Below are 57,671 nucleotides of genomic sequence, written 5' to 3'. Positions count from 1 at the left end.
TTCCGATTCCGCGGACCTGTGAGGGATTATTTTGACTCATAACTGCGGGCTTGATTTGGATACCGGATAATTCTTCAAGGCAGGTCATAATAACCTATAAACGGAGTCTCACAAGAGGCAATTAATTCAAGGGTTTCAAAGCGGTATAGGTTAATGTGTGATCAGCGTCACCCGGCAACAAATTGTGACAAAAGACGGTATGGTGACGGTATATACTTGCACCGTGGACAATATTACGTCGCTTTGTGACGTATTTTGTCAAGCAATGCATGTGGTTAGCTGTTGTCAGGAAGTGCGAGTTGGGAGAAAGTATGTCAACGAGTTCAAAAGTTGTCCGTCTTGACGTTTCAAGGAGTCAGCAAGAGGCTGTCAAGGGTGTGAAGTTACCGGCACTGTTAATCAAGTTACGCGACCGTTGTGGCGAGCACAACCGTAAACTCCTGGACAGGTTATTCGAGCAAGTTGACGACTCGTTTTTTGACTTGGCGGATAAGTCCGCGACCAACTCTGAGCAGGCGTTGTTCTTTGACGCCATGCGTGAAATCCGCCTGAAAAAAGAGCGCATCGCTGCGCTTTTCATGCAGTATTACAACCGCGACTTTCAGTTTTCTGACGCGCATAAGCCAGGGATGCTGAAAGCCAACTTCGATCCTCAAAATCTGACGCTGGTGCAGGAAGACAAGCTGGAAGAGCAGGTCGCTATCGACAATATGGTGAACCGCTTTAAAAGCGAAATTGGCCGTGACCTTGAGCACCTGACCATTCGTTTGGACTCGCTGTTGTTTGACGTCAGCGTGGAAGAGGAAAACAACCCGCTTGGCCCCCAGCGCATGGTCACCAATTTCGTTACCGCCTGCGCCGAACTGGATATGGGGATTCGCGCCAAGCTGGTGTTCTTCAAACTATTTGAAAAACATGTGCTGACGCAGAATAAAGCCGTGCTGGAAGCCGCCAACAAGTTTCTGGCGGAGCAGGGAGTAATGCCAGACCTCAGCGCCAGTCGCAGCGTGCGCCGCACAGGGGTTAATTTACCCCACGCCAGCGGTTCTGTGATTGATCAGAACACGGGCGCCGTCGGTGAATACAATGAAGGCGGGTGGGACCCGCAAATTGATCCGCTGCAATACATGCGTCAATTTTCTGACGCTCAAATGGCGAGCGCAGCGGGGGCGGCGGTAAATTTACCTGTTGTACAGCAAACTGCGTTATTAAATTTACTGTCTCGCCTGCAAACAACCAATAAGGCGCCGACAGCTGCGTTGTCTGAAAACGGTCTGATCAACTTCATGGGCCTGATGGAGCGCGCCGTTCTTAGTAAGGAAGGGCAGCCCCGCGCTTCCGTGGGGCGTTTGGACCAGGATGTGATGAACCTGGTCACCATGTTGTTCGAATTTATTTTGGATGATCGTCAAATACCTGCGGCGATTCGCGCAGTGATTGCTCGCTTGCAGATTCCCATTCTGAAAGTAGCGTTGCTGGATCGCACCTTCTTTAATCAGGGCGGTCACTCAGCGCGTAGATTGCTGAATGAAATGGCCACCGCCTCTATTGGCTGGACGGAAAAAGCGCCAGGTGAATCTGACCCGTTCCTCGCCAAGCTGGAGGAAGTGGTGCAGCGTCTGGTGACGGAGTTCGACAACGACATCACCATCTTTGACGAAGTGCTGGAAGACTTCATTCGTTTCCGTGAGAGCGATAAAAAGCGTCGCCACCTGTTGGAGCAGCGCACGCGCGACGCGGAAGTCGGGCGCGCCAAATCCGACGCCGCCAAGAAAGTGGTGCAGGATGTCCTGAACGATATGCTGGCCGGCAAGAATATTCCTGCTCTGGTCATGGAAGTATTAAAGGAAGGCTGGAGCAATTATATGGTGTTGCTGCAGCTGAAAAGCGGCAGAGAGCATCCCGATTGGCTGCAGGCTCAGTCTGTGGCGGCCCGATTGATTCAGGGATGCGACCCCGATGACACCAGCGCGGAAGCGCCGGAAGTCGCGGCGGTGGATAAATTGATGGAAGAGCTGCGCGCAGGTCTGCAGCAAACCGCTTACAAGCCGTTTGAGCTGGATAAGACCCTGCGTCTGTTGCAGAAAGTGTTGTCGGAAACCACGCAGCAGCGTCTGGCCAAAGAGATGACGCTGGATGACGAAGATATGGTGGAGGTTGAGACGCTGGAAGTGGCGTCCGCGCCCGCCGTTAAGAACGAAGACGCCTACATCCAGGCGGCCATGCGAGTGCTGAAAACGCCAGAGCCGCCAGTGGCGCTGCGCAAAGAGCAGGAGCTGAAGCCAGAGGCGGCGCCTGAACAGGTCGCGGAAGTTGCTGACGTTGAACAGGCTGAGCCAGTGGCGCAAGCGCCCGCCCGTATTGTCCTGATTGAAGAGGACTACGAAGAGCCGGCGGTGGAAGTAGAGGCGGATGAAGACAGTCTGAAGCTGGTTGATCGCCTGAAGATCGGCACCTGGGTTGAGATCAATGAGGGCGATGACAAGAAGTATCGCTGCAAGCTGGTGGCGATTATTCAGACAACTGGCAAGTACATCTTCGTAAACCGCATGGGCGTCAAAGTGGCGGAAAAGAGCCGTATGGGTCTGGCGATCGCACTGAAGAGCGGAGTCATGTCGCTGCTGGATGACGGCCTGCTGTTTGACCGTGCGCTGGAATCCGTTATCGGCACCCTGCGCAAGGAAACTCCCAAGAAATCCTGATTCGCCCGCCGGTCCCATAAAAGGGATCGGTGTCGGCATAAAAGTGACAATTTATCCTCATTGTATTCCCTCTCATACTCACTCTCCCCAGCCTAATTCTTTCGACAGGCTTGATCCACGCCTAAACTCTATCTAAAGTTCTGATTTCGCTGCGCTTCCTAAGCTGGGCCAAATCCTGTGGAAAATTCTGAATTTACAATAGACGCTCAGGGATGGTTGAGTCTGGTGAAGCGAATGCCTTCGCCTAATTTCAATCAACGACCGACAGATGCGGAGATCAGCCTGTTGGTGGTTCACAATATCAGTTTGCCGCCCGCTCAGTTTCGTGGCGAGTATGTCTGTGACTTCTTCCTGAATCGCCTGGATTGCGAGGCTCATCCTTATTTCAGAGAGATTGGCCATTTACAGGTTTCCTCGCACTTGTTCATCCGTCGGGACGGCGAGGTTATCCAGTTTGTGTCTCTGCATGACCGGGCCTGGCATGCGGGGCGCTCGTCCTGGCTTGGGCGAGATAACTGTAACGACTACTCCATTGGCGTTGAGCTGGAAGGCGCGGACGATATTCCTTATGAGGCGATCCAATATCGGCGACTAGCCCGCATTGCGAAGAGCATACGCAAGGCCTTTCCCCTGATAACGGAGGATAGGGTGGTTGGCCACAGCGATATCGCGCCGGACCGTAAAACCGATCCCGGACCTGCGTTTGATTGGCCTAAACTTAGAAAACTGATGTCGAACGAAGAAGGATAATCAAATGAAATTTCTGGTTTTGCTGCTGACGTACATCATGCAGAAGAGGCTGAACCTGACTCTGAGCCGGCGGCACGACCAGTGGGCGAAAAGTTTCCTGACCTTTTTCGAATTGCGCCTGCCGGTGATCCGCAACAGTGCGCCTTTCTATCTGCTGATCGCACTGGCGGCGCCGGCGCTGGCGTTGTTTATCGTTCTGCGCCTGACCGATGACGTCTTCTTCGGCTTTCTGACTTTGTTCGTACACATTGTCATGCTGTTTCTTTGTCTGGGATGCGGCTTTCTCAAACAGTCGGTGGATATCTACCTGCAGCAATGGCGAGAGGGGCGTTTTCAGTCGGCTTTTCGAACTCTGGAAGAGGCGGAGATTCACATTGACGAGGCCCAGAATATGAGTCCCGCGCAGCTCCATTACGCCGCCTGCTCGCAGTATCTGTATCAAACCTTTGTGCGCTATTTCATGGTGATTTTCTGGTATATGGCGATTGGGCCTGTTGGGGCGCTGCTCGCAAGACTGGCTCATGTCGCCGGACGTGATCCCTCCGTTTATGTACCGCAGCAGATGACGACCGTGTACAAGGCTTTGGAATGGATACCTTCCCGGTTATTGGCGCTGAGTTTTGCGCTGGCGGGCAACTTTGGCGGAGCGATTAAACAGTCCGCCAACGATATGATCGATCCCCATTCCGATGCATTTACCGTCTTGCGCAAGGCGGCGGGCGGCGCGGTGGAGATTTATCCGCTGGCGGCGCCCAGTGCTGGGGGAGTCCAGGACGTCGATCTGGAAGTGAAGCAAATGTGCGCGATTAGAGATTTGCTCAATCGCGCCATGATTATCTGGTTCATTCTAATCGCGTTGCTGACGGTAGCGGGACATATGGGTTAGATGTTCCGCCGAGGTGAATGGCTTACGCCGTGTAGGGCGTAAGCGTCGGCTCCAGTTCTCTGAGCAGCTCGCCGAGGCTGGCGGCGAGCGTGCGTTGCGGCGGCCGGCCGGCTTCTTCCAGATAGACCTCTCCAGAATGATTGTCCACCGTGACGATGCGGTCGTCAGCCGTCAGCCCGATAAACAGGGTTAATCCCTGACGGCGTTTGCTTTTTTGAAAGGCGTGGCCCAATAGATTCTCTCGCAGAGTTTCCATGTCTTCTTCATTCCACAGTTGAATCAGACTGACTTCTCCAAACGGACTTGAGCACCAAAGGCCGTCGCTCCAATAGCTGCCGTAAAACGCCGTGATGGAGGGGTGAATGGCGACTTCCAGGCCTTGCTCCAACCCATCGAAAAGGGTGAAGTCCATGTGCGGCTTGGGCGTCCAGTAGAATACGCCTGCGTCTTCATCGACATGCTCCACGCAGGGAGAATCCAGCATGTAGCGAGTCTCCTCATTGAGTGGAATGCAGGGACGTTGTCGCGAGGAAGAGTGGTGGCGCTCGATAAACGTATTGGTCAGCTCGCCAAGGCGCGCAGTAACTTCATGTTGGCCCATATAACCTTTCTAAAGATGCGTTAGATTACAAAAAACTTGCGAAAGAATGCAGGACTCGCCGGGATCCTGCAAGTTCCTCCCAATATTTAAGCTAAACTTTGCAGAAAGGAAGCAACGATAAAAATACGGATATAACTAAGCGGCGCGCAGTGAGCGTCGAAATGCGTTCAATAATAAGTCCTTCCTTGCAGAAGAAGGCGGAGAGGTGATCGAGTGAGGCGGATTCTCTGGCCTGCTATCAGGCTCATGAACCAGTTGAAACTGGTCTACAAATTTTTGCTGATCAGCGTTCTGTTTTTACTTCCGATAATCGCGTTGGGTTATAGCCTGGTCAGTCAGCTCTACGATGACGTCAGACAAATCGAAAATGAAGTCGAAGGCATGGCGGTCATTGAGCAGTCTGCTGAGCTGTTGAAGTTGGCGCAACAGTACAGGGACTATCGCAGCGTGGCGAAGCTGCGACAGGCGCCTGAGCTGGAGCGGCGCACCATGGAGATCCGTTCCTCTATCGATAGCGTTTTGGCCAAGTTGGACGCCGCAGAGCTAAACTTCGACGTTAATCATGATTTGCGCAAGCAACTGGAAGATCTCACCGCCTCCTGGCGCAGCCTGACTCAGGGGGATGAGAACCAGATGTCGCTTGATCCGCAGATAACCTACTTCAGTGCTTTTGTCAGCAAAGTCGAGAGCTTTCTCAGCAGCGCGACGCAGGTTTCCGGCGTGGCGCAGGACCTGTCTCGTGAAGTGCAGTTTCTGATGAAGTTGTCAGACGGACAAATCATTCGCGCGAGTAATGTCATGGGACGCGCTCGCGCCAGCGGCGTTTACGCCGCCCTGGAAGGGCAGGTGGGCTTTGACGTAGGCGACGTCCTGAACAAAATTTTCGATAACTTGACCGCCCTTGGCGACAGCTTCACCAATCAATTGGAGGTCACGCTCAACGCCAGCCCGATGATCCGTGAGGAGCTTGCGGCGGATGCGGACAACGTCCGCAATGTGATTATTGAGACCCGGGATTATCTGGATCAGAGCATCGTCACGCCTGTGGCGCCGGAAATTGAGTGGCCTGTCTTCGACAGGGCGCTGACTGCGAACATTGATGCGCTGCTACAATTCAATGGTCGCATTTACCAACTGACGGAAACCATCCTGGATCTGCGCTTACAGGAACGCGAGACCGCCATGCTATGGATATTCCTGGTGCTGGGCGTTCTGTTGCTGATCATCGTTTACTTGTACATGGGCTTTTTTGTGTCGGTGAAATCCACCATCGAGCGTTTTTCCATCGGCGCCAGAAAAGTATCCGATGGAGATCTGACAGCGCGTTTAAAGCTGGATAACCGGGATGAAATGGGCGATCTGACTCGCGCTTTCAATCATATGACGGAGAAAGTGCACACTCTTATGACCAATCTGGTGGCGACGGCGGGCAGCGTGGATCAGCAGGCACGCCGGGTGAATGCGGTGGCGGTGTCGAGCAGCGAAGCCTCGGAAAAGCAAATGCAGGAAACCCGACAGATATCTGAATCGATGCATCAGATGGTGGATACGGTGGCGGAAGTGGCGGGCAGTTCGCAAAGTGTTGAAGATGCGGCGCATCAGGCGGACACCGAAGCGACCAAAGGCAAGCAGGTGGTGGACGCGACATTGCAGACTATCAGTCGTTTATCGGGGGAAATCGCGGCGTCGGTAGAGACCATTAATCGCGTGGCGCGGGATTCGCAGAATATTTCCCAGATGCTGGTGGAGATCAAGGCGATTGCGGAGCAAACCAATCTGCTGGCTCTGAATGCGGCCATTGAAGCGGCGCGGGCCGGCGAGCAGGGGCGCGGTTTCGCAGTGGTGGCGGACGAGGTGCGCACGTTGTCGCAACGTACGCAGAAGTCCACCGAGGAGATTGAGGCGATGGTCTCGCAGTTGCAGGCTGGCGTTAAGGAGGCGGTGAACTCAATGCAAAGCAGCCGCTCAGTGACGGACGCGACTGTGGCGCAGTCCCAGGATGTCGCAGCGGCTCTGGATCACATTGTGGCGGCTATCGCCAGCATTGTGGATATGAGTCATCAGATTTCTCAGGCGGCGGAGGAGCAGTCCGCCGTCGCCAAAACCATTGATGAAAATGTCGGCCATATCAGCGGACTGGGGCGTGAGACGGCGGAGAACGCCAAGGAAACCCTGGCGTCCAGTCGTGAGTTGTCTGCGCTAACCGGAGCCCTTCACGATCTGCTGGGGGGATTCAAAATATAGCGCGTTAGGCTTCCCACTTGGTCTGGGTCCACAATATTTCTTCGCCGCCTTTGCGTCGCGCCAGTGTTCGCGCGGCGACGAAGAGGTAGTCGGAGAGTCGGTTCAGATAGCCCTGCAGGCAAGGATTTAATTGTTCCTGCTGCGCCAGGCTGACCACCGTGCGCTCCGCGCGACGGCAGATGCTGCGCGCCATATGGCAATGGCTGGCGGCGCGGTCGCCTCCGGGCAGAATGAAATTCTTCAGGGGCGGGAGTTCTTCGTTTAGCTGGTCCAGCCACTCTTCCAGCCGTGAAATGTGCTTATCAATGATAATGAGATGGCCGGGAATGGACAGTTCGCCACCGAGATCAAACAAATCATTCTGAATGCTTTGCAATTGGGCGTGAAGCAGGTCGTCTTGCGTCAGCTCGCAGATGACCACGCCCAGGACGCTGTTGGTTTCGTCGACGGCGCCCATCGCCTCCACCCGCAGCGCATTCTTGGCGATACGTTCGCCGTTGCCCAGTCCGGTTGTTCCCTTGTCCCCTGTGCGGGTGTAAATCTTGGAAAGCCTGTGGCCCATATATCCCCCTTGGGTAAAATTGCTGTGGTCTACGCGCTCTGGTTCGAATGAGCGCTCAGAGCAAGAACGCCTGCGGTCAGCTCGCTATTGATAGGGTGAGGCTGGCCGTGCGCGTCTGCATAATCGCAAATGAATCCGTTGATGGCGCTGATCTCCGTTTGCCTGCCAGCGCGAATATCTTGCAGCATGGATGAAATATTGTTCGCGGTGCCTTGAGCAACCGCGACAATTCGCGCTTTGATGCTGGCTGCGGATTCGCCATACCCTGCTGCAAATAACACCACCGACAACTCCTCACAAAGCGCATCAATACGCTCATGGAAGTAGCTGTGCTCGAGAATATCCCCGTTGCGGCAGTTCAACAGGGCGGTAAAGGGGTTCACGCCGCAATTCACGCTGAGTTTACGCCAGAGCTGCTCGCCGATATCCGCCGTTGCGTCGCTGCGGAAACCCGCCTGCTGTAGCAGGGTGGCCAGATGCTGCGCTTCCTGAAATGTGGCGCTGGCGGTGAGAGGTCCCAGCCAGGTCTGGCCATGGCCGGCGTGAATGATATGTCCTGGCCTCGGTTGATTTGCGCCTTCTGTTGTGGAGGCGGCGTAAACCGCCATATCGGCGTATTCCTGTGCGATCTGCGTTTGGCTGCCCATGCCGTTTTGCCATAGCAGAATGCGGCATGCGGGAGCGAGTCGGTGTTTGACTGAGTTCAGGGCGGCTGCGGCAGAGTAGCTTTTGGTGGTGATAAAAAGGGTGGAAATCGGTTCCGCCGCGTTTGCGGTTTCCCAGTTTAGCGACCTTGTCTTGCTTTCGCCTGCTTGATCAAGCGTTAACGCAATATGCTCATCGCTGGGTTGGGCGTGAAGAGAAGGGGGGCTGCGTAGAATCAGGCGCACATCGGCGAAAGGGAAGAGCCGGCAGGCCAACAGGCCTCCCAGCGATCCATTTCCCAGAATATGTATCCGGTGTCGCATACCGGTGTGTCCTTAGTGCGTCAGTCGCAGCCCCTTTAGTCTGGAGAGTTAGATTGACTCGATGCGGGACACTTGCTCACGCAGCTGAGCCAGTGCGGCTTCCGCATCCGCCAGTTTTTCTTTCTCTTTTGCGACAACGGCTTCAGGCGCCTTGCTGATAAAGCTTTCGTTGCCCAGTTTGCCTTGCAGGCGCTGCTGTTCTTTCAAAAGCTTGTCAATTTCCTTGCCCAGACGCGCCAGCTCGGCTTCTTTGTCGATCAAGCCCGCCATTGGCACCAGCACCTGCATGGCTCCCACCAACTGAGTGGCCGCCATAGGCGCTTCTTCGTCCGCCGCCAGCCAGCGGATGGACTCCAGTTTGGCCAGTTTCATCAGGAAAGACTGATTGGCTTGCAGGCGCGCTCTGTCGCTGTCATCGCCTTGCGCAAGAATGACGTTGATGGCTTTGGCGGGAGAGATATCCATTTCGCCGCGAATGTTACGCACAGCCAGGATGACGCCCTTCAGCCATTCAATAGAGGCGGCGGCTTCCGGGTCGATGCGAGAGGCGTCCGCCACCGGATACGGCTGCTGCATGATGGTGGGCCCGGATTTGCCAGCAAGCTCTTTCACCTTCTGCCAGATCTCTTCCGTGATGTAAGGCATAAACGGATGCGCCATGCGCAGAGCGGTTTCCAGCACACGCACCAGAGTGCGGCGCGTACCGCGCTTCAGTTCGGCGGAAGCAGCGTCGTCCCACAGTACCGGCTTGGACAGCTCTAGGTACCAGTCGCAGTATTCGTTCCAGATAAACTCGTAAATGGCCTGAGAGGCCTGGTCGAAGCGGAAGGCTGCAATGGCTTTCTCCACTTGCTGCTCTGTTTCCTGCAGACGGGAGATGATCCAGCGCTCAGCCAGACCCAGCTCGTAGCTTTCGTTATTCTGGCCGCAATCCTGACCTTCGGTATTCATCAGCACGTAGCGCGCTGCGTTCCAGATCTTATTGCAGAAGTTGCGATAACCTTCGATACGGCCCACGTCGAACTTAATGTCGCGACCTGTGGAAGCCAGGGAGCAGAAGGTGAAGCGCAATGCGTCGGTGCCGTAAGAGGCGATGCCTTCCGCGAATTCGCTGCGGGTGGCTTTTTCGATTTTCTGCGCATCCTGAGGCCGCATCAGACCGCTGGTGCGTTTGGTGACCAGCGGCTCAAGCTCGATGCCGTCAATCAGGTCGATGGGGTCGAGCACGTTGCCTTTGGACTTGGACATCTTGGCGCCTTGCGAGTCCCGCACCAAACCGTGTACGTAAACAGTCTTGAAGGGAACCTGAGGTTTGCCGTCTTCGTCTTTGATGAAGTGCATGGTCATCATGATCATGCGCGCCACCCAGAAGAAAATAATGTCGAAACCGGTCACCAGCACTGAGGTGGGGTGGTAGGTTTGCAGCTCGCGAGTATTTTCCGGCCAGCCCAGCGTGCCGAACGTCCACAGCGCGGAGGAAAACCAGGTGTCCAGAACGTCTTCGTCCTGATGCAGCGCGACGCTGGCGTCGATGCTGTACTTGCTGCGCACTTCTTCTTCGTTGCGGGCGACGTAAACATTGCCCTGGTCGTCATACCAGGCGGGAATACGGTGGCCCCACCACAACTGACGGGAAATACACCAGTCCTGCAGGTCGCGCATCCAGGCGAAGTACATGTTTTCGTATTGCTTGGGCACGAACTGGATATCGCCATCTTCAACGGCTTTGATAGCGGGCTCCGCCAGAGCTTTTACCGCTACGAACCATTGGTCGGTCAGGTAAGGCTCGATCACGACGCCGGAACGGTCGCCGCGAGGCGCTTTCAGAGCGTGATCTTTGATCTCTTCCAGGTAGCCCAGCGCTTCAAAATCGGCGACGATTTTCTTGCGCGCTTCGTAGCGGTCCAGACCGGGATAGCCGGCGGGAATCGCCGCTTGCATGTCCAGGTTGGGCGTGCCGTCGCTGTTCACCACTTCGCCTTCGTCGCGGATGCTGGCGTCAATGGTGAAAACGTTGATCATCGGCAACTGGTTGCGCTTGCCCACTTCGTAGTCGTTGAAGTCGTGAGCCGGTGTGATTTTTACGCAACCGGTGCCGAATTCCATGTCTACGTAGCTGTCGGCGATAATCGGAATTTCACGATTAACCACAGGCAGAATCACGGTTTTCCCAACCAGATCGCGGTAGCGGTCGTCTTCCGGGTTAACGGCTACGGCGGTGTCGCCCAGCATGGTTTCCGGACGCGTCGTCGCGACAACCAGATAGTCTTTGCCATCCGCGGTTTTTACGCCGTTGGCCAAGGGATAACGGAAGTGCCACAGCTTGCCTTTCTCGTCTTCGGAGATAACTTCCAAATCGGAAATGGCTGTGTGCAGTTTCGGGTCCCAGTTAACGAGACGCTTGCCGCGGTAAATGAGTTTGTCGTCATACAAGCGAACGAATACTTCCTGCACCGCTTTGTAGAAGCCCTCGTCCATGGTGAAGCGCTCGCGGGACCAGTCCACGGATGCGCCCATACGACGCAACTGACGGGTAATAGTGCCGCCTGATTCCGCTTTCCACTCCCAGACTTTGTTAAGAAACGCTTCGCGACCCAGGTCGTGGCGGGTTTTGTTTTCTTCCGCCGCCAGTTTGCGCTCGACCACCATTTGAGTGGCGATGCCAGCATGGTCCGTTCCAACCTGCCACAATGTGTCGCGGCCCTGCATGCGATAGTAGCGGGTCAGGGCGTCCATGATTGTGTCCTGGAAAGCATGCCCCATGTGCAGGCTGCCGGTGACGTTGGGCGGTGGGATCATGATGCTGAAGGGCTCGCCCTGCTGGCTGGGTTTGAAGAAGCCTTGCTCTTCCCAAAAGGCGTACCACTGACTTTCAATCTGGCCGGGTTGGTAGGTTTTTTCCATCATGACGTATATGTATTCGTTTCGCTCAGGTGCTTGATTCTAGGATCTAAGAATAATAGCCGAAAGAGGCCGCTAAATGGGCGTCTGCAACGGGTGAGCGCACGGGTGCGGAATAATGGGTGCTAGCGCTGATCAGACGGCCCTGGAAAAGGCCGCATTATACACACCCATGGGATCTTCTGATAGCCGCATGGGCGCATATCGGGCCGCGCCGCATCCCGCAGCGTGGCCGTTATCGGAGGGGATGCTCAGCTTATTTGGATAAGTTGAGGCTGTTCATATGACGGATGACCTCGGCGCGGACCCTTTGCTCGATCTGCGGCATGTACTCCGCCACCACTTTCTGCGTAGTGAGGTGGACGATCCGCTCCAGATCTTTGGTTTCTTTCAAAACCGAGCTGGCTGCGGCGTGCGTGCTTTGTTTCTTGAAAAAGGCCTCAAACTCCTTCTGAAACTCCATGCGCTCCAGCGCCAGCTTTTCCAAGTGCTCATAGGGCAAGAATGGATTATTGCCCCGCAGACTGGTCGGTTTTACGTCAACCTGTCCGTTCGCGGGTGTCATCTCCATACTTTCACACTCCTTGCTAAGTTGCGTTTGGGGTTGATTGTTCTGAATTTCGGTAAGGCCGGGATGGGAAGAAGCCAGCTCCGAGTCATCAATCACTATTTCATCCAACAAGGGAATGAGATCACTTTCACTGTCAGCTACAGGAGAACTCATCGGTTATATTCCTCGTAAATCCCAAGTTTCAATTGTAGTTATTAATCAGGCTCCGATTAATTTAATTATTATTTAGACCTCTTTGGGTCTTTATGGAAACGATGACTTACTCGTCGCCGAGAAATGACTCCCGTTTCCTACTCAATATTTAAGCAGATTCGATGTTATAAGTCTGCAACTCGAAGCCTAATTGTTTATACAGTTTATACACTTTTCTGGATTTCGCACGGGCGTCAGGATCGCCGGTTACGAGCTCTACCACCCTGTCCGCCTTGTCTGGCGGGGCTTCGGTGAGATTTATAACAACTTCTGTGGAAATTGTTTCCGGCAGGCGGGTGCATAAAAAAACTGGAGTGTCGGAAGAGGGGGATTCAGGTTCAATACTATGTGGAATAAAGCTTTCCGGCCGAAAGGAATATAATAAATCGTCCAAATGTTCTAGTTCTTTTGAGTCTTTGCATAGGATATATATCCGATGTCCTAATCGATATATCTTTTCGCAAAGTCTACAAAGATAAAAATCCCTTTGTGCAATGTCGCCGGAAGAAAGCAGATGGAAGTCGGCTTTTGGCATGTAATGTATATAATTAATCGGAATAATTAAATAACCATGGTATCCGAATCGAATACCATGGTCTGTGACAGGGATCGCTTTATATGCGTCGCGATCAGCCTTTGACTTGGCCCAGCAGATACTCAGTCAGCAAAGGCACCGGACGGCCGGAAGCGCCTTTGTCTTTACCTGATGTCCAGGCGACGCCGGCGATGTCCAGGTGAGCCCAACGATACTTCTTGGTGAAGCGGGACAAGAAGCAGGCGGCGGTGATGGTGCCAGCGGGGCGGCCGCCGATGTTCTGCATGTCAGCGAAGTTGCTGTCCAGCTGGGTCTGGTACTCGTCCCACAGTGGCAGACGCCAGGCTCTGTCGCCTGTGCTTTCGCCAGCGGCTAGCAGTGCGTCAGCCAGTTTGTCGTCGTTGGCCAGCAGACCGGTGGCGTGGTTACCCAGCGCGATAATGCAGGCGCCGGTCAGAGTAGCGATGTCCACTACGGTTTCTGGCTTGAAGCGTTCGCAATAAGTGAGGGCGTCGCACAGCACCAGACGGCCTTCGGCGTCCGTGTTGAGAATTTCCACTGTCTGGCCGGACATGGTAGTGACGATATCGCCGGGTTTGGTGGCTTTGCCGCTGGGCATGTTTTCCGCCGCCGCGATAACGCCGACGACGTTAACAGGGGCCTTCATTTCCGCCAATGCTAACAGAGTTCCAAATACGCTGGCGGCGCCGCACATGTCGTATTTCATTTCATCCATGCCTTCGCCGGGCTTCAGGCTGATGCCGCCGCTGTCGAAGGTGATGCCTTTGCCTACCAGGACATGGGGCTTCTGTTTGTCGTCGCCGCCTTTATATTCGATGACGATCAGGCGGGCGGGTTCATCACTTCCCGCGGAGACAGAAAGGAAGGAGCCCATGCCCAGTTCTTTCATCTCTTTTTCACCCAGGGCTTCCGCTTTCAGAGATTTGTACTCTTTGGCGAGCGCTTTGGCTTGTTTGGCCAGATAATCCGGGGTGCAGACATTGCCGGGCAGGTTGCCCAGGTCTTTGGTCAGACTCATGCCTTTGGCGACCGCGCCGGCTTTGGCGATAGCCGCCTCGATGGCGCTTTTGTCACGCTTGTCGCCAGCGACTTTAACCTGGCTGACTTTGGTTGGCGTGGCCTTCTCGCTTTTCATGTTGTCGAAGATGTAGCAGGCGGATTCCAGTGCGATCACCAGTTGCTCCGTCGCCCAGCCGGCTTTCAATGCATTCAGGGTCAAGCTGGATAGCGCGACCACTGCGTTGCCCGCGCCGCTTTTGCTCAGGCTTTGCATGACGGATTTTGCGGCTTTGCGGAAGCCTGCTTCGCTTAGTTCTTTCTCTTTACCCAGGCCGACGAACAAAAGACGTTTGACGCCGCCTTCCTGCGGATAAAACCAGCTGGTGGCCGCCAGCTTGGAAGAGATGTCGCCGGAAGAGAGCAATTTGCCCAGAACGCCTTTGCACTGTTGGTCGAGTTCTGTCCAAACTGCTGACTGGGATTTGCCTTCGACAACGCCGACCACAAGGCAGTCGCTTTTTTGTTTTATCGGGTCGGTGGAAAGAGCGGAATAATTCATAGTGGTTGCGAATCCTCTTAACCTAAATACATTTGGCTTTGTTCTCCATGCCGGACCAACGTCCGCTTGATGGAAGGCGCCGGAGGCGTTCCCTGGGGCGCCGCAGAAGTCTCATTCGATGCGGGAGCGTCGCCCGCCGTTGCAAGAGGCAATCTATATGAGACGTATCCTATACGCAATCAAGTCTACGTTAAGGCTATGAAATTTGCATGTGAGTCTGGTATCTTGCGTCACTTTGACGCGCGCTCAAAAACGCTGCGCCGCTTAACCTGTCCTGACGCGCCGTTCCGCGCGCTTCGGTTGATATTGCGGTAGAACGTAAATAGGTAATTTCGTTGTTTATTATCCTTCGTTATCTGTCCAGGCAGTTGCTGGTCAGCATGGTCGCTGTCGCGGGCGTGCTGCTGCTTATTTTTATGAGCGGACGGTTTATCAAGTATCTGGCTGACGCCGCCCAGGGCAAGCTGTCGGCGGATGTGTTGTTCGCCATCATGGGATATCGCCTGCCGGGCTTTCTTGAGTTGATTCTGCCCCTGGGTTTATTTATCGGCATTCTGCTCGCCTACGGCCGCATGTACCTGGAAAGTGAAATGACGGTGCTGTTCGCCTGCGGCATGAACCGTTTTCAGCTTATCAAACTGACGATGGTTTCCGCGTTGCTGGTGATGCTGGTGGTCGGCTCCATGAGTCTTTACGTCAGTCCTTGGGGGCTACGTCAGGTGGATGAAATTTTCTCGGATCAATCCAAAGTTACGGAGTTCGAATTGCTGGCGCCGGGGCGCTTCCAAAGCCTGCGTTCCGGTGAACGGGTGACCTACACCGAGGGACTGAGTAGCGACAAGCGGGAAATGCAGAACGTATTTATCGCGGAGCGGGACTCAGAAAACGGCAGCATCTCTGTCTTGGCGGCCAAACGGGGCACTCAGCTGGTCGACCCCAACACCGGCAGTCGCTTTGTGGTCCTGCACGAAGGCGCCCGTTATCAAGGGCGTCCGGGAGAAATGGATTACCGCGTTATTGAATATGACGCTTATGGCATCAAGATCGCGGAGCCTGACGCAGAGGCGGAGAAAACCCGGGATGAAGCCAAGCCCACCAGTGAGCTGTGGCGCTCCGACAATCCTAAGGACAGAGCCTTGCTGCAATGGCGTATCTCCATTCCTTTATTGGTTCCTATCGTTGCGCTGCTGGCGATCCCGCTGAGTCGGGTGAACCCTAGGCAGGGGCGCTTCTTCCACTTGCTGCCCGCCATGCTGATTTACATCACTTATTTGGGGCTGCTGATCGCCAGCCGTAAGAGTCTGGAGAAAGGGCGCATCAGCGAGTGGATAGGCATGTGGTGGGTGCACGGAACATTTCTGGCGATCGCGCTGATATTGATGTTCGGTCCCGACTGGCGACAGAAGAGGAGAGCGGCCCGTGCGCAGAATTGATCGTTACATTGTCGCAACCGTCGCCTCCGCCATGCTGCTGGTGCTGTTGGTGGTGCTGTCTCTGGACTTGGTGTTCGCGTTCATCGCTGAAATGGATGAACTGAAGAACGACTACCAAACCTTCCAGGCGATGAAATACATCGTCTTCACCGTACCCAGGCGCATCTATGATTACTTGCCCCTGGCTGCGTTTATTGGTTGTCTGGTAGGGCTTGGCGTGTTGGCCAACAACAGCGAGTTGACGGTGATTCGCGCCGCCGGCGTCTCCGTGGTGCGGGTGGTCTGGTCCACCATGAAGCCAGCTTTGGCGGTGGTGGTAGTGGGTATCCTGGTGGGCGAGTTTGTGGCGCCGCAAACGGAGCGTATTGCGCAGACGCAAAAGGCCTTGGAGCAGGGCGCGGCTGAGAACGTGGCTTCTTCCGCCGGTATGTGGCGGCGTGAAGGAAATGTGTTTATGCACTTCAATGCGGTGGAGCCGAAAGGCGTGCTCCATGGCGTGAGCTTGTTTGAATTCAATGATGAGCGCCGCATGGTGCGCTCGACTTTCGCCAAGCGGGCGATTTATCAGGGCGATCACTGGTTACTGCAGGACATTGAACGCACGGAAATTAAGGATGACGGCAGCAATGTGCAGACGTTCGACTCTCTGCGCTGGAATGTCAGCTTATCCCCCAGCATTCTGGAAGTGCTGATCATCAAGCCTGAATATTTGTCTATCAAAGGCCTCTACACCTACGCCAACTACCAGGAAGAGCAGGGGTTGGACGCCAACTCTTATCTGATGGCGTTCTGGAAGAAAGTGCTGCAGCCAGTGGCGACTTCTGTCTTAGTGCTGGTGGCGATCTCCTTTATTTTTGGACCGTTGCGCTCGGTCACAATGGGGTTCCGCGTCTTCTGCGGCATTATCATTGGGTTGTTGTTCAAGTACATGCAGGATCTGTTGGGCCCGGCGAGCCTGGTATTCGGCTTTAATCCTGTGATTGCGACGCTGGCGCCGATCTGCATATGCGCTTTGCTAGGCGTAGTATTGTTGCGTCGAGTGCGTTAGCGCTTACCTTCTCTTACTGATCATCCTTCCTCAACAGGCGCCGGATATAACCGGCGCAGTGCACTATTTCAAAATCCGTCTAAGCTAAAGAATAAAGCTTGCTCCGATTTCGCTTACGTCATTGTTCGCAAAGCGCTTTATCGGCTCCGGCCGAGCATGGCTCAGGGGGCTTCTTCCACGGGATTTATTTTGGAGTTCTGACGCATGAATTTAGCTATGCAGTTCCGGCATAAGATTATCATTTTGAGCGGCGGAATCCTGCTGCTATCGATTGTCGCATTCGCGGCCAACAACTATTACTTTTTGGCCGACCAAACCAAGAAAGACCTGGAAGGCGGCATGCAGGAGTTGTCTGGAGCCGTATCCGGCAGTATCGCCAGCTGGCTGAATGGGAAGTTGGATCTGGTGCGCGGCGTGGCCTTGAAGGCGGCGCAAACCACGGATGTGGAGACCATCAGGGCATACGCTCAGGTCGGCTCGGTCTCCGAAGAAGTGGCGGGTATGTACGCAGGCTTGTCGAATGGGACATTTATATACAACGACGCCAAGGAATCCTTCCCCTCAGATTACGACCCTCGTAAACGCCCCTGGTACACCACTGCACAGCAAAAAGGCTCGCCGACTTTTTCAGAGCCATACCGGGATGTGTTGACGAAAGAACTGTTGATCACTGCGGCGGCGCCGTTTTCAGGTTCCAGCTCAGGTGTTGCGGGGGCGGATCTTAATTTGGATGTGGTCACGAAGATGGTCAACTCCGTGGACTTCTTTGGTTTGGGATACGCCTTTTTAGTGACGGATAAAGGGAAAGTTCTGGTGCATCCCGATGTGAAGATGGTCGACAAAAATGTCACAGACTTATTCCCCAAGGAAACACCCAAGCTTAACGCCAGTGACTTGCAAGAGACTACGAGTGATAAGCAGTCCGTACTGGTCAGCTTTTTCCCCATTTCCGGCATCGCCTCGGTGTCCTGGCGACTGGGGGTGGTGATAGACAAAGAAAAAGCGTTCGCCTCACTGGCGGACTTCCGTAACTCCGCCATTGTTTATGCGGTTATTGGGGTGCTGGTGGTCTGTGTTCTCATGACATTGTTGCTGAACACATTGATGCGCCCGGTGATTCGGCTGGGCGACGCCATGGAGAATATAGCGGAAGGCGAGGGCGATCTGACGCAGCGTCTGGATGTGTCCGGCAAAGACGAATTCACCCGCCTGGCCACCAACTTCAACGCTTTTGTGGCCAAAGTGCAGAATCTGGTTGGTGATATCAAAAACTCTATTGAAAGCATGTCCGCTGCTGTCCGGGAGATGAAAGGCTTTGCGGCGGAAACCAGTGAAGCGGTGGCCTCACAGCAGCAGGAAACCGAAATGGTGGCGACGGCGGTGAATGAAATGTCCGCCGCTGCGCGGGAAATCGCTCAGAATGCGCAACAGGCGGCAGAGGCGGCGCAAGAGGCGGACGACGAAAGCGCCAATGTTAAGCGCATTGTGGATGACGCGATCAAGTCTATCGAACAACTCTCCACTCAAATCGGCAGCGCGTCGGAAGTCATCAACGCTCTGGAAGGGGATGTGAACTCGATTGTGTCAGTGCTTTCCGTTATTCGCGGCATCGCCGAGCAAACCAACTTGCTAGCGTTGAACGCAGCTATTGAAGCGGCGCGGGCAGGGGAAGCGGGACGCGGATTCGCCGTCGTGGCCGATGAAGTGCGGGCGCTGGCCAGCAAAACCCAGGAAAGTACGGAAGAGATTCAGGCTATGATCAGTCGCTTGCAGGATGGCTCCAATAAAGCCGTGGGCAGTATGGAGCAAAGTCGTAACAACGGGCAGGCGGCGGTGGATAAGGCGCAGTCGGCGGGCTCGTCACTGAATGCGATTGTTTCCGCCATCACCACTATCAGTAGTATGAATACTCAGATCGCCGCCGCTTCCGAGGAACAGACTGCGGTGACCGAAGATATCAGCCGCAGCATCACCTCCATCGCCGACGCGGCGGAGCAGACTGCGCGAGGAACTCAGGAAACCGCCAATACCAGTACGCAATTGGCGGAGTTGGGCGAGCATCTGCGTCAGCAGGTGGCGCGCTTCAAAGTGTAAGTCGGGAACTTGTTTTCTTCCTCGAATGGGCGGTAGACCCGACTGCCGTCCGTTCGCTTTTTCATCCGCTATGTCCGGCGTTTAATTGGGAACATAGCGCTGCAGAATGTCATGCATCTGACCGCTGAGCTTCAGGTAATCCAACGCTTTCTGAAATGATTCAATGATGTGGTCGTCCACGTCCAGGTTGAAAGCGAAATATTCAGAAGACTCGGTGACCGTCATCACCTCTTGATAGTCGCGGGCGTCCAGTCCTAATTGTTGCAGATACCAGTTGGCGGTCTGCGAGCCGTACGCCCAATAATCGACTTCGCCGTTGTTCAGCATTTGCCCGCAGGTGAGCGGGTGCGTGGTGGCGGTCAGGTTTCGCTCTTTGACGCCGGCGCTGACCATCAGTTGATGGCCAACGTCATCCTGAATGACGCAGATGCGCTTATGGCCGAGTTCTTTCAGGTGGATCGGCTCTGATTCTTCGTCCTCAACGTCATGGCGTTTTCCCATCAATACCACTTTGGAGCGGTAGATGGGGCCGACCCATTTGAATTTGTCCTCTCTCTGCGGCGTGCGCGTCATGGTGAACAACGCGCTGCGGTTCTGACTGGTTGCGGCTTTGTAGGCTTCCGGCCAGTTCATGAAATGCACGTCGCTGCGGCTTTTGTCTGCGCCAATGGTTTCCATGATGGCATCGAAAAGGTCCAGGGCGATGCCTTTGGCCACGCCGTTTTCGCGGTAATTGAAAGGAGCATAGTCCTCGCTGTAAAAACTGAGCTGCGAGATGCCGTTGATGACGTCAATGTTGTTAAGAATGCGCGAGTAATCGCCATTGCGCTTGAGGCGTTTCAGACCCTGATTGAAGATCGCGACGTAGCTGCGACTGTTAGGGCCATTCTTGGGAAACATTACCGATAAACCGTCCTGAATCAGGGGCTTCTCGTCATAGGTGAACAGGCGCTGATATTCCGGCAGTTCATGTTGCAGCAGATATTCCCCTACTTTGGCGTCCAGGGGAAACAAATCGATTTCACGTCGCAGCAGTTTGACCAGATTTTGCCGGTCATTCACGGCGGGGATGACCTGCAGATTCTGGTTGGCGATGGCGTTATCGAACGCTTCGCCGTAACTGTAGCCGACGCTGACTCCAACCCGGTAGGGCGCAAGGTCTTTCAGCTCGTTCCAGGTGAAATCCTGATCTTTCAGGTGAAATAACGCGCTGCTGCTGTAAATGATGCGATCGCTGAACCAGAAATTGCGCCGTCGTTGCGCATTATCGACCCAGCCGACGGCGCCGTCCCAGCCGGGCTTGCGGGCGAATTCATAAGCCCGGGCCCAGGGCATGAAGTCATATTCGACTTCAATGCCTTCAAGAGCGAAGGCTTCGGTCACCAGTTTGGGCAGCAACCCTTTGTAGGGCAGGCTTTCCGACGCGTAGGGCGGCCACTCTCCGACGGTCAGTTTGATCGCGGCGGCAGAAGTTGAAAATGTGGCGCACATCACAAGTCCGAGAAAAAAGCGCCATCTTGTCGTATTCATCGGCATCCAGGGTTCCGACTTGTCCATGGTTTGTTGCTTATTTAGCCCGTTAAACAGGGCGCTGATAACGGGCGTTATTGCGTCCGTCGTCAGGCCGCGAGTTTAAAAGCCTAATGGAAATTGCGTGAAAATCCGTCAACCGACGTGTGTCGGCGTCCATCCGAGGCGACCCGGCGCGAGTATAGCGCTATCGGGCGATGGAGGTGTGTTTTGATTTGTTTCTGCATTTTCATATTAGACTAAAGGCTAATAAGGTCGTCATTTTTATTACGCTACTTTACCCCGCTCCTGGTTACAACTACTGTAGTCAGCACGCCGGTTTCAGGGAATGTTTGAAGCCGGTAATCACAAAACCTCTATCAACCCGATTTGCTTACAAAAAAAATTGAGGGTTCTCTGTATGCGCTATATCTGGAAGAGCATTGCGCTGCTTTGCCTGTTAGTTAGTGGTGAATTACTCGCTGCTCCATCCGTTAAAATTGGTCTCAACTATCCCCAGACTGGACGATACCAGGAACAAGGTCTGGCCCAACGCAGGGCGGCTTTTATGGCTGTGGATGAGATAAACGCCGCCGGCGGCATTCTTGGTCGGCCGGTGGAACTGGTGATTAAAAATACCGGCTCCAAACCTGATCGCTCTGTACGAAACGTTGAGCAACTGGTGGACGAAGATGGCGTTGTCGCCATATTCGGCGGATCATCCAGCGCGGTGGCGATCTCTGGCGGTAAGGCCGCAAAATCAAGGGACCGCATCTATTTCGGTACGCTCACCTACTCCAATGAAACCACCGGCACAGAAGGGCACACCCACATGTTCCGGGAGAGCTATAACGCCTGGATGGGGGCGAAGGTGCTGTCCAAGTACCTGAAAACCAATTACGCCGGTCAGAAATACTTCTTTATCACCGCCGACTACACCTGGGGGTGGAGCACAGAGCGGTCGATTCGTATCTTCAGCAACACTCAGGATAAAGAGAGTCATCCTGGCGTGCTGACGCCATTCCCCACCGCTTTGCAGAAAGATTTCGTCGACGCTTTGAATCAGGCGCAGGCCAGCGACGCCAAGATACTGGTGCTGGTATTGTTCGGCGACGATATGGTGCGCGCTCTGGAGCTGGCCACGTCTATGGGCATGAAGGACAAGATGAAAATCGTTGTGCCGAACCTGACGCTGGGCATGGCGAAGTCGGCGGGGCCAGCGATTATGGAAGGCGTCGTCGGCGCGGCGCCCTGGACCTGGGAGGTGCCCTACATTTTCAACCATCCCAAGGGGAAAGAGTTCGTCGAGAGATTTTCTGAGCTGTACGGCTTGCGGCCTTCCTCATCCGCCGCCTCCGCCTACAGCATTCTGTGGCAATACAAAGAAGCGGTGGAGCGCGCCGGCACATTCAGAACTGCGTCCGTCATCAAAGAGTTGGAAGGGCATCGCTACACGCTGTTGAAAGACGAACAGTACTGGCGCGAGTTCGACCATCAGAACGTGCAGACGGTATACGCCGTGCGCTGCAAGCCTCGTTCGGAAGTCATGTTGGATGAATTTAACGAAGACTACTTCGAAATCATCGACAGCATGCCCGGAGAGGAAGCCGCGCAGACCTACCAGGAGTGGCTGGCGGAGCGTCGTTCCGCGAATAAGTCCGATCATCTCGAATAATCCTGTCAAAAGCGGCGTTCTTGCTTAGAGCGCCGCCTTTTCTCTCTGTCTTTCTCTATTTCCTTTTATTTGTTAACCAACATGCTTTTTGGCGCCGATGGGTCTCTGTAGTAACCCACTACTACCCCATGCCGGAAAAAGGAGCCTAGACTGGTAGTCTGCTGAATGACTTCCGGCCAGGCGGCCGGGTGTTTTGACAGGCGAGCGATGTCCGCAACCTTAGACGACAAGGAGACAGAGGTATGACTAAAAAAATACTGATCATTACTGGCGACTTTGCTGAAGATTACGAGCTGATGGTGCCGTTCCAGGCGCTGCAGGCGATGGGCTACGAAGTAGCGGCGGTGTGTCCGGACAAGAAGCAGGGCGACAGCGTCGCCACGGCGATTCACGACTTTGAAGGGCATCAAACTTATACGGAGAAACCTGGGCATAACTTTACCCTCAACGCCACTTTCGCGGACGTGCGCTCCGAGCAGTTTGATGCACTGTTGCTGCCGGGCGGGCGCGCTCCCGAGTACCTGCGCCTGAAAGAGAGAGTGATCAGTCTGGTGCAGGAATTCACCCAGCAAGGCAAGCCCATTGCGGCGATCTGCCATGGCGCGCAGATTCTGGCGGCGGCCAAGGTTATCGAAGGGAAAAAGATTTCCGCTTATCCGGCCTGCGCGCCGGAAGTGCAGCTGGCGGGCGCGCACTATGCTGACATCGCGGTGGATCAATCTGTGACGGACGGGCAGTTTGTTACAGCGCCAGCGTGGCCTGCTCATCCGGCATGGCTGGCGCAGTTCGTCAAACTGCTATAAGCCCCGCGCTGTACTTCCTTTCCAGGTAGGTCGCGCAAACCACGCGCAATAAAGAGGCGAAGTTACCGACTTCGCCTCTCTTCTCTACGACTTCGTCATACAGCTTCGCCATGAACTGAGTGGTCGACATGCCCTCAGAACCCGCAATTTCCTCCAATAGCGTCCAAAAGCGCTGCTCCAGTCGCACGCTGGTGACAAACCCACGCAGGCGCACCGACTTCGAATGCGCTTCATATAACTGTGGATCGGTGTTGGCGTATATCTCGCACATAGGCGTCTCCGACATTGAAACGGGGTAAAATTACAACAGACCCTAGCAACTGGCGATCGGTTTTGTAAATGCGGCGTAGGCCTAAAAAAGCAATGTTGACAGTTCACACTTTCGGGTGGGAGCAGTATGATGCATTGGACTGGCGACGTCGTATTAAAACAATAATCAGGAAGGAGGCTGGAGAATATGGTCAGAACGGGAAAGCGTTACCGTAAGAATCGAGCGGACGATCACTATGACGTGATCATCATCGGATCGGGCGTTGGCGGATTATGCAACGCCGCGTTGTTGTCCCTGATCGGCAAGAAAGTCTGTGTGCTGGAACAGCACTACACCGCGGGCGGTTATACCCATAGCTACGAACGCAACGGCTATGAATGGGATGTCGGGGTGCACTATATTGGCGAAGTGCATAAGCCCTGGTCGATGATCCGCCGGGTGTTCGATCTGATCAGCGACGGCAAGATAGAGTGGGCGGAGATGGACCCCTGCTACGATCGTATTTTCATTGGCGAAGACAATTACGATTTCATCGCCGGCAAAGAACCTTTCATCAACGAAATGGCGCGACGTTTTCCTGGCGAGGAAGACGCCATTCGTCGCTATGTCGATTTGTTGTACTCGGTAAGTCGACGCATCCCCAAATTTTTCGCCGGACAGGCGTTACCCAAAATCGCCGCCTGGGCTTATCACAAGGCCCGCCGTTTTCTGCTGCCGGATTACTTTTTCAAGACCACCCGTGAAGTACTGGAAGGCCTGACGCAAAATCAGCGTCTGATCTCCGTATTGACGGCGCAGTGGGGCGATTACGGTCTGCCGCCCACGACGTCGTCTTTTATGATGCACGCCATGGTTGCGAAGCACTACATCACCGGGGGCAATTATCCTGTGGGCGGTTCCTGGCGCATTGCTGAAGAAATTATTCCAGTTATTCGCCGCAGCGGTGGGGAAGTGTTTACCTACGCGCAAGTGGCGGAAGTCCTGGTGCGCTCTAATCGCGCTTACGGCGTGCGTTTGAGCAATGGCGATGAGCTGCAGGCGGACGCCGTGGTCAGCGACGCGGGCGTCATTCCCACGATTAAGCACCTGTTACCGGAGTCCGCAGCGGCGAAAGGCGACTTGTTGAAAAAGTTGGAGGGACTGGCGCTATCCGCGTCTCACCTGTGTCTCTATGCAGGATTTCGCGGTTCCCCGGAAAGTTTAGGTATGCCGCGGAGCAACTTCTGGATTTATCCCTCTGATGACCATGATGGTAACGTCGCCCGCTTTATGGACGATCCATCCGCGCCTTTTCCTGTCACCTATGTGTCCTTTCCTTCAGCGAAAGACCCCACCTGGAATGCGCGCTATCCGGACCGTTCCACCGTGGAGATCATCGTGCCCGTCAACAACCAATGGTTTGATAAATGGGCGGGATCGCAGTGGAACAAGCGCGGTGAAGACTATCTGGAGCTGAAGGAGCAGTTTTCTCATCGGATGCTTGATGAACTGTATAAGCGCCTGCCGCAATTAGAGGCGGAGCTGGACTTTTACGAGCTATCCACGCCGCTGTCGACGCAGTGGTTCCAGATGAACATGGGGGGAGAAATTTACGGGGTGGATCATACCGTTGAACGTTTCCAGCAGGACTGGCTGCACCCGGTGACCCCCATCAAAAACTTCTATCTGACCGGTGCGGATATAGTCACTGCTGGAGTAGGCGGCGCATTGATGGGAGGCGTCATGACCAGCTTCGCCATGTTGGGCAAAGAAGGCTACAAGCTGGGGCGTCTGCTGAAGCAGGGGCCGCAACCTGCGCAGCCGGCGTCGGAAGTCAGGGAGGCGGGATAATCCCCCTGGGGATCGAATCCCGCCGCAGAATGCGTTATGTTGTTGATCCGCATTTATAACTGCTAAGGATCAATCATATGGGGCATGGCCGGGGCGGCGTTGGAGCCGGCGTAGTTTGGATTCTCATCTTCTTGGGCGTGCTGGTCTGGTCGGGACTATGGCCGAAAGATCGGTTTACCTGGATGCTGGAAGTGGCGCCGGCGGTGATCGCCGCCTTCATTCTGGCGTCCACCTACAAGCGATTTCCGCTGACGCCCCTGTTGTATTGGCTGATCTTGATCCACTCGGTCATTCTTATGGTGGGCGGGCACTATACCTACGCGGAAGTGCCCCTGTTCGACCGCATCGGAGAAATCATGGGGTGGGGGAGAAACAACTACGATAAGGTTGGCCATTTCGCCCAGGGCTTTATTCCTGCGATGGTGGCCCGGGAAATTCTGCTACGTCTGCGGGTTGTGAAAGGGCGTGGATGGATGAACTTCTTTATTGTCTGCATCGCCCTGGCGATCAGCGCCTTCTATGAGCTGATTGAATGGTGGGTGGCGGTGGCCAGTGGAGACTCTTCCGTCGCCTTCCTGGGCACCCAGGGCTACGAGTGGGATACCCAGTCAGACATGTGCTACGCCCTGGTGGGCGCTATTACCGCTTTAGTGACCCTTGGGCGGGTTCACGACCGGCAGTTGTATCGCCTTAAACGGGCGCCGGTGGCGGCGCCCTGAGGTTGGCAAGATCAGGCGGACGGCAGGTTTTTAAGCAGGAAGTCGCGGATATTTTCGCCCATGATCCTGCGAATCTGACGTTCGTTCAGCCCCGCTTTCATCAGCGCTTCGGTTAAGCCATCCAGTCGGGTGACGTCGAAAGGCGTCGCCACGGCGCCATCGAAATCTGACCCCATCGCCACGTGCTCCACGCCAATCAGATTGACCGTGTATTTAATCGCGCGGGCGATGGACGCCGCGTCGCGTCCGCAGACCGCCGTCGACCAGAAGCCGATGCCGACGATACCGCCGTTAGCGGCGATGGCTTTTAGCTGAGCGTCGGACAAGTTGCGGTTGTTGTTGCAGGTCCCTTTGACGCCCGTGTGCGACACGATAACGGGGCGCTTGGCCATGGCGAGCACGTCGGATATGGTTTTGGCGGAAGCGTGGGCCAGATCAATGATCATGGACTTGCTTTCCATGGCTTTGACCCACTGTTTTCCTAAGGTCGTCAGACCCCCTTTATTGACCCCATGAGCGGAGCCGGACAGCTCCGTGTCGAAGAAATGGGTCGGGGCGATCATACGGAAACCCGCCGCATACAGAGCATCCAGATTGTTCAGGTCGCCTTCCATCGCTTGCGCGCCCTCCAAGGTGAGCCAGCCGGCGAGGGCGTCCTTGTCGGTTTTTCGCTGCGCGATGAAATCCTGTAGATTCTTGCGGTTCAGAATGAGTGTGAATTTGTTGGCGGGCGAGTCGGCGAGGTCGTGAAGCATCCCCGCCTGACGCTCGGCGCGACTCAAAAGGCTCTGTAATGCGCTGGGCGACCAGGCCTGCGACAGTCCCAGCCAGAATATCATGTCGCTATCGCCTGTATTTTTCTGGATGTTCAGGCCGAAGGGAACTTTGGTCACCACCGAAAACGCCTGCAACGCCATGCCTCCTTCCCGCAGCCGCGGCAGGTCCATGTGACCGCGCTGATAGCCTTTGGACAGGTTGCGCCCCCAAAGCAGTGAATCTGAGTGCAGGTCGGCGATGAACAGAGACTGGTGCAGGCTTTTGACTTTATCCGTCGCCGGCTGCGGCGGTGAACTCGTGAGCTGATTGCTGGCGTTATCCACCAGTGGCGGAACCAGGGCGAAAAACGAAAGAACTGCGATGATCAGGGTGATCAGCAGTCCAGTCAGTATTTTTTTCTTCATGATGTATTGAGACCTTATCCATCAGTAAGCCGGATTGCTCCGAGCGGGCGTCAGTACCTTACCCAAAGCGAAAGGGGATGCCAACAAGACAAGGGTTGAACAAAGTGTAGACAGAATTAAAAATGCTGTATATAGTTACAGTACTGTATGTTTAAACACTTCCTGGCGTCGCCGCACAAGCAGGAACGCTGGCACTGTTATATGAGGGCTTGATTATGCAGGTTTCGTCTGACGGAGATATCATTCGCATTCAAATGCCGGTTAGCACATACATGATGGCGTTCTACTACAAATGCGTGGATGGAGAGTGGGTGCGCTACAAAAGAGAGAGACTCGGGACGCTGCACTAGTCTCTCGTCCCTGTCGACGCATTGACCGCTCTCGCTGTGTGTGAACGCCATAAGGACATGGCTTTCTGCAAGCGTCGCCATACTTCTTATTCAGTACCTGAACTGCACGACTAGCTGTCTGAGTCGGGTCACCATTTGCTTCAGGTTGTCGCTGGACTGGAAGTTTTCCTCCGCAGCGGTATGCAGAGTTTGCGACAGCTCACTGATGTTTACGATGCTGCGATCAATGCTCTCCGCGGCTTCGCGCTGTTCATAAGTGGCCTGCGCCACATACTGGTTGGCGTCATGCATGGAGGTGACCGCGGAGAGTGTCTTATCAATGGATTCGGCGGCCTGACTCGCTTGAGAAACCGTGCCTTCCGCGCGCTTGCAGCTTTGCTCCATTCGGGTGACGGCTTTGTTCACCCCGGCGCGAAGCTGCTCGATCATTTTTTGTATTTCATCAGTGGAGTTGCCGGTGCGTTGCGCGAGCGTGCGCACTTCATCGGCCACTACGGCGAAGCCACGCCCCTGGTCCCCTGCGCGGGCGGCTTCTATAGCGGCGTTTAACGCCAACAGGTTGGTCTGTTCAGCGATGCCGCGAATCACGTCGAGGACGGCGCCAATGGACTCGCTTTCCTTGGCGAGCTGGCTGACCGAGTCTGACGTTTCATTGATCGCCTGGGTCAGCTCATTGATGCGTGTGGTGGCGCCGTCCACCGAGGTTTTACCGGATTCGCAGGCTTTGCGGGCTTCCAGGGCGATATTGGCGGCGTTGTCCGTATTTTCATTGATGCCTTTGACGGTCGCTGTCATTTCGTTAGACGCAGTCGCCACTTGATCGGTTTCGTGACTCAGTTGCTCGGCGGACTCTTTGGTTTGCGCGCTAATGCGAGCGCTTTGTTCTGATGAGGCGGAAAGTTCGTCCGTGGTCTTCGCCAGATCGCCCACGATGACGGAGAACTTATCCATCATGGCGTTAAACGCCTGGGCGATAGCGCCAATTTCATCCTGACGGCTGTAATCCACTCGTTTGGTGAGATCGTTGGTGTCCTCAATCTCTGTAATCACCCGACGCAGACGGTGAATGGGCTGGGTGATGGAGCGGGATAACAAAAAGCCGACCAGCAGGGAAACCGTTACCGACACTACAAGGATAAACAACACTTCCTGCTGCAGACTGCGGCCGCTGGCGGCGACAGAATCGTTCGCCTCCAAGACCTGATTGGCGGCGACGGACACTTCCTGCGCCGCTTGACCAACTCCTTCGTTGGCTGCCGCCGCGGCTTTGGCGGCTTCTTCCAGTATGATTTTGAAGGTGGAGCTCATGGCCATGCTGGCGGTGCGCGCTTCGCCGATCATCGCGCTGACGCGCTGGCGGGAGTCATTGTTACGGGTGCGATCGACAGCTTCTGCGATGGATTTGTTGAAGTCATCCAGATACATCAGTACGACATCTGCGACATCGGCCATTTCCTCATCAGTTCCGGCGATTTCATCTAAGGTGTCGCGCAGGTTTTTCTCCGCCTGATCGCCCTGACTGATGGAGCGCTCTTCGGCGGTGGTGGCGGAGTCCAGGCGCCAATACAGGTACTCGGAATACTGGGCGAAGGCGGTTTGGCTCTCCGCCAGCAGCGCATTGAGGTGTTGTTGCTGACTGACCAGCTGATTCTGCTTGGCGACAGCGGTGTTCTGCTGCTCCACCATACTGCGCTGGCCTTCGATGGTGCTCAGCATGTCATGCACCGCCCCCAGCAAGTAAACCAGTGCGCAAGTAAGAATGATGGCGAACACGGCGCTCATCATTAATGCGCGATGGAAAATGGTAATGCGTCGGGTTACCCGGCTGAAGATATGAGCCATGTCGCTTCCGTATTTGAATTTAGTTCAACTGGCGGCGGGAGTTATACTTCGCGGACGAATAGGATAAGCTCCGCAACCGCTGGACGCGACCTTTCCATCCCGGCATCGCCGAGGCGGTCTTTAGATGGTTTTGTCGCAGCCGCTTAATCTATTATTACTCTTATTTATAGCAGAAATTCTCAGCTCCGCCCGGCGGCGGGCTGTCGGGTGTGAGGAATCGGTTTTGAGCTGCAAACTGGGCGTACTGTTACTGCCGGGATTTTCCTTGCTGTCTTACGCCAGCCTGGTGGAGCCGTTGCGGGTATGTAATGAGCTGCTGGATGAGCGCAAGTATCGACTCGTGCGGCTGGGGGCTGAGCCGGTGGTGACGTCGGGAGACGGCGTGGCGGTGTCCGTGGACCGTTCTCTGGCTCATGCCGCCGGTCTGGACGCGCTGGTCGTCTGTGGCTCAGTGGGTCTTTATAAAACGCCGCTTCTGGAAAAAGAATGGCTCTCCACGCACGGCAAAAGCCTGTCCTGGCTGGGAGGCGTGGCTAACGGCGCGGCTTTGCTGCTGGAACTGGGGCTGTTGCGCGGAAAAAAAGCTTCTTTACAGATTCCAGACGCTTTTTCAGCGCAGGCGCAAGCCTGCTTTCTGTCCCAGGATGTGTTTTCCGTTGACGCCAATATCTGGACCTGCCGCGGCGGCACCGCTGCGCTGGACATGGCGCTGTTTATGATTGGGCGTCATCACGGGGTCGAGTTGGCGGAAATGGCTTCTCAAGCGATCATGCGGGAGCGTCTTGGCGGCGCCAAAACCACTGGGCGCAAACGTCCCGACCTCGTGGCGAAAAGAGAAGCGCCGGCGCTCTGCGATGCGGTGCAACTGATGGAGAACAATATCGAAGAGCCGTTAACCACGGACGATATCGCCAAACACCTGGAGATCTCCCGACGTCAGCTTGAGCGTCTGTTCAAGCGTTATCTGGACTCCGTGCCTTCCCGTTATTACTTGCAGATTCGTCTGGAAAAGGCGCGGGACATGCTTTGCTCTTCCGCCTTGAGCATTACCGAAATTGGCTTGAAAACAGGCTTTTCCTCCGGCGCGCATTTTTCTACGGCGTATCGAAATCTATATGGGCTGACGCCCAGTGAAGAAAGAGCCGGTCAGCCTTGATGGCCGCCGGCGAATAATAGACGTTACTGCTCGACAGTCTTTAATGCGTTGCGAGTGGGAGCTTCCGCATGGGGGATGGCGCGAAACAGCTTGCGCACCACGTAGTTGACCGCCGCGGCGCGATGCCGCATCCACAGATGGCAATCCACGGGTTTGGCGCCGAGATTGGCCTTGGGCTCCAGCGCGGTTCTGCCCAGGGACACTTTGCTGCAGCCAAACTGGCAGCCATGCTCAATAGAAAGCTGCAGTAGCCGGAAATACAGGGGCAGGTCGGCATTGATCTCGTAATCCATGCCCACGTAGTAGGCCATGGATGTATCGCGGTCTTTAACCGAAGTGACGAAGCCCACAATCCGACCATCCATTGACAATGTGGTGCAGGCGAAACGGTCTCCCAGCGAATCCGACAACGCTTTGAAATACCCCTTGGGCAATGTCGCCAGACGGGCGGCGGCGCGGTTCTCCACCTGCAGGTAGAGGGCGTGCAGCGCGGCATCCTGTTCATCGCTGATGCTGTCCAGGGTCTGCGTTTCCACGCCAGCGTCCTGCAGTTTCTTGATGATGGCGGTAATGCGCTTGCGGTACTTGCCGGTCAGGCTTTGCAGGTAATCTTCGAAGGTCCGGGTTCCCGGCTCCAGCGTCAACACCATTTCCGGGTCAGTCTGAATGGATCGGTAACTGTAGCGCTTAAGGATGTCAGACTGCGGCAGCATGTCGCTGTTGAAGTCCTTCAGCATGACAAAGTCGATAGAGCCGCCCAGTTTTTCTCCCCGACGGATGCGGTACAGCAGCTCAGCCAGGGCGCGCCATCCCAGCTCCGCATCGACGCCCTCGGCGAAGGCGACGCCATGGAGGCCGCAGGACACCAGATTGCCGCAGACCAAAATGCGCTCCTGGTATTTTTGACTCAGCTTGGCTTTGGCGTTGTCGGGCTTTTCGCTTTTCATCATTCGGTCGCCGGACACATCGGCGATCTGGCAGCTGACCACGCCGATTGGAGTGCGGTCTTTGTATATCAGGCCGTAGCGGGGAGAGACGTTGTCCGGCGCGTTGAGTTCCAGCGCCTGTAGATAATCCCGTTGCAGAAATACGGATGCGGAGGCGGCGACGCGGTCCCAGTCCGTCGCATTGAGAAAGTTGATGCTGTCGGCGATAGCGAACTCCAGTCCCAGAGGCGTGCGGCGTTCTTTATGTCGATTTTTTACGTCCTTGATCTTGGCGAGCGTATTTTTCATGGTTATTCACACCCTTTATAGAAAGCCTTCCTATACTAAGCGAGACGGGGACTGTCGCGCGACAGTATTATTCTCTGGCGAATCAATACGCTATAGCCCATTGAAATTGCCTTAATTACGTATGGCGGCCTGCGTCGGGGTGCGCAAATCTGTAAATTCATGTCGCCTTTGCGAAATCCTTCTATTTCTTTTGTTCCTAAACTAACTGACATTGGGCCTGACAGGCCCGTAAAAAATAACTTCGCCGGAGACGCTGCGGAGCGTTGGCCGGCTCACCCGAATGGAGAAGATGAATGACCTCTAGCCAAGTCACCAGAGAAATGTTTGATCAGGTAATGGTTCCCAACTATGCGCCGGGCCCGATTATTCCCACTCACGGCATCGGCTCCCGAGTCTGGGATCAGGCTGGCAAGGAATACATCGATCTGGCGGGCGGCATTGCGGTAACCGGTTTGGGTCACGCTCACCCGGAACTGGTGGCGGCGTTGACTGAACAGGCGCAAAAACTGTGGCACCTGAGCAACGTCCTGGCGAACGAGCCGGCGATTCTGCTGGCTAAAAAACTGACAGAGATGACTTTCGCCGATCGGGTATTTTTCTCCAACTCCGGCGGCGAAGCCAACGAAGCCGCGTTCAAACTGGCGCGTCGTTACAGCTGGGAAAAACACGGACCTCATAAACACGAAATCGTGGCCTGTAACAACAGCTTCCACGGTCGTACGCTGTTCACCGTCAGCGTGGGCGGTCAAGCCAAGTATCGCGAAGGCTTCGAGCCGGTTCCTGGCGGCATCAAACATGTGCCTTTCAATGATATCGCCGCTCTGGAAGCCGCCATTGATGAAAACACCTGCGCATTCGTGGTTGAGCCCGTACAAGGCGAGGGCGGTGTGACGCCAGCGGATGAAGCCTACCTGAAACGCGCCAGAGAGCTTTGCGACCAGCACAACGCATTGCTGATTTTTGATGAAGTTCAGACTGGCGTTGGCCGCACCGGAGCGCTGTATGCGTACATGAAGTACGGCGTGACGCCGGACATTCTGACCACCGCCAAAGCAATGGGCGGCGGCTTCCCTATCGGCGCCATGTTGACCACCACGGAAGTAGCGAAGAGTCTTGCAGTGGGCACTCACGGCAGCACCTACGGCGGCAACCCGCTTGGCTGCGCGGTAGCGAACAAGGTTATGGACATCGTTAACACACCGGAAGTATTGCAAGGCGTTGAGCGCAAGCATGAGCTGATGGTAGCTGGCCTGAAGGCGATTAATGAGAAATATGGCATATTCAGCGCTGTTCGCGGCATGGGCCTTTTGATTGGCGCGGCGCTCACTGACGAGTGGCAGGGCAAAGCCAAGCAGTTCATGACGGCGGCGCTGGAAGAGGGCGTATTGGCGTTGATCGCTGGACCGAATGTATTGAGACTGGCGCCTTCTCTGATCATCGGCGACGACGAGATCAAAGAAGGACTGGCGCGCTTCGAAAGAGCGGTAGCCCGCGTCGCGCAAGGGCAATAAGGAAAGTTAAAGGGAACTAACTTGTACAACCTGTCAGTCTGATTAATTTGGAGGGAATGAGAATGGTGATTTTTCGCCCCAGCCGCTTCGCCGACCTGCCCGGCATTGAGAAGTTAATAAACGAAAGCGCAGCGCAGGTGTCCACCCTGCCTGCGGACCGCGACAAACTGGGCGAGAAAATCGACCAGTCCTGTCGCTCCTTCGCTGGCGATGAGTCCATGGCGGGCAAGGAACGCTACCTGTTCGTGCTTGAGGATACCGAAAGCAAGGAGATCCTGGGGACGTCAGGCATCGACGCCTGCGCCGGCAACGGCGCGCCGTTTTATAACTACCGGTTGGATGAACTCATTCACTCCTCGCAGCAACTGGGGGTGTTCAACAAGGTTCCCATCCTTTATATGACCCATGAGCTCACCGGATCTCCGCTGCTGTGCTCGCTGACTATTTCTCCCCGTTATCGCAAAACGGAATATTTCGATCTGCTGTCGCGCTCACGCTTCCTGTTTATGGGACAGCATCGTGAGCGCTTCCAGTCCCGCATTATTGTGGAGATTCAGGGCAAGCAGGGCGATAGCGGCGATTCTCCGTTTTGGGACAGTCTGGGCCGCCACTTCTTCGATATGGACTTTGCGACGGCGGATTACTACTCCGGCATCAAGAGCAAAACCTTTATCGCGGAAATGATGCCGCCCCATCCGATTTATGTGAACCTGCTGACCAAAGACGCTCAGGATGCGATCGCACAGCCGCATTCGGCGGCCAGGGACAATTGCCAGTTCCTGAATCGGGAAGGCTTCCGCATGGGCCGTTACATCGATATTTTCGACGGCGGCCCGACTCTGGAGGCGGATTTGGACAATCTGACCACCGTGAAATCCACTAAAACCAAACAGGTCAAGCTGTCGGACAACCAGACCGGCCTGCAATACCTGATGTGCAACACCCTGTTCGAAGATTTCCGCGCTACGCTGGCCAATGTGACGGACGGCATGGGCGACCTGCTGCGTCTGAAGCGCAGCACCGCCGAGGCGATATTGGTGTCGGAAGGCGACAACGTTCAGTTCGCGCCCCTGTGATCGGCGTCGGGACTAACACTTTAAGCGAAGCATAAGACAGGGCCGGAGCAAGAGGATTTCAACATGATGATTATTCGTCCCATTAGCAGCAAAGATTTGGATGCGGTATACGAACTGGCGAAAAGCGCAGGCATTGGCGTAACGACGCTGCCCGCCAACCGCGAACTGTTGTCACAGAGAATTGAAGAATCGGAGCGCTCTTTTTCTGAGCGCATCGAGCAGGAACATGCGTATTACATGTTCGGGCTGGAGGACACTGAGGCCGGAACCATCGTGGGCGTCAGCGCGATCAAGGCGCGGGTTGGCCTGGATGAAGTGTGGTACAACTATCGGGTCTCCACCACGGTGAACGCCTCCAAAGAACTGGGCATTCACAAACAGACGCCAACCCTGTACCTCACCAACGATATGACCAACTGCAGTGAAATCTGCACGTTGTTCCTGCATGAAAAATATCGCAACAGCTTTAACGGCCAGCTGTTGTCGAAGTGCCGCTTCCTGTTTCTGGCGGACTTCTCCGAGCGTTTCAGCAACAAGATTTTTGCGGAAATGCGCGGCTACACCAACGCACAGGGCGAATCTCCGTTCTGGGAAGACCTGGGCCGCAAGTTTTTCAGTCTGGAGTTTTCTCAGGCGGACTACTTGTCCGGCATCGGCAATAAGGCGTTTATCGCTGAACTGATGCCCAAGTATCCGATTTATGTCCCGTTTTTCAGCCAGGAGGCCCGCGATGTGATCGGTCAGGTGCATGAGCACACCAGACCGGCGCTGGCCATGCTGGAAAGCGAAGGCTTCAACTTCAACGGTCTGGTGGACATTTTTGACGCCGGTCCGCTGGTGGAGTCCTTTGTCCATGGCATTCGCAGCGTGCGCGACAGCGCCAAACGCTTCGTCATGCCGGTACAGAAAACCGGCGTCGACGAGATTGCCGAACCCTATATGATTTCCAACCGGTCCTTCTCCAATTTCAGGGTGGGACTGCTCGACAGCGACCAGATCAAATCCGACACCGTCTCCCTCAATCATGATCTGATGGATCATTTGCAATTGGGCGCAGGCGACACTGTACGGGTGGTTGCGTTGAAAGCGAAGAGGAGCGATGCATGACTGTACGTGAAAGCGCATTTATAAACGGCAGCTGGTTAGCTGGCGGCGGCGTAGTGTTCGAGTCCCTGGACCCAGTGACCCAGGATTGTCTGTGGAAAGGCGCGGCGGCCTCCGATGAGGTGGTTGCGCAGGCGGTGCAGGCGGCGCGTCAGGCGTTTCGCAGCTGGGGACGTCTGGATGTCGCCAAGCGTATCGATATCGTCAAGCGCTTCGCAGCGTTGCTGGAAGAAGACAAAGAACGTCTTGCTGAAGTGATCGGCAAAGAGACCAGCAAACCTCTATGGGAGGCGCGCACCGAAGTCGCCAGCATGATCGCCAAAGTAGGTATTTCCGTTCAGGCGTTTAATGAGCGCACCGGCGTCACCGAGCAGGACGTGGCGGCGGGACATGCGGTGTTGAAACATCGCCCCCACGGCGTGTTGGCGGTTTTTGGCCCCTATAACTTCCCCGGTCATTTGCCCAACGGTCACATCGTGCCCGCGCTGATTGCCGGTAATACGATCGTCTTCAAGCCAAGCGAGTTGACCCCGTGGTTCGCGGAAGAAACCGTGCGTATCTGGGCGAAAGCCGGCTTGCCGGAAGGCGTGTTGAACCTGGTGCAAGGCGCGCGGGAAACCGGCGTGGCCCTGGCCGCCAGCGAGGACATAGACGGTTTGCTGTTTACCGGCAGTTCTCCGACCGGACACAGCCTGCACCGCCAGTTCGGCGGTCGCCCCGAGAAAATCCTGGCGCTGGAAATGGGCGGCAATAACCCATTGATCATTGCTCCTCCTTATGACTTGAAAGGCGCTGTGCATCATACGCTGTTCTCGGCATTTGTTTCGGCGGGCCAGCGTTGTACCTGCGCGCGTCGTCTGCTGGTTCCGGATACGGCGGAAGGCAAGGCGTTTCTGGATGAGCTGGTCGCAGCGGCGGCCAATTTGCAGGTAGGACGCTATGACGCGGACCCTCAGCCTTTTATGGGCGGAGTGATTTCCCTGCGTGCGCGGGATCAGATGCTGGCCGCGCAGAGCAAGCTGGCTGCGGAGGGCGGACGCATGCTGCTGGAGATGCGCAGCCTAGAGGAAAACGCGAGCCTGTTGAGCCCAGGCGTTATTGACGTCACCGATGTACAGGAACTGCCGGACGAAGAACACTTCGGACCCATGCTGCAAGTATTGCGCTACCGCGATTTCGATCATGCCCTGGAATTGGCCAACAAGACTGGATTTGGTCTGGCGGCGGGCTTGATCAGCGACTCGCGCGAACTGTATGACCGCTTCTGGCTGGAAGTGCGCGCAGGCATCGTCAACTGGAACAAGCCTCTGACCGGCGCCAGCAGCGCCGCGCCGTTCGGCGGTGTGGGAGCTAGCGGCAATCACCGTCCCAGCGCCTACTATGCGGCGGACTACTGCGCGTATCCGGTGGCGTCTCTGGAAGCGGATCAGGCGCAGGCGCCTGGGCAACTATCGCCGGGCATGTCCTTATAAGTTTTATGGCATGCATAACAGCAACGAATTTAAACGAGTAGAAGAGGCGGATAGACGATGAAGGCATTTGAAGTCAATTTTGACGGGCTGGTAGGGCCGACTCACAACTATAGCGGGCTTTCCTACGGCAACGTGGCCTCAGAAACCAATATTCGCGATGTGTCCAATCCCAAGGAAGCCGCCAAGCAAGGGCTGCGCAAGATGAAGGCGCTGCACGACATGGGCTTCAAGCAGGGCGTGTTATTGCCGCAGGAGCGTCCGGACATCGCGACGCTGCGTCGTCTGGGCTTTACCGGATCAGATCGGGAAGTGCTGCTGCAAGCGGCGCATCAGGCCCCGGTGTTTCTGGGCGCCGTCGCTTCCGCCTCCTGCATGTGGACGGCGAACGCGGCGACCGTTTCGCCCAGCGCCGACACCACCGACGGCCGGGTGCATTTCACCGCAGCGAACCTGAACGCGAAGTTCCATCGTTCGATTGAGCATCCGACGACGACCCGTATCCTGCAGGGCATTTTCAATAATGAGCAGCACTTTGCCCATCACAAGGCGCTGCCGCCTACCAGCCAGTTCGGTGACGAAGGCGCGGCTAACCACACCCGCTTCTGCAAAAACTATGAAGACAAGGGCGTGGAGCTGTTTGTATACGGGCGCGTGGCTTTCGACGAGAACGCGCCGCGCCCGATGAAATATCCTGCGCGGCAGACCCTGGAAGCCTGCCAGGCGGTGGCGCGTTTGCACGGACTGGCTGATTCGTCGGTGGTGTACGCGCAACAAAACCCGGCGGTCATCGATCAGGGCGTGTTTCACAATGACGTTATTGCGGTAGGTAACCGCAATGTGCTGTTCTACCACGAGCAGGCGTTTTTGAATACGTCGCAAATGCTGACCGAGCTGGAAGCGAAACTGCAAGGCTGTCTGCTGAAGGCCGTCAAGGTTTCCGACAGCGAAGTGTCCGTAGCGGACGCGGTGTCCAGCTACCTGTTCAACAGCCAATTGTTGAGTCTGAATGACGACGACATGATGCTGGTGGTGCCTCATGAGTGCCGCGACAATCCCAACGTCAAAGCCTATCTGGATGATCTGGTTACTCGCGGCGGCCCCATCAAGCGCGTCGAAGTTTTCGATCTGAAGCAAAGTATGAAAAACGGCGGCGGCCCCGCATGTTTACGCTTGCGTGTGGCGTTGAATGAAGCGGAGCTGGCGGCGGTGCACCCCCAGGTGATGATGTCGGAGGAACTGTTCGATACTCTTAATGCCTGGGTGGACAAGCACTACCGTGACCGTATCTCCCAGCAGGACCTGGCTGATCCGCAGCTGCTGACTGAATGCCGCACGGCGTTGGATGAACTGACTCAACTGCTGCAATTAGGCTCGCTGTATCCTTTCCAGCTGGCTTAATTCCTTCCTTGAGCGACAAGAGCTGCTTCTAACCGGAGCAGCTCTTCGTTAGTCGTGTCGTAACACAACAATATGTAACGAAACTTAAACTAATTTATCTATAAGTTTCTCTAAGTGTCCGTTAATCTCTGCATGATCGGCTGATCGCCTTTTTCATCAGAATTAAAGCAGGGATACTCAGCGTGGCGGCGAAGCGTCATTCGGTTTTCAACAATGTGCGCCGATTGCTGGCGCGCGCATACAGCTTACGTACAGTGGTCATTGCGGCTGCTTGTCTTATTGTGGTCGCGCCTCAACTGGCCCGTCATCTTCCTTCTCTGGATACCTGGTTATATAACGCCGCCTGGAGCGTCAACAAGAACACTCCTATCAAGCCGGCAGACGATGTGCCTCTGGCGCAAAGGCTGATGCCGGGACTGGCGCCGTCTCCCGTATTCTTTTTAGACCCCTATCTGGCCCCGGCGAAATGGGACGCCGCCAGCCAAATTGAGACCAATGCTTTCCGCGTGGCGCCGGGACTAGAGACGCCGCCCTGGTTTTTTCTGGCGGAGAAAGCGCTCATTTTGATCTGCATGCTGCTGCTGGTGGCGGCATTGCCCCGAATGACCTGGCCGGCGGGTTTTTTTACGGTTGCTGTGTTTGTGGTTTCTCTTGCTGTCATACAGATCGGTATGCAGGTAGCGCAATCAAGATGGCTGCCGCTGGGAGTATCGATCCAGTTCCTGGTGGCGGGCTATCTGGTGATGGCGTTTTGGTTGAAACAGCAAAAGCAAATCGAAGCGTTGCGTGAAGCGCGCGAGGATGTCAGTTTACGTCTGGGTAAAATGCAGCTGAAACAAGGGATGCTGGAAGAAACACTCACGACGCTGCGTCCGTGTCTGTCCAGAGAAGACGCCTGCGCCATTGTGTACGACGTGGCCGTCCAGCAGGAAAAAAAGCGTCAGTATGACGCCGCCGCCAATACCTACTTGTCCATTGCCGCCGCCAATCCCAAATTCCGCGATGCGGCGGAACGGGCGAAGAAACTGGCGAAATTCGAAACCATGCAGCAGGCGGGAGACACCGAATGGGCGGCGACACAAACGCTGGCTACGCCGGCGGACATATCCCGTCCGGTGTTGGGGCGCTATGAAATCGTGCGGGAACTGGGACGCGGCGCCATGGGCGTGGTGTATCTGGGGCGCGATCCTAAAATCTCTCGTCAGGTCGCGGTTAAAACACTGAATTACAGGCAATTCGATTCCCATCGCCTGGCTGATCTCAAAGCGCGTTTCTTCCGTGAGGCGGAAGCGGCGGGCAGATTGGACCATCCCAACATCGTGACGGTTTATGATGTCGGCGAAGAAGCCGACCTCGCCTTTATCGCCATGGACTATATCCAGGGCAAGAGTCTCAACGCCTACGCCAAACCGGGTCGGCTGCTGCCTGTGGAAGTGGTATACATGCTGATGGCGAAAGTGGCGGAGGCTCTGGAATACGCCCATCAGAAAAATATCGTGCACCGTGACATCAAACCCGCAAATATCATCTTCAACCCGGATAACCAACAGGTTAAAGTAACTGATTTCGGCATTGCGCGGATCTCCGACAAGTCGAAAACCCGCACAGGGCAGATGCTGGGCAGTCCGTTGTATATGTCGCCGGAGCAGTTGAAAGGCGGCAAAGTGAACGGGGTCTCGGACATATTCAGCCTGGGTGTGACATTTTATCAGTTGCTGACGGGGGAGCCGCCGTTCAACGCGGATTCTCTACCTGAACTGACTCAGCAGATTCTGAACAAAAAGCACCGCAGCGTCAGAGAACTGAGGCCGGAGCTTCCCGCAAGCGCTGTTCGAATTACCAATAAGGCGTTGCAAAAGGACCCTGCCAAGCGATATGCCAATGCAGGCGAGATGGCGGAACAACTAAGGAGATGTTGCATGAACGAGTTTGGAAAAACCGCCTTATGCTGACATATAAAGTAAGTGGGCAGAGCCATGTGGGCTGTGTCCGTCGGGCGAATGAAGATTATATTGGGTGGCGCGTTTCCACCGATGGAAGAAGAGCGCTGGCGGTGTTGGCGGATGGTATGGGCGGTCACGCGGGGGGCGCCGAAGCCAGTCGCATTGCAGTCGAAGCCTTTATTGAATGCGCCATCGATCTGATGTGGCGCAATGTCGAACTATCCGAATACCTGATCCGTGAACGATTACTGGATGCGGCGGAAGCCGCCAACGAGGCGGTGTGTGTCGAACGCAGGCTGAACGAGGCCCTGTCCGGCATGGGAACCACGCTGGTGGCGGCGTTTTCTTATGATGGCGAGGCTTGCGTGGTTCATGCTGGAGACTCGCGCTGCTATTTGGTGTCGCAATCAGGGGAGCTGAGACAGCTCACCCGGGACGACAGTGTGGTGCAGCAAATGCTGGATGACGGCTCCATTACGGAACAGGACGCCCCGCATGTGCCGTACCGCAATATGCTGACCAAAGCTCTGGGGTGCCAGGAAGACCTGCTGTTCAGTTGCATTAATGTCAGTCTCAAAGAGGGAGAGCGCCTCCTGCTGTGTTCCGACGGTTTGTTCAACATGCTGCCTCAGGGCGTGATCGGCGAGCTGGCCAGCGGCGTGCGTCCGCAGGAAGAGCGCGTCGACAGTCTGATCGCAGCCACCTTGAACAAGGGCGCCGAAGATAACGTCTCCGTATTAATGGTCGAGGTGAGCGGTGTAGCCATCGACGCTTGATGTCATGCGCCGCAGAGAAAAGAAGTGGTAAACAGGATTATGTTCAGCGGAAGGACCGCAAGAAGTGAGGTAAATGTGAGTATGCCCATGCTAGCGCAACTGATTGATGATGTGGTGGCGAATAAGTTTCTTCTGGAGAAGCCGGAAATCGTGATCGGCAGGCATCCCAACTGCGATATCCAGATCAATGACATCGCCGTCAGCGGTAAACATGCGTTGATTGAGGTGGAGCAAAATCAATATATGGAAGGCGTGCTGGATGTCTTTATATCCGATAAAGGCAGCACGAACGGCACTTTCGTTAATGACGAAAAAGTCAGCGGCAGACGCCGCCTGAACAACAATGATGTGGTCAGAGTAGCCTGGAACGCCTTTACCTATATCGAAGGCGCGGAAAACACCTTAGAGAAAACCGCTTATACATTGGACGACTGATCGTTCAAACTCCGCTTGGCCGCAGGGAAGCGGCCGCTCAATTTCATAGACAGGTGGAACTACGTATCCTGGCGCTGACCGGCTCGGCGCAAGCCCTGCAGGCTTAGCGTGTTGGCCTGTCGCAAGAATCCGCTTCCCTTATTGCCATTTTTCGCCATAATTCGCCCGCAAAATTCCCTAAACCTTTGTTACGCTGATATTGATCGTCTGGTATCAGGCGGTGGCAGAGTGCGGCGATATCCTTCAAAAAACGCTTATCAAAAATCGCTACGACTAACCTCTTCTAAAGGACAGTGTATGAGAGAAGTTCTAACCCACTGGGCATGGGGCTTACTATTGGTGTTGATGGTCGGCTGCTCCGGCGAGTCCGGTAATGACGAGGGCGGTAAGACCGCACAGTCGCAGCCGGCCGCTGCTGAGAAAAGACCCGTCATTCCGGCTCCGCAACCCGAAGCTAAAAAACCGCCGGTTAAAGTGGACCGCGAAACGCTGAAGAAAGAATACGCGCAAACGCCGTTCAAAATTCTACGTATCGGCGAGCAGCCCTGGGACGATGGTCCCGCACTCTCTGTCACCTTCTCTGCGCCTTTGGATCAGGACACGATGCTGGGTCGTTATCTGACCGTAGCGGATGAGCAGAATCAGCCTGTCGCCGGAGACTGGATTCTCAACCCCGTCGGCACAACGGCCTTCTTTCCTTTTGTTGAGCCGGAAAAGCGTTATAAGGTCACCGTATCGCAAGGCCTGTCAGCCATCACCGGACGTATGCTGGAAGAGGGCGCGAGTCAGGAGATCACCACGCGTCGTCTAGACCCTAGCGTGCGTTTTATCAGTCGCGGCGCGCAATTGTCGCCGGAACTGACCGACGGCCTGGAAATCGAAGCGCTGAATATCGACGCCGTCGATATGGATATCTGGCGCATCAGCGACGATAAAATGACTGACTTCGTCGGCGGTTACCTGGGTCGCAGCTACTACGAGCTGGAGCAACTGCGTTCATGGGGCGAACTGGTGTACGGCGGTCGTTTCGACCTCAATATCGATGTGAACAAACGCAAACGCCGCCTGATCGATCTTTCCTCCGTCGAACCTCTCAAGCAACCGGGCATCTTTGTCGCCATTATGAAAGGCGCGGGGCATTACCCGTATGAATATGTCACGACCTGGTTCACTGTCAGCGACATCGGCTTGCAGGTGCGCACCTATCAAAATCAGATGCTGGCATGGGTGAACGGACTGGCTGACGCCAAGCCTCGCAGCGGCGTCAGCATTGAGTTGATCAATCAGCAAGGCAAAATGCTGAGAAACGCCAAGACCGACTCCGATGGCGTGGCCACTTTCGAAGGCGCCGAAACCTCTGCGGTGCTGGCGATTGCGCGCACGGACAAGCAACTGGCGCTGGTGCGGTTGAACCAACCGGCAATGGATTTGACTGAGTTCAAACTGCCGAGTCGCAAGCAAAACCCGCTGGAGCTATTTTTGTATAGTCCGCGCGATCTCTATCGTCCTGGCGAGACCGTGCATATCAACGCCTTACTGCGCGATCATGACGGCCGCAAGGTCACCGCCATGCCGATTCAGGCGGAACTGACCCGTCCTGACGGACGCGTGCATACCTCGTTCACCTGGCAGGGGGATGAGCAGAGCTTCTATACCACTACGTTCTCATTGCCCGAAAACACTCTGACAGGCGATTGGTTCTTCAAGGCCACCCTGGGCAATGGCGATTACTTCCTGTATCGCCTGCAGGTGGAAGACTTCCTGCCTGAACGCATGCGTTTGGAAATCAAACCGGATGCGGAAAACTACAGCACGACCGATACCATCAATCTGCAGTTGCAGGCGGAATACCTTTGGGGAGCGCCTGCCTCCGGCAACCGTGCGGAAACTACCTTGCAGATTGCGCCGGCGCGTACTGTCTCCGAAACTTTTTCTGACTTTATCTTCGGCGAAGATAACGATGCGCTGAAAGAAACGCTGTCTTTACCGCCCGTAGACTTGGACGAAGAAGGTCATTACTCCCTGGAGCTACCCAACCATTGGTCTGATGCGACTATGCCTGTGCGGGTGCGCGCTAATGTCAGCGTGTTTGAGTCCGGCGGTCGCCCTGTCGCCAGACAATGGCAACAGTCTTTGTGGCCCAGCGAGAGCCTGGTCGGCGTGCGGCCTTTGTGGGATGGCGACATCGCCGACCCTGAAACCAGTGCGGCATTTGAGCTGATTCATATTAATCAGGCGGACGAATTACTGGGCATGGAATACCTGGACGCCACCCTGGTTCGGGAAGATTCCGCCTATTACTGGCGCTGGAGTGATGACGGGTGGGACTACGAGACCACGGAGCGTAACCAGCCAGTCTACAATCGCGTATTGAAAATCGAGCCGGGCCAGCGTTTGACGGTGTCCGTACCGGTGGAGTACGGCAACTATCGTCTGGAGCTGCGCGACAAGCAGCAGAATCTGCTTAATGCCTATAAGTTCTTTGCGGGCTGGACCTGGGACGGCGAGCGCGGCGGCAAAGGCCCACGCCCTGAGCAAGTGGAGCTGCGCTGGGATAAAAACGCCTATCTGGGAGGCGATACCGCCAAGCTGACGTTGCAGGCGCCGTTTGACGGGCGCGCTATCGTCACGGTTGAAGCGAACGAGTTGCTGTGGCGTGGCGCTGTGGACGTCAAAGACGGCAAAGCGGAAATTAATGTGCCGGTGAAGGATGTCTGGACGCGTCACGATATGTTCGCCACGGCGCTGGTGTTGCGTCCCGGTAAGCAATCCGCCATGGAAATGCCGCGTCGCGCCTGGGGTATGCGTCATCTGCCTTTGGACCGCGAAGCCAGAAAAATGCAGATCGAACTGAAAGCGCCGGAGCGTGTTGAACCGGAGAGTAAAGTGGCGGTGCAGATTCAGGTGCAGCCTGGCGCAACCACCTCTAATACCGTAGCAGTGACTCTCGCTGCGGTGGATACCGGCGTCCTCAGCCTGACCCGCTTCAAAACGCCTGACCCATTCGCCTGGTTCTTCAGTCCGCGTAGTTACTCTGCGGAAATTCGCGACACCTATTCCAGTCTGATCGAAATGAGCAGCGCGGACCGCGCCAGACAACGTTTCGGCGGCGACGCGGATGAAATGTCCCGTGGCGGCGATGCCCCCGTCAGCGATGTGCAGATTGTCTCTCTCTATTCAGGCAAAGTGGCGCTGGATGCGGAAGGGAAGGGAACCATCGAACTGCAACTGCCTTACTTCAATGGCGAAGTGCGCCTGATGGCGGTGGCGTTTGACGACGCGCGCAGTGGTTCTGCGGAAAAACCGATGACCATCGCCGCGCCGGTCGTGGCGGAAGTCAACTTGCCGCGTTTCCTGGCGTTTGGCGACAAAACCGAAGCGCTCTGGGATCTGCAAAACCTGTTGCCGGAACAACGTAAACTGAGCGTCAAAGTCAGCGCTGACAACCCTCTGGGTAGCGGCGAATTCGCCACGGAAATAACTCTGGCGGGCAAAGGCCGCGAATGGGTGCGCTTGCCTCTGGAGGCGATGGATGCGGAAGGCGTGGGCAAACTGTCGTTGAGCGTCACGTCGACGGATGGCCTGGAGCCGGCGATCAATATTCAGCGTGAATGGAAGCTCGGCCTGCGTCCGCCTTATCCGGCGCAATTGAACGTGCAAAGCCATGTTTTGGAGTCCGGCGCAGCTATGTCGCTGACCGACCCGTTGATTGATATGGCCCTGAGTTCGTCGCTGGAAACACAGCTGTCAGTCGGCCCTGTGCCGCCGCTGGATTCCAACGAATACATGAAGTATCTGATTCAATACCCCTATGGTTGCCTGGAACAGACTTCCAGCCGGGTATGGCCGTTACTGCTGGCGACGGAGCAGGACTTGTTCAAGTACGACCGCAGTAGCGGCAAGCAGCTCGCCCAAGAGCGCGATCAGTGGGTTGAGAAAGGCCTGGGACGCATTTCCGGCATGCAGCGTTACGATGGCAGCTTCGGGCTATGGGGCAACGACAGTGATGAATATCACTGGCTGAGCGTTTACGCCACGGATCTGCTGCTGACGGCGAAACAGCGCGGCTATAACGTGGATCAGGGGCTGCTCGATAACGCGTTGGGACGTCTGCGCACCTATCTGACCACGCAAGGTCGCCTGAGCACCGAGAACAGCTACTACAGCGAAGCCCGCGATCATTACCACCTGGCTTATCGCGCCTACGCCGCATTGGTGTTGGCGTCGGTGCAGCAAGCCAAGCTGGCGGACGTTCGCACCCTGTACGATAACTACAGCAAGTGGGCCAAATCGCCCTTGCCGCTGGCGCAACTGGCGTTGGCGCTGGAGAAACTGGGCGACGCCCGACGCGCGCAGGAAGCCTGGTACAAGGCGCTGCATTGGGGCGAAATCGGACGTTACTATGCCGGCGATTACGGTTCACCGGTGCGCGATCTCGCCTGGACGCTGTTGCTATCTCTGGACAGCGCCGTCGCCAAGCAGCCCTGGGATCTGATCTATCCGTTGCGGGATGAACTGCGTGATCGCCGCTGGTTGTCCACCCAGGAGCAAATGGCCCTGTATCGCCTGTCCCTGGCTTTGAACACTAAAGCTGGCGCTGAATGGAAAGCCTCTCTGGCGTTAAATGGCGAAAGCGAGGTGCTGGAGCAGACGCAACAATGGATCAACACCTGGAGTAAAGGTTCCTGGCCCGGCGATGCGCAACTGAGCAACATGAACGACTTCCCGCTGTTCGTCACCTTCAAGGCGCAAGGTTATCCGACGCAGGCGCCGAAACAGACCTTCGACGGAATCGAAGTCGAACGGGAGTTCTTCGACCTGAACGGTCAGCCCCTCAACGTGAAGAAGCTGGAAAGCGGCGACTTCGTGTTGGTGATGCTGCAAGTGCGTACGCAAGGCCATCGTTACCTGCCGGACGCATTGCTGGTGGATCTGCTGCCGGCGGGTCTGGAGCTGGAAAACCAGAATCTTGCTAACGCCACGCGCTTCGATGAAGTGGTGGTGCGCAATAAGATGGTCAGAGACTGGGTGGCGGATACCAGAGTGTTGCATCAGGAATACCGCGATGACCGTTATGTCGCCGCAGTCCCTCTGGACGCCTACAGCACCTCCGTGATCTTTTATTTGGCGCGGGCGGTGTCGCCGGGCGAGTACGTGATTCCTCCCACGGTTGTGGAGGATATGTATCGCCCGTACTACCGGGCGATCAGCAACACGCCAGGAAAAGTGACCATCAAGGAGCGCTCCGCGCAATGATGGGTAGGGCGCAATCTGTACGGAAAAGTGGAAGAGGGCGGCGCAAGAGCGCTCTTCAGCTACTGATGGCGTTGGGTTGCGCCCTGGTGTTCTGGATTGTCGTGTTTGTCGCCGCCGACGCCTTGTTTCCCTTGCAGGCGCCTCAGGAACAGGGGCGTCGCTTCGCCCAGGTGGTGGTGGACGCCAGGGGGCAGCCGCTAAGGGCGTTTCCGGATCAGGACGGCGTGTGGCGTTATCCGGTGACGCCGGAGCAGGTGTCGCCGCGCTACCTGCAGGCCTTGATGTCTTACGAAGACCGCTGGTTTTACTATCACCCTGGCGTTAATCCGCTGGCGTTGATTCGCGCCTTTGGACAGTGGATCTATCATCGTGAAACGGTGTCTGGCGGCTCCACGTTGACCATGCAGGTTGCGCGAGTCCTGCATCCGCATTCACGGACATTGCCGGGCAAGTTATATCAGATGTTTCGGGCGCTGCAGTTGGAGGCGCATTTCAGCAAAGAGGAAATCCTCACGCTGTATCTTAACTACGCGCCATTTGGCGGCGCGGTGGAAGGCGTTCAGGCGGCGAGTTATACCTATCTGGGCAAACCCGCCGCGCAACTGACCCATGCCGAAGCGGCGCTATTGGCGGTGTTGCCGCAGCGGCCTTCCGCATTGCGACCGGACCGCTTTCCAGCGCGCGCGCGTCAGGCTCGCGACAAGGTTATCCAGCGCATGCGTACATTTGAGTTATGGTCGCAGCAGGAAACCCGCGAGGCGTTGCAGGAGCCGGTGAGCGCGTTTTTTAATCCCCATCCCATGCTGGCGCCGTTATTGGCGCGGCGACTCAGTCAGGCGTTTCCAGAGCAAGCGCTGATCCAAACCAATATCGACAGCGCGCAACAGACTGCTGCGCAAGGGCTGGTGGCGGATTATATCCGTCAGTTCCCCGAGCAGACTTCCGCCGCGGTGTTGGTGGTGGATAATGCGTCGCTGGCGGTGCGCGCGTATGTGGGAACCGCGGAGTTCGGCTCGGAGGAAAGAGCGGGGCACGTGGACATGGTTCAGGCGGTGCGCTCCCCTGGAAGCACGCTAAAACCGTTTTTATATGGCATGGCCATTGATGAAGGGCTGATTCACTCGGAGTCTTTGCTGACGGACGCGCCACTTGCGTTCGCAGGCTATCGTCCTTTGAACTTCGATACCGGATTTTCCGGCCCTGTCGGCGTCAGTGAAGCGCTACGTCGCTCGCTGAATGTTCCGGCAGTTCAGGTGCTGGACGCCCTGGGGCCGGAGTTGTTTTACGCAAGACTCGCCAACGCGGGAACGCCTTTGCGTTTGCCGGCGGGGGCGCGCCCTAATTTGTCACTGGCGTTAGGCGGCTCGGGAGCGACCTTGGAAGAGCTTGCTGGCGCTTATGCTGCATTGGGGCGACAAGGAATGGCCGGGCGTCTGCGGCTACAGCCTGATGATCCTATAACGGAGCGTCGACTGCTCTCCACTGGCGCAGCCTGGATTATTCAAAACGCATTGCGCATGCCGTTGGAACGCAGCAACAATCTGTACCGGCAAAGCCGGGCCTGGATGCCGAAGATCGCCTATAAAACCGGCACCAGCTTTGGATTTCGCGACGCCTGGGCGCTGGCTTCCACTGAAGCGGTGACCGTAGCCGTGTGGGTCGGCAGGCCCGATGGCACTGCATTGCCCCATAATACGGGCCGCTTTTCGGCGGTGCCTCTGCTTGATCGATTGCTGCATCTGATGCCAGTGGAGTCATTGCAACCCTCTGCACAGCCAGCGAATGTGCGACAGGCTCCGATATGCTGGCCGCTGGGAACGCAACAACAATTGCAGTCAAGCGATGCCTGTCAGCAAATACACCATGCCTGGTTGTTGGATGAGGCTGCCCCGCCAACGCTGCGTGACCCATTTCAATCCCTTGGGGAATCTCTGTCTGTCGCAGTGAGCCTGGATGCTTCCGGGCAATATCGAATAACGCCCCATTGTACTGAAGCGAAAGTGACCCAAACGCAAGTGACTCTCTGGCCTGCGTCCCTGGAGCCATGGCTGCCCAGGCGTCGGCAAAGGGATAAGCTCCTGCCGCCAATACACCCAGCCTGTGGCGCGGAAGCAGACCAGGCGATCGGCGTCCTGGCGATGGAGGGCATTCGCCCAGGCTCCACATTAACCCCGCTTCCCGGCGAAGGCGAACTGCCGGAAGTTAAGCTAAAAGCGGACGGCGCCCAAGGAGAAAACCACTGGTTTCTGGACGGCGTATGGCTCGGTTCAGTAGAACCCGGTCAGGAATGGTCGTTGGCTTCGTTGACTAACGGCCCGCATGTTGTGTCCGTGATGGATCAGGCGGGTAAGACGGCGCGGGTGGCGTTCCGAGTGGCAGGGGTTAAATAGTTGGAGCTGGCAAATGATCCGCCCGATCAGACAAGCTGCCGGGCGGTAACATGGTTACTTGATGTCAGATAAGTTGGCGTCCTCAAGCTGTTTCCAGGTCATAAAGTAGCTTGGGTTTCCGTTAACGCCTAAGTAGACTCCTGCTTCAGAGTTATCGTATTTGAGCGTCAAAACGGTATTACTGTCCCCTGTAATTTGGATCACGCCTTCATAAGGGTAATCGGCGTCCTCGTTTCTCTCGACATTGGTAGTGGATTGCACTTTGAGAGAAGCATTTGACAACATAGAGCCGCTTAAATTCATGTTAATTGAAAAGGAAGTCTTTAGGCTATTATCGCTCCCATTAACGTTGATTCCGGTTACGACTAACTGCTTGGAGCTCCCAATCATATTAAGATTTAACTGGCCTGATAAGCGCATATCCAGCAGCTTTTGATAATACTCGGCTTGCAAGTCTATCGTCCCATTGATAGCTAGTTTTCCATCAATGGAGCAGTTCTTCGTCACTGCCTTTCCAATGATATCTTTTTTGCCGGTAACGCTGTTGCGTGTGGATTTCATGCTAAGGGCGACGCTGCCTGAACGCTCGCATGGATTAGTCTCTGAATAGTCGTCAGTTTCGCCGTCGTTAGAAAAGTATATGATGTCCTGCAGTTTAACTAATAGGCTGGCTAGCTGCGTGGCGTTGCCCTCCGAGATGGCGAATGTCTTTGTAGTCGAGCTGTCGCTATCAGGGTTTGAGACGCGAACTGGATTTGTTCCGCTGTCACCTCCGCCACCTCCACCTCCGCATGCGGATATAAGTAAAATGCTTGAAGTCAGCAGTGTGGCTGGACCAAAACGATGTATTGAGAAGTTGCTTAGCATTTACTGTATTACTCCTGTGTAAAACCATCCCTCGAGGAAACTAACCTGAACACGCGCAATAACGTGGAGTGCGCGAAAAATGGCGTTTTATATCCGAGCGGGCGTAAGAATTGAGCTTAACGGCGTTTAGCCGGGAGCGGCATTCTAGTTAGTTTTTGATTAGTAGGAAATATTTTTACATTGGGCCCAGAGGTAGGAGGTCTTTGTCGCCGCTTTTTCTGTATGATGTGGCCAATCATTCAGTATCAATAAAGCTCAGCGTGGAACGGGCTTGAATACTATTTCGTTCTACGCTCAAGATTTTAAGGCGTTTATGAAAACTGCAAAAACGATTCGGAGCGCCGCTATGGCGCTCGCCTTAATTTCCTCCCTGGCGGCGGCGGAAGACAATACGGTCTCTTGCGATAGCGACGTCATTAAGTGGTTTTCCAGCAAGAACTATGAAGCTGGCGACCTGACTTTCTATGATGGCGTCTGGTATCGATCTCGTATGCGCCATTCGGGAATGCAGCCAGGTATCGGGTTTACCTGGGAGAAACTGGATCTGCCGCCTTGTGAAGCCATTCTGGAAGCCAGTGATGGTGAGTCCGCCAAGAAGCTGGAACCAGGTCATCTGACGACCCCTTCTGAAAACACACGTCCTATTGATGCGCAAGCGGCTGTTGCGGACGTCGATGAGCGTGGCGAAGCCGATAGCGGGATTGAGGGCGGCGCATCGACAGTGACGGAAGCGTCGGTGGTCGAGCAGCCTGTTGAAGCGCAAGTGGAAGATGTCGGCTCAGACGACTGGCGGGAGAAAGAGAGTCTGATTTCGCAGATAAAAAATCTGTTGAGCCCTGAGCCTGAGTCCGATGGACCGAAATGCGCTGACATCAAGCCCTGGAATTTTGCGCAGTCCTACTATGTCTCCGATTTGGTGAGCTATAAGGGACAATATTACTCGGCGATTCGTAATTCCAACGGCGGCTATCCGGATACCATGCAGGCGCCGCCATCCTGGAAGCCGATTGAGCTGGACTGCGACAACTAAGCCGTTCATTTAGCAGACAAACCGCGTGCTTATGGTTGTCTGCTACATCTCGACTGGCGCAGCCGCTGACATTTGAAGTATTTACAGCAAAAGGAGAAGACGAATGCTGCAATCCGACATTCATGGAATATTGGAATTTTTAAGAGGGGCGGAGCAGCTTAAGAACGTCATCCGCTCCGCCTGGACTTCTGCGGGCCGTAAAGAGAGCACTGCGGAACATACCTGGCGCCTCTGCCTGATGGCGATGGTGTTTGAAAAGGCGCTGCCGGAGCTGGATTTCGCCAAGCTGCTAAAAATATGCCTTATTCACGATCTTGGAGAGGCCATCAGCGGAGACATTCCTGCGACGGAACAGTCTCCGGATGTCGATAAGTCCATTCAGGAACGCAAAGATCTGCAGCAGTTACTGACGCCGCTGCCCGAGGCTCAGCAGCAGGAAATTCTGGCGCTGTGGGATGATTATGACCAAGTGCAATCCATTGAGGCTAAAGTCGCCAAAGCCCTGGATAAGATGGAAACCATCCTGCAGCACAATCAGGGGAAAAACCCTCAGGATTTCGATTACGCGTTCAACCTGGAATACGGCAAAAAATACGCGAATATAGACCCATTTATTCAGCAATTACGGGAAATTGTCGATCAGGAGACGCTGGAGAAAGCGCAAGGCTCAGGGAAAGGGCAGGCTAAGTAATGGGGTAACCATATTCCCGAGACGAACCCTGGGAAATCTCCTGGCTGGTCTCGGGATTTTTAAGGCTTTATTCCGCTACTTCGTAATCGAACACCATGACATCGGCAATGGTCGGAACGAAAACTTCTTTGAACGCTTCATGCTTGGGGTGAGGAAGATAAGCGTCGCGGTCCGCAATAGTGGCGAAGGACAGATTGAAGCAATGCTCCAGGCCTTTGGTCAGTCCCTCTGGACTATTGTTGGGGCCGTATTCGAACGCGGCGACTTCGTCCATTTCCTCCGCCATTCTTGCGAAACGCTCGACCATTTCCGCCACATCCGCCTTGGATAGGCTGTCTTTAAACTTCACGAATACAAAATGTCTGATCATGTCCAAGTCTCCGGGATGGCGGACAGGCGCCGCCGTTCGTTAAGTTTCTGATAACTAAGCGCCTTTGCGAATCGGATTTGACGCTCGTCAGCGTTGTCGCGATCATTTTTCTTTATTGTTCCTTTCGTTTTCGAATTTGTACGAGGGAGGAGGAGAAATGAACAGCGAATTGCAGCGCGAATCGCAAAAAAAGTGGATCAGGTTTCTGGCTCCGGCGCTATTGCTGGCGGCGGCCGGATTCGCCTACATGGCCTACCAGCCGGACAGTCTACCGGACTCCATCGCCCGGGGAAATGGGCGTCTGGAAGCGCAGGAAATTGATGTCGCCACCAAGCTGCCGGGACGGGTGGAGGAAGTTCTGGTGGAAGAGGGAGAAATGGTGAAAGCCGGCCAGGTGCTGGCGCGCATCAATGTGGATGATCTGCAGGCGGAGTTGCGTCAGGCCCAGGCTACGCTGCGTCAGGTGCAGGAATCCGCCAAGTACGCGGAAGCGGTGGTGGATCAATATGAAAGTGAGTTGAGCTTTGCGGAAAAGGAGCTGACTCGCTCTACTCAGTTGAGTCAGAAAGGCCACGTCTCCGCGGAGAAACTGGACCTGGACAAGACTTCCAAGTTACGTGCTGAAGCCGCACTCAAAGCCGCCCGCATCAAGGTGGTGGAAGCTCAGGCGGCGATTGAAGCCGCGCAAGCGGCCATTGAGCGCCTGTACGCCAATATCGCCGAATCCGAGTTGAAAGCGCCCATCGACGCCCGGGTGCTCTATCGACTGGCGGAGCCGGGAGAGGTGCTGGGCTCCGGTGGCAAGGTGGTGGCCTTGTTGGACCTGACCGACGTCTACATGACGATTTTTCTCCCTACCTATCAGGCTGGCGTGTTGTCAGTAGGCGCGGATGCGCGAGTAGTGGTCGACGCCTTGCCGGACTTGCGTATTCCCGCCAGGGTTTCTTATGTGGCGCCCCGGGCGCAATTCACGCCCAAGCAGGTGGAGACGCAGACGGAGCGTGAGAAACTGATGTTCCGGGTGAAAGTGAAAATTGATCCTGACTTGCTGAAAGCGCATCAGGAAAAAGTCAAAACCGGGGTCACAGGCGTGGCTTTTGTGAAACTGGAAGACGCTGCTGAATGGCCGGAAGATCTGCAAGTGAGGCTGCAGTGAACCCGGCGGCGCCGGTCATCGAAATCAATGGGCTCGAACATCGATACGGCGACCTTCTCGCGCTTCAAACGCTGAGCCTGAGTATTCCCGCTGGCGTCATTGCCGGGATCATTGGTCCCGACGGCGTCGGCAAGTCCAGTCTGTTGAACCTGATATCCGGCGCCGCGCGTATTCAGTGCGGCTCGGTGAGCGTATTGGGCGGCGACATCGGCGACGATAATGTGCGCGATGAACTGTCGCCCCGCATCGCTTATATGCCGCAAGGGCTGGGGAAAAACCTGTACTTCTCGCTCTCTGTTTTCGAGAACGTGGACTTCTTTGGCCGCCTGTTTGGTCTGGATAAGAGGGAGCGTCATCAGCGCATCAATACCTTGTTACGCCGCACTGGTCTGAGCCGGTTTCGCGAGCGGCCGGCGGGTAAGCTTTCCGGCGGCATGAAGCAGAAGCTGGGGTTGTGCTGCGCCCTGATTCATGACCCGGACTTGCTGATTCTGGATGAGCCGACCACCGGTGTCGATCCATTGTCCCGTCGCCAGTTCTGGCGGTTGATTGATGAGCTGCGGGGCGATGCTGGTCGCATGAGCGTGCTGGTGTCCACGGCCTACATGGATGAAGCGGAACGCTTTGACTGGCTGGTGGCGATGGATAAGGGCCGAATTCTGGCGACGGGAACGCCAAAGGAGTTGAAGACGCGAACCGGGGCGGGAAATCTTGATGAGGCGTTTATTCGCTTGCTGCCGGAAGAAAGCCGCAAAGGGCATCGTGAGCTGACGATTTCCCCCTGGCGAGAGCGCTCGTCAACCCCCGCCATTGAAGCGGAAGGGCTGGTTAAACGCTTTGGCGATTTCACGGCGGTAGATCATGTGAGTTTCAGTATTCGTCAGGGAGAAATCTTCGGTTTTATCGGCTCTAACGGCTGCGGTAAAACCACCACGATGAAGATGCTGACCGGGTTGTCTCCACCGACCACTGGCGCCGTGCGACTGTTTGGCGCCGAAATGGCGTCGAACGACCTGTCTGCGAAGAGAAACGTGGGGTACATGTCGCAGTCGTTTTCACTCTACGCTGAGTTGACCGTGCGCCAAAACCTCATGCTGCACGCACGCATATTTGGATTGGACGCCAGCCAGTCGGAAACGCGAACTCAGGAGCTGTTGAGCGAGTTTGATCTGCTGGCCTATGAGCATGAATTTGCGGAATCCCTGCCTCTGGGGATTCGGCAGCGTCTTTCGCTGGCGGTGGCTGTCGTCCACAAGCCAAAAATTCTTATTCTGGATGAGCCCACCTCCGGCGTGGACCCGGTGGCGAGGGATCGGTTCTGGGAGCATCTTATTCAGCTTTCCCGCCAGGATGGGGTGACCATATTTATATCCACCCACTTTATGAATGAAGGCGAGCGCTGTGACCGCGTGTCGTTGATGCACGCCGGTAAAGTATTGGCCTGCGACACACCTCAAAATATTGTGGCGCAACGGCAGGCGGAGAATTTTGAAGAGGCGTTCGTCAGTTGTTTGACTGAAGCCGCCAGCGAGGGCCAGGACGCTGATGACGACGCTGGCGATGAACTTCCTTCGGATGTAAATCCATCGCCTGAGCGTCCCAAACCGCCCATGACGCGAGGTTTCAATATGCGTCGAATGTTGGCCTATGCGCACAGGGAATCGCTGGAGTTTTTGCGCGATCCGATTCGCCTGACGTTTGCGTTGTTGGGCTCGGTTATCTTGATGTTTGTGTTGGGATACGGCGTCAGTCTGGATGTAGAGGATCTGGCGTTCGCCGTCTACGATCAGGATCAAACGCCGGAAAGCCGTGACTACATTCAGTATCTGGCGGGATCGCGCTATTTCATTCAGCAGCCGCCGGCGTCCACCTATGAGGATGTGGATCGTCGCATGCGCAGTGGCGAACTCAGCTTTGTGGTGGAGATCCCCTCCGGCTATGGGCGCGACATACGCCGAGGACGACCGACTGGCGTGGCGGTATGGCTGGATGGCGCCATGCCGTTCCGGGGCGAGACGATCAAAGGATATTTGTCCGCCGCCCACTACGCTTATCTTGGAGATCTCGCCATACGTTCATTGGGTTCGGCGCCTGCGTTGTCTCCAGTCAATTTGGAAATGCGTTATCGATACAACCAGGATTTCCGCAGCATCTACGCCATGGTTCCCGCGGTGATTCCTATGCTGCTGATATTCATTCCCGCCATCTTGATGGCGCTGGCGGTGGTGCGGGAGAAGGAGCTGGGCTCCATCGTCAACCTGTATGTCACGCCGGTGACGCGGTTGGAGTTTCTGCTGGGCAAGCAGGCGCCATACATTCTTGTCAGTATGATCAGCTTTTTGTTGCTGGTGGCGCAGTCGGTTTTTTTCTTCGATGTGCCCATCAAAGGCAGCTTCGCTGCGTTAAGCGTCGCGGCGCTTTTGTATGTCACCGCAACGACAGGGCTGGGATTGCTGGTGTCTTCGTTTACCCGGACCCAGATTGCCGCGTTGGCGGGGACGGCGTTGGCCACACTGGTTCCCGCGGTGCAGTTTTCCGGTATGACAGATCCGGTGTCCTCCCTGGAAGGGGCTGGCGCCTGGATCGGCAGCCTGTATCCGACCACTTACTTTCTGATTATCAGTCGGGGAACCTTCACCAAGGCGCTGGAGTTTGCGGATCTGTACCGTTACTTCCTGATTCTCGCCGCCTTCATTCCGGTGGTTACTGTGCTGTCGGTATTAACTCTGAAAAAGCAGGGGCGTTGATATGAGAACCAGATTAGCCAATATTCGCCGCCTGGGAGTGAAAGAGATTCGCAGCTTTCTACATGACCGCGCACTGCTGATATTTGTCCTGGCGGCGTTCACGATCATTGTGTACAGCGCCGCGACGGCTGCCTCACGGGAACTGCGCAACGCGCCGCTCGCAATCGTGGATGAAGACCAGAGCCAACTGTCTTTACGCATCGCCAATGCGTTTTACCCCCCGCATTTCAAAGAGCCGGAGTTGATCTCTTATGCGGAAGTGGACGCAGGAATGGATGAAGGGCGCTACACCTTTGTGGTGGTTATTCCATCCGGTTTTCAGAAGGACGTGATGGCGGGAGGCAGTGCGGATGTACAGGTGAATATCGACGCCACCGCCATGACGCAGGCGTTCATTGGCGCTACCTATATTCGCAGTATCGTGACGGCGGAGGTGAATGAGTTCGTCAGCGGACGCCGTGACGATGCGGCGCTGCCGATAGAGCAGAATGTGCGCGTCATGTTTAACCCCAATCTGACGGGATACTGGTTCGGTGGCGTGATGGAGATTATTTCTCAGATCACACTGTTGTCGATTATTCTCACCGGTGCTGCGTTGATCCGAGAGAAAGAGCACGGCACTCTGGAGCATCTGTTGGTGATGCCATTGTCGCCCCTGGAAATTATGGCGGCGAAGGTGTGGTCCAATGGGCTGGTCGTTCTGCTGGGGGCGGCCATGTCGCTGTATGTGGTGATCCAGGGCGTGTTGGATGTGCCGATTGCAGGATCGATTCCGTTATTTCTGGTCGGAGTAGCGCTGCATCTGTTCTCCACGACCTCCATGGGGATATTCCTCGGCACGGTCGCACGCTCCATGCCGCAACTGGGACTGCTGATTATCCTGGTGATACTGCCCATGCAGTTGCTGTCCGGCGGCATCACGCCGAGGGAAAGCATGCCGGATATCGTGCAATACATCATGCTGGCGGCGCCGACCACGCACTTCGTCAGTTTTGCGCAGGCGATTATCTATCGCGGCGCCGGGTTCTCCGCGGTATGGCCTCAATTTCTCGCCATCACGGCGATTGGATTGGCTTTGTTTCTGGCGGCGCTTGGACGATTCCGGAAAATGGTGGAAACTACCCAATCGTAAACAAATAGCCATGCAGTAAAAGGAAGTCCGATGACGCCAGCGATCAATCAGGCCAAGAAGGCCAAGGTAACCTACCAAGTTCATGAATACGCGCACGATCCGCGTTCTGAATCCTACGGAGAGGAAGCCGCACAGGCAATGGGAGCGCCTGCTGAGCGCGTATTCAAGACGCTGCTGGTGTCATTGACCGGCGGCGCGCAAAAGCTCGCCGTGGGAATAGTGCCGGTCTCCGGAAAGCTGGACCTGAAAGCCGTTGCGAAGGCGCTAGGCGCCAAAAAAGCAGAGATGGCGGACCCAAAAGAAGCGGAGCGCGCCACCGGATACATTGTCGGCGGCATCAGCCCACTGGGACAGAAAAAGCGCCTTCCTACCGTCCTTGACGATACCTCTCTCAACTACGCCACCATCTTCGTCAGCGCAGGAAAACGAGGCCTGGAAATAGAACTTGCTCCTCAGGACTTGCTATCGCTCACTGGCGGCGTCGCCGCGGCGATTGGCGTTTCAGATTGAATGGAATATGAAACAGATGTTGACGCCTTGGCGTGATGCATGATCGCGCCGATGAGGGCCGGATTAGGTTTCTGAGAGAGAGTACATGTATCGAAAGTCGATGCCAAAATGCGAAGTAAAGGGGTCTCTAGACCCAGTGCTATTTAGACATATGGGCATAGAAGACCTTA

The 57,671-nt window shown here is 55.5% G+C and carries 43 protein-coding genes; 29 read left to right on the top strand and 14 right to left on the bottom strand.

Annotated features, from left to right (window positions below; all coding sequences use genetic code 11):
* Positions 1 to 377: 377 nt before the first annotated feature.
* The 3 genes from ONV78_RS28580 (at position 378) to ampE (ending at position 4,338) form a co-directional block, all read left to right on the top strand.
* Complete coding sequence (locus ONV78_RS28580; RefSeq protein ID WP_279507923.1) at positions 378 to 2,702, top strand: DUF1631 domain-containing protein; 2,325 nt, start codon at positions 378 to 380, stop codon at positions 2,700 to 2,702.
* A gap of 177 nt (positions 2,703 to 2,879) precedes the next feature.
* Positions 2,880 to 3,452, top strand: a complete 573-nt coding sequence (gene ampD, locus ONV78_RS28575; protein ID WP_216739775.1) for a 1,6-anhydro-N-acetylmuramyl-L-alanine amidase AmpD — start codon at positions 2,880 to 2,882, stop codon at positions 3,450 to 3,452.
* Positions 3,453 to 3,456: 4 nt separating this feature from the next.
* Complete coding sequence (gene ampE / locus ONV78_RS28570; RefSeq protein ID WP_279507922.1) at positions 3,457 to 4,338, top strand: regulatory signaling modulator protein AmpE; 882 nt, start codon at positions 3,457 to 3,459, stop codon at positions 4,336 to 4,338.
* Positions 4,339 to 4,360: 22 nt separating this feature from the next.
* On the opposite strand, the gene syd is transcribed toward ampE, so the two are convergent.
* Positions 4,361 to 4,939 (bottom strand): SecY-interacting protein, encoded by a 579-nt coding sequence (gene syd / locus ONV78_RS28565; protein WP_279507921.1) that lies wholly within the window; start codon positions 4,937 to 4,939, stop codon positions 4,361 to 4,363.
* A 246-nt stretch (positions 4,940 to 5,185) separates the two neighbouring features.
* Here syd and ONV78_RS28560 point away from each other — a divergent pair, with 246 nt between their 5' ends.
* On the top strand, positions 5,186 to 7,183 hold the full coding sequence (locus ONV78_RS28560; RefSeq protein WP_279507920.1) for a methyl-accepting chemotaxis protein: 1,998 nt from the start codon (positions 5,186 to 5,188) through the stop codon (positions 7,181 to 7,183).
* Between the two features lie 4 nt (positions 7,184 to 7,187).
* Here ONV78_RS28560 and ONV78_RS28555 read toward each other — a convergent pair whose 3' ends face one another.
* From ONV78_RS28555 to ONV78_RS28530, 6 genes are all read right to left on the bottom strand, one after another.
* Positions 7,188 to 7,745, bottom strand: a complete 558-nt coding sequence (locus ONV78_RS28555; RefSeq protein WP_279507919.1) for a cob(I)yrinic acid a,c-diamide adenosyltransferase — start codon at positions 7,743 to 7,745, stop codon at positions 7,188 to 7,190.
* Positions 7,746 to 7,774: 29 nt separating this feature from the next.
* Positions 7,775 to 8,713 (bottom strand): 2-dehydropantoate 2-reductase, encoded by a 939-nt coding sequence (locus ONV78_RS28550; protein ID WP_279507918.1) that lies wholly within the window; start codon positions 8,711 to 8,713, stop codon positions 7,775 to 7,777.
* 48 nt (positions 8,714 to 8,761) lie between these two features.
* Positions 8,762 to 11,617 carry a valine--tRNA ligase gene (locus tag ONV78_RS28545; RefSeq protein WP_279507958.1) on the bottom strand — a complete coding sequence of 952 codons (2,856 nt, stop codon included), beginning with the start codon at positions 11,615 to 11,617 and terminating at the stop codon, positions 8,762 to 8,764.
* Between the two features lie 253 nt (positions 11,618 to 11,870).
* The gene (locus ONV78_RS28540) at positions 11,871 to 12,338 is read right to left on the bottom strand and encodes a hypothetical protein (RefSeq protein WP_127972603.1); all 468 of its coding nucleotides are present in this window, start codon (positions 12,336 to 12,338) and stop codon (positions 11,871 to 11,873) included.
* Positions 12,339 to 12,486: 148 nt separating this feature from the next.
* Entirely contained in the window at positions 12,487 to 12,912 is a 426-nt protein-coding gene (locus tag ONV78_RS28535; protein ID WP_279507917.1) for a DNA polymerase III subunit chi, read from the bottom strand.
* Between the two features lie 94 nt (positions 12,913 to 13,006).
* Positions 13,007 to 14,491, bottom strand: a complete 1,485-nt coding sequence (locus ONV78_RS28530) for a leucyl aminopeptidase (protein WP_279507916.1) — start codon at positions 14,489 to 14,491, stop codon at positions 13,007 to 13,009.
* A gap of 335 nt (positions 14,492 to 14,826) precedes the next feature.
* Here ONV78_RS28530 and lptF point away from each other — a divergent pair, with 335 nt between their 5' ends.
* The 3 genes from lptF to ONV78_RS28515 all read left to right on the top strand — a co-directional run bounded on the left by lptF (position 14,827) and on the right by ONV78_RS28515 (position 19,066).
* Complete coding sequence (gene lptF / locus ONV78_RS28525; RefSeq protein ID WP_279507915.1) at positions 14,827 to 15,924, top strand: LPS export ABC transporter permease LptF; 1,098 nt, start codon at positions 14,827 to 14,829, stop codon at positions 15,922 to 15,924.
* On the top strand, positions 15,911 to 16,972 hold the full coding sequence (gene lptG / locus ONV78_RS28520; RefSeq protein ID WP_216738255.1) for an LPS export ABC transporter permease LptG: 1,062 nt from the start codon (positions 15,911 to 15,913) through the stop codon (positions 16,970 to 16,972). Before lptF ends, lptG begins: the two co-directional genes overlap by 14 nt.
* Before the next feature lie 204 nt (positions 16,973 to 17,176).
* On the top strand, positions 17,177 to 19,066 hold the full coding sequence (locus tag ONV78_RS28515) for a methyl-accepting chemotaxis protein (RefSeq protein WP_279507914.1): 1,890 nt from the start codon (positions 17,177 to 17,179) through the stop codon (positions 19,064 to 19,066).
* 81 nt (positions 19,067 to 19,147) lie between these two features.
* Here ONV78_RS28515 and ONV78_RS28510 read toward each other — a convergent pair whose 3' ends face one another.
* Complete coding sequence (locus ONV78_RS28510) at positions 19,148 to 20,623, bottom strand: transporter substrate-binding domain-containing protein (RefSeq protein ID WP_279507913.1); 1,476 nt, start codon at positions 20,621 to 20,623, stop codon at positions 19,148 to 19,150.
* Between the two features lie 373 nt (positions 20,624 to 20,996).
* On the opposite strand from ONV78_RS28510, the gene ONV78_RS28505 reads away from it, so the two are divergent.
* Both ONV78_RS28505 and ONV78_RS28500 read left to right on the top strand, forming a co-directional pair.
* Positions 20,997 to 22,250, top strand: coding sequence for an ABC transporter substrate-binding protein (locus ONV78_RS28505; RefSeq protein ID WP_279507912.1), 1,254 nt, complete (start codon positions 20,997 to 20,999; stop codon positions 22,248 to 22,250).
* 242 nt (positions 22,251 to 22,492) lie between these two features.
* Positions 22,493 to 23,053 (top strand): DJ-1/PfpI family protein, encoded by a 561-nt coding sequence (locus tag ONV78_RS28500; protein ID WP_216738259.1) that lies wholly within the window; start codon positions 22,493 to 22,495, stop codon positions 23,051 to 23,053.
* Here the strand turns inward: ONV78_RS28500 and ONV78_RS28495 are convergent.
* Complete coding sequence (locus ONV78_RS28495) at positions 23,040 to 23,324, bottom strand: ribbon-helix-helix domain-containing protein (protein WP_216738260.1); 285 nt, start codon at positions 23,322 to 23,324, stop codon at positions 23,040 to 23,042. The two genes, ONV78_RS28500 and ONV78_RS28495, sit on opposite strands and share 14 nt — an antisense overlap.
* A 186-nt stretch (positions 23,325 to 23,510) precedes the next feature.
* Between ONV78_RS28495 and ONV78_RS28490 the strand changes: the two genes are divergently transcribed.
* A complete protein-coding gene (locus tag ONV78_RS28490) occupies positions 23,511 to 25,154 on the top strand; it encodes an NAD(P)/FAD-dependent oxidoreductase (protein WP_279507911.1) in 1,644 nt (547 codons plus the stop codon).
* A gap of 77 nt (positions 25,155 to 25,231) precedes the next feature.
* Complete coding sequence (locus tag ONV78_RS28485) at positions 25,232 to 25,873, top strand: DUF2238 domain-containing protein (RefSeq protein ID WP_127972581.1); 642 nt, start codon at positions 25,232 to 25,234, stop codon at positions 25,871 to 25,873.
* Positions 25,874 to 25,884: 11 nt separating this feature from the next.
* Here ONV78_RS28485 and ONV78_RS28480 read toward each other — a convergent pair whose 3' ends face one another.
* Complete coding sequence (locus ONV78_RS28480) at positions 25,885 to 27,054, bottom strand: dipeptidase (protein WP_279507910.1); 1,170 nt, start codon at positions 27,052 to 27,054, stop codon at positions 25,885 to 25,887.
* Positions 27,055 to 27,269: 215 nt separating this feature from the next.
* Between ONV78_RS28480 and ONV78_RS28475 the strand changes: the two genes are divergently transcribed.
* A complete protein-coding gene (locus ONV78_RS28475) occupies positions 27,270 to 27,404 on the top strand; it encodes a hypothetical protein (protein ID WP_255509291.1) in 135 nt (44 codons plus the stop codon).
* A 90-nt stretch (positions 27,405 to 27,494) separates the two neighbouring features.
* Here ONV78_RS28475 and ONV78_RS28470 read toward each other — a convergent pair whose 3' ends face one another.
* Positions 27,495 to 29,246, bottom strand: a complete 1,752-nt coding sequence (locus ONV78_RS28470; RefSeq protein WP_279507909.1) for a methyl-accepting chemotaxis protein — start codon at positions 29,244 to 29,246, stop codon at positions 27,495 to 27,497.
* A gap of 223 nt (positions 29,247 to 29,469) precedes the next feature.
* Here ONV78_RS28470 and ONV78_RS28465 point away from each other — a divergent pair, with 223 nt between their 5' ends.
* Positions 29,470 to 30,402, top strand: a complete 933-nt coding sequence (locus ONV78_RS28465; RefSeq protein WP_279507908.1) for a helix-turn-helix domain-containing protein — start codon at positions 29,470 to 29,472, stop codon at positions 30,400 to 30,402.
* A gap of 23 nt (positions 30,403 to 30,425) precedes the next feature.
* Here the strand turns inward: ONV78_RS28465 and ONV78_RS28460 are convergent, their stop codons facing one another.
* Complete coding sequence (locus ONV78_RS28460; RefSeq protein WP_279507907.1) at positions 30,426 to 31,637, bottom strand: GNAT family N-acetyltransferase; 1,212 nt, start codon at positions 31,635 to 31,637, stop codon at positions 30,426 to 30,428.
* 293 nt (positions 31,638 to 31,930) lie between these two features.
* On the opposite strand from ONV78_RS28460, the gene ONV78_RS28455 reads away from it, so the two are divergent.
* From ONV78_RS28455 to pbpC, 10 genes are all read left to right on the top strand, one after another.
* Positions 31,931 to 33,148: an aspartate aminotransferase family protein gene (locus tag ONV78_RS28455; protein ID WP_216738266.1), complete on the top strand. Its 1,218-nt coding sequence runs from the start codon at positions 31,931 to 31,933 to the stop codon at positions 33,146 to 33,148.
* Positions 33,149 to 33,210: 62 nt separating this feature from the next.
* Entirely contained in the window at positions 33,211 to 34,224 is a 1,014-nt protein-coding gene (gene aruF, locus ONV78_RS28450) for an arginine/ornithine succinyltransferase subunit alpha (protein WP_216738267.1), read from the top strand.
* Positions 34,225 to 34,287: 63 nt separating this feature from the next.
* The gene (astA, locus tag ONV78_RS28445; RefSeq protein WP_279507906.1) at positions 34,288 to 35,331 is read left to right on the top strand and encodes an arginine N-succinyltransferase; all 1,044 of its coding nucleotides are present in this window, start codon (positions 34,288 to 34,290) and stop codon (positions 35,329 to 35,331) included.
* Positions 35,328 to 36,800, top strand: coding sequence for a succinylglutamate-semialdehyde dehydrogenase (astD, locus tag ONV78_RS28440; RefSeq protein ID WP_216738269.1), 1,473 nt, complete (start codon positions 35,328 to 35,330; stop codon positions 36,798 to 36,800). Before astA ends, astD begins: the two co-directional genes overlap by 4 nt.
* 57 nt (positions 36,801 to 36,857) lie before the next feature.
* On the top strand, positions 36,858 to 38,198 hold the full coding sequence (astB, locus tag ONV78_RS28435; protein WP_216738270.1) for an N-succinylarginine dihydrolase: 1,341 nt from the start codon (positions 36,858 to 36,860) through the stop codon (positions 38,196 to 38,198).
* Between the two features lie 182 nt (positions 38,199 to 38,380).
* Positions 38,381 to 40,150 carry a serine/threonine-protein kinase gene (locus ONV78_RS28430; protein WP_279507905.1) on the top strand — a complete coding sequence of 590 codons (1,770 nt, stop codon included), beginning with the start codon at positions 38,381 to 38,383 and terminating at the stop codon, positions 40,148 to 40,150.
* Positions 40,144 to 40,917: a protein phosphatase 2C domain-containing protein gene (locus ONV78_RS28425; RefSeq protein ID WP_216738272.1), complete on the top strand. Its 774-nt coding sequence runs from the start codon at positions 40,144 to 40,146 to the stop codon at positions 40,915 to 40,917. The genes ONV78_RS28430 and ONV78_RS28425 overlap by 7 nt, the downstream gene beginning before the upstream one ends.
* 81 nt (positions 40,918 to 40,998) lie before the next feature.
* A complete protein-coding gene (locus ONV78_RS28420; protein ID WP_216738273.1) occupies positions 40,999 to 41,352 on the top strand; it encodes an FHA domain-containing protein in 354 nt (117 codons plus the stop codon).
* A gap of 297 nt (positions 41,353 to 41,649) precedes the next feature.
* Complete coding sequence (locus ONV78_RS28415) at positions 41,650 to 46,608, top strand: alpha-2-macroglobulin (RefSeq protein ID WP_279507903.1); 4,959 nt, start codon at positions 41,650 to 41,652, stop codon at positions 46,606 to 46,608.
* Positions 46,605 to 48,998, top strand: a complete 2,394-nt coding sequence (pbpC, locus tag ONV78_RS28410) for a penicillin-binding protein 1C (RefSeq protein WP_279507902.1) — start codon at positions 46,605 to 46,607, stop codon at positions 48,996 to 48,998. The genes ONV78_RS28415 and pbpC overlap by 4 nt, the downstream gene beginning before the upstream one ends.
* Before the next feature lie 54 nt (positions 48,999 to 49,052).
* Here the strand turns inward: pbpC and ONV78_RS28405 are convergent, their stop codons facing one another.
* Positions 49,053 to 49,865 (bottom strand): hypothetical protein, encoded by an 813-nt coding sequence (locus ONV78_RS28405; protein WP_279507901.1) that lies wholly within the window; start codon positions 49,863 to 49,865, stop codon positions 49,053 to 49,055.
* Positions 49,866 to 50,211: 346 nt separating this feature from the next.
* Here ONV78_RS28405 and ONV78_RS28400 point away from each other — a divergent pair, with 346 nt between their 5' ends.
* Complete coding sequence (locus ONV78_RS28400) at positions 50,212 to 50,895, top strand: hypothetical protein (protein ID WP_279507900.1); 684 nt, start codon at positions 50,212 to 50,214, stop codon at positions 50,893 to 50,895.
* A gap of 103 nt (positions 50,896 to 50,998) precedes the next feature.
* The gene (locus ONV78_RS28395) at positions 50,999 to 51,586 is read left to right on the top strand and encodes an HD domain-containing protein (protein WP_279507899.1); all 588 of its coding nucleotides are present in this window, start codon (positions 50,999 to 51,001) and stop codon (positions 51,584 to 51,586) included.
* Between the two features lie 67 nt (positions 51,587 to 51,653).
* Here ONV78_RS28395 and ONV78_RS28390 read toward each other — a convergent pair whose 3' ends face one another.
* Positions 51,654 to 51,956: a Dabb family protein gene (locus ONV78_RS28390; RefSeq protein WP_279507898.1), complete on the bottom strand. Its 303-nt coding sequence runs from the start codon at positions 51,954 to 51,956 to the stop codon at positions 51,654 to 51,656.
* A 157-nt stretch (positions 51,957 to 52,113) separates the two neighbouring features.
* Here ONV78_RS28390 and ONV78_RS28385 point away from each other — a divergent pair, with 157 nt between their 5' ends.
* Genes ONV78_RS28385 through ybaK form a run of 4 tightly spaced genes read left to right on the top strand, consistent with a single transcriptional unit; the run spans position 52,114 to position 57,501 of the window.
* Positions 52,114 to 53,112, top strand: a complete 999-nt coding sequence (locus ONV78_RS28385) for an HlyD family efflux transporter periplasmic adaptor subunit (RefSeq protein WP_279507897.1) — start codon at positions 52,114 to 52,116, stop codon at positions 53,110 to 53,112.
* On the top strand, positions 53,079 to 55,859 hold the full coding sequence (rbbA, locus tag ONV78_RS28380) for a ribosome-associated ATPase/putative transporter RbbA (protein WP_279507896.1): 2,781 nt from the start codon (positions 53,079 to 53,081) through the stop codon (positions 55,857 to 55,859). Before ONV78_RS28385 ends, rbbA begins: the two co-directional genes overlap by 34 nt.
* Before the next feature lies 1 nt (position 55,860).
* A complete protein-coding gene (locus ONV78_RS28375; protein ID WP_279507895.1) occupies positions 55,861 to 56,991 on the top strand; it encodes an ABC transporter permease in 1,131 nt (376 codons plus the stop codon).
* A gap of 30 nt (positions 56,992 to 57,021) precedes the next feature.
* Entirely contained in the window at positions 57,022 to 57,501 is a 480-nt protein-coding gene (gene ybaK / locus ONV78_RS28370) for a Cys-tRNA(Pro) deacylase (protein WP_216738282.1), read from the top strand.
* Positions 57,502 to 57,671: the final 170 nt, after the last annotated feature.

Origin of the sequence: Hahella sp. CR1 (assembly GCF_029813005.1) — a bacterium.
GTDB lineage: Bacteria > Pseudomonadota > Gammaproteobacteria > Pseudomonadales > Oleiphilaceae > Hahella.
The sequence above is the reverse complement of the archived record's forward strand: the minus strand, read 5'-3'. Positions and strand labels throughout refer to the sequence as shown.

Coding starts and splice junctions, on each gene's coding strand:
- ampE (WP_279507922.1), top strand. CDS start 3,457: ATGAAATTTCTGGTTTTGCTGCTGACGTACATCATGCAGAAGAGGCTG.
- ONV78_RS28385 (WP_279507897.1), top strand. CDS start 52,114: ATGAACAGCGAATTGCAGCGCGAATCGCAAAAAAAGTGGATCAGGTTT.
- ONV78_RS28530 (WP_279507916.1), bottom strand. CDS start 14,491: ATGAATTATTCCGCTCTTTCCACCGACCCGATAAAACAAAAAAGCGAC.
- ONV78_RS28420 (WP_216738273.1), top strand. CDS start 40,999: ATGCCCATGCTAGCGCAACTGATTGATGATGTGGTGGCGAATAAGTTT.
- ONV78_RS28470 (WP_279507909.1), bottom strand. CDS start 29,246: ATGGCTCATATCTTCAGCCGGGTAACCCGACGCATTACCATTTTCCAT.
- ONV78_RS28555 (WP_279507919.1), bottom strand. CDS start 7,745: ATGGGCCACAGGCTTTCCAAGATTTACACCCGCACAGGGGACAAGGGA.
- astD (WP_216738269.1), top strand. CDS start 35,328: ATGACTGTACGTGAAAGCGCATTTATAAACGGCAGCTGGTTAGCTGGC.
- ONV78_RS28390 (WP_279507898.1), bottom strand. CDS start 51,956: ATGATCAGACATTTTGTATTCGTGAAGTTTAAAGACAGCCTATCCAAG.
- pbpC (WP_279507902.1), top strand. CDS start 46,605: ATGATGGGTAGGGCGCAATCTGTACGGAAAAGTGGAAGAGGGCGGCGC.
- rbbA (WP_279507896.1), top strand. CDS start 53,079: ATGGCCGGAAGATCTGCAAGTGAGGCTGCAGTGAACCCGGCGGCGCCG.
- ONV78_RS28480 (WP_279507910.1), bottom strand. CDS start 27,054: ATGAAGAAAAAAATACTGACTGGACTGCTGATCACCCTGATCATCGCA.
- ONV78_RS28485 (WP_127972581.1), top strand. CDS start 25,232: ATGGGGCATGGCCGGGGCGGCGTTGGAGCCGGCGTAGTTTGGATTCTC.
- ONV78_RS28540 (WP_127972603.1), bottom strand. CDS start 12,338: ATGAGTTCTCCTGTAGCTGACAGTGAAAGTGATCTCATTCCCTTGTTG.
- ONV78_RS28475 (WP_255509291.1), top strand. CDS start 27,270: ATGCAGGTTTCGTCTGACGGAGATATCATTCGCATTCAAATGCCGGTT.
- ybaK (WP_216738282.1), top strand. CDS start 57,022: ATGACGCCAGCGATCAATCAGGCCAAGAAGGCCAAGGTAACCTACCAA.
- ONV78_RS28500 (WP_216738259.1), top strand. CDS start 22,493: ATGACTAAAAAAATACTGATCATTACTGGCGACTTTGCTGAAGATTAC.
- astA (WP_279507906.1), top strand. CDS start 34,288: ATGATGATTATTCGTCCCATTAGCAGCAAAGATTTGGATGCGGTATAC.
- ONV78_RS28455 (WP_216738266.1), top strand. CDS start 31,931: ATGACCTCTAGCCAAGTCACCAGAGAAATGTTTGATCAGGTAATGGTT.
- aruF (WP_216738267.1), top strand. CDS start 33,211: ATGGTGATTTTTCGCCCCAGCCGCTTCGCCGACCTGCCCGGCATTGAG.
- syd (WP_279507921.1), bottom strand. CDS start 4,939: ATGGGCCAACATGAAGTTACTGCGCGCCTTGGCGAGCTGACCAATACG.
- ONV78_RS28545 (WP_279507958.1), bottom strand. CDS start 11,617: ATGGAAAAAACCTACCAACCCGGCCAGATTGAAAGTCAGTGGTACGCC.
- ONV78_RS28535 (WP_279507917.1), bottom strand. CDS start 12,912: ATGCCAAAAGCCGACTTCCATCTGCTTTCTTCCGGCGACATTGCACAA.
- ONV78_RS28490 (WP_279507911.1), top strand. CDS start 23,511: ATGGTCAGAACGGGAAAGCGTTACCGTAAGAATCGAGCGGACGATCAC.
- ONV78_RS28510 (WP_279507913.1), bottom strand. CDS start 20,623: ATGGACAAGTCGGAACCCTGGATGCCGATGAATACGACAAGATGGCGC.
- ONV78_RS28560 (WP_279507920.1), top strand. CDS start 5,186: ATGAACCAGTTGAAACTGGTCTACAAATTTTTGCTGATCAGCGTTCTG.
- ONV78_RS28460 (WP_279507907.1), bottom strand. CDS start 31,637: ATGAAAAATACGCTCGCCAAGATCAAGGACGTAAAAAATCGACATAAA.
- ONV78_RS28515 (WP_279507914.1), top strand. CDS start 17,177: ATGAATTTAGCTATGCAGTTCCGGCATAAGATTATCATTTTGAGCGGC.
- ONV78_RS28505 (WP_279507912.1), top strand. CDS start 20,997: ATGCGCTATATCTGGAAGAGCATTGCGCTGCTTTGCCTGTTAGTTAGT.
- ONV78_RS28375 (WP_279507895.1), top strand. CDS start 55,861: ATGAGAACCAGATTAGCCAATATTCGCCGCCTGGGAGTGAAAGAGATT.
- ONV78_RS28400 (WP_279507900.1), top strand. CDS start 50,212: ATGGCGCTCGCCTTAATTTCCTCCCTGGCGGCGGCGGAAGACAATACG.
- ONV78_RS28405 (WP_279507901.1), bottom strand. CDS start 49,865: ATGCTAAGCAACTTCTCAATACATCGTTTTGGTCCAGCCACACTGCTG.
- ONV78_RS28495 (WP_216738260.1), bottom strand. CDS start 23,324: ATGTGCGAGATATACGCCAACACCGATCCACAGTTATATGAAGCGCAT.
- astB (WP_216738270.1), top strand. CDS start 36,858: ATGAAGGCATTTGAAGTCAATTTTGACGGGCTGGTAGGGCCGACTCAC.
- ONV78_RS28425 (WP_216738272.1), top strand. CDS start 40,144: ATGCTGACATATAAAGTAAGTGGGCAGAGCCATGTGGGCTGTGTCCGT.
- ONV78_RS28395 (WP_279507899.1), top strand. CDS start 50,999: ATGCTGCAATCCGACATTCATGGAATATTGGAATTTTTAAGAGGGGCG.
- ONV78_RS28550 (WP_279507918.1), bottom strand. CDS start 8,713: ATGCGACACCGGATACATATTCTGGGAAATGGATCGCTGGGAGGCCTG.
- ONV78_RS28415 (WP_279507903.1), top strand. CDS start 41,650: ATGAGAGAAGTTCTAACCCACTGGGCATGGGGCTTACTATTGGTGTTG.